Annotated in this window: 45 protein-coding genes, 1 tRNA gene, 1 other RNA gene and 1 pseudogene (2 of these 48 cut by a window edge); 26 read left to right on the top strand and 22 right to left on the bottom strand. The window is 70.0% G+C overall.

All coding sequences use genetic code 11. The annotated features are described in order from the left end of the window. Positions 1–395, top strand: partial view of a PH domain-containing protein gene (locus ASC58_RS15240; protein ID WP_056919910.1) — the end only. It extends 994 nt beyond the left edge of the window; only the last 395 of its 1,389 coding nucleotides appear in the window; its start codon lies beyond the left edge, outside the window; it ends in the stop codon at positions 393–395. A 39-nt stretch (positions 396–434) separates the two neighbouring features. Here ASC58_RS15240 and ASC58_RS15235 read toward each other — a convergent pair whose 3' ends face one another. Beyond that, on the bottom strand, positions 435–2,747 hold the full coding sequence (locus ASC58_RS15235) for an FdhF/YdeP family oxidoreductase (RefSeq protein WP_082553363.1): 2,313 nt from the start codon (positions 2,745–2,747) through the stop codon (positions 435–437). 195 nt (positions 2,748–2,942) lie between these two features. On the opposite strand from ASC58_RS15235, the gene ASC58_RS15230 reads away from it, so the two are divergent. After that, positions 2,943–3,368 carry a DUF3052 domain-containing protein gene (locus tag ASC58_RS15230; RefSeq protein WP_056917592.1) on the top strand — a complete coding sequence of 142 codons (426 nt, stop codon included), beginning with the start codon at positions 2,943–2,945 and terminating at the stop codon, positions 3,366–3,368. Between the two features lie 22 nt (positions 3,369–3,390). Further along, complete coding sequence (locus ASC58_RS15225) at positions 3,391–3,858, top strand: peroxiredoxin (protein WP_056917591.1); 468 nt, start codon at positions 3,391–3,393, stop codon at positions 3,856–3,858. A gap of 91 nt (positions 3,859–3,949) precedes the next feature. Here the strand turns inward: ASC58_RS15225 and ASC58_RS15220 are convergent, their stop codons facing one another. Next, positions 3,950–6,772, bottom strand: a complete 2,823-nt coding sequence (locus ASC58_RS15220; protein WP_056919909.1) for an immune inhibitor A domain-containing protein — start codon at positions 6,770–6,772, stop codon at positions 3,950–3,952. A 208-nt stretch (positions 6,773–6,980) separates the two neighbouring features. Here ASC58_RS15220 and ASC58_RS15215 point away from each other — a divergent pair. The 6 genes from ASC58_RS15215 (at position 6,981) to ASC58_RS15190 (ending at position 11,461) form a co-directional block, all read left to right on the top strand. Continuing rightward, positions 6,981–7,053, top strand: a tRNA-Val gene (locus tag ASC58_RS15215). A gap of 1 nt (position 7,054) precedes the next feature. Beyond that, on the top strand, positions 7,055–7,906 hold the full coding sequence (locus tag ASC58_RS15210) for a Nif3-like dinuclear metal center hexameric protein (RefSeq protein WP_056920110.1): 852 nt from the start codon (positions 7,055–7,057) through the stop codon (positions 7,904–7,906). Further along, entirely contained in the window at positions 7,861–8,643 is a 783-nt protein-coding gene (locus tag ASC58_RS15205) for a zinc ribbon domain-containing protein (protein ID WP_369796245.1), read from the top strand. Before ASC58_RS15210 ends, ASC58_RS15205 begins: the two co-directional genes overlap by 46 nt. Positions 8,644–8,646: 3 nt before the next feature. Beyond that, positions 8,647–9,798 (top strand): bifunctional RNase H/acid phosphatase, encoded by a 1,152-nt coding sequence (locus tag ASC58_RS15200; protein WP_056919908.1) that lies wholly within the window; start codon positions 8,647–8,649, stop codon positions 9,796–9,798. 71 nt (positions 9,799–9,869) lie between these two features. Next, on the top strand, positions 9,870–10,283 hold the full coding sequence (locus ASC58_RS15195) for a rhodanese-like domain-containing protein (protein ID WP_056917588.1): 414 nt from the start codon (positions 9,870–9,872) through the stop codon (positions 10,281–10,283). Beyond that, a complete protein-coding gene (locus ASC58_RS15190) occupies positions 10,280–11,461 on the top strand; it encodes an O-succinylhomoserine sulfhydrylase (protein WP_056919907.1) in 1,182 nt (393 codons plus the stop codon). Before ASC58_RS15195 ends, ASC58_RS15190 begins: the two co-directional genes overlap by 4 nt. Positions 11,462–11,493: 32 nt before the next feature. Here the strand turns inward: ASC58_RS15190 and ASC58_RS21410 are convergent, their stop codons facing one another. Then, positions 11,494–12,591, bottom strand: a complete 1,098-nt coding sequence (locus ASC58_RS21410; protein ID WP_056920109.1) for an SLC13 family permease — start codon at positions 12,589–12,591, stop codon at positions 11,494–11,496. After that, positions 12,588–13,358 carry a YaaA family protein gene (locus ASC58_RS21405; RefSeq protein ID WP_056919906.1) on the bottom strand — a complete coding sequence of 257 codons (771 nt, stop codon included), beginning with the start codon at positions 13,356–13,358 and terminating at the stop codon, positions 12,588–12,590. The genes ASC58_RS21410 and ASC58_RS21405 overlap by 4 nt, the downstream gene beginning before the upstream one ends. 62 nt (positions 13,359–13,420) lie before the next feature. Between ASC58_RS21405 and ASC58_RS15175 the strand changes: the two genes are divergently transcribed. Further along, on the top strand, positions 13,421–14,869 hold the full coding sequence (locus ASC58_RS15175) for an RNB domain-containing ribonuclease (protein WP_056919905.1): 1,449 nt from the start codon (positions 13,421–13,423) through the stop codon (positions 14,867–14,869). Positions 14,870–15,726: 857 nt separating this feature from the next. Here the strand turns inward: ASC58_RS15175 and ASC58_RS21705 are convergent. The 3 genes and pseudogenes from ASC58_RS21705 to ASC58_RS15160 all read right to left on the bottom strand — a co-directional run. Then, positions 15,727–15,789: pseudogene (locus ASC58_RS21705) on the bottom strand (hypothetical protein); the annotation flags it as partial. An 822-nt stretch (positions 15,790–16,611) separates the two neighbouring features. Beyond that, the gene (locus ASC58_RS15165) at positions 16,612–21,303 is read right to left on the bottom strand and encodes a multicopper oxidase domain-containing protein (RefSeq protein ID WP_056919903.1); all 4,692 of its coding nucleotides are present in this window, start codon (positions 21,301–21,303) and stop codon (positions 16,612–16,614) included. After that, positions 21,300–21,893 carry a hypothetical protein gene (locus ASC58_RS15160; RefSeq protein WP_056919902.1) on the bottom strand — a complete coding sequence of 198 codons (594 nt, stop codon included), beginning with the start codon at positions 21,891–21,893 and terminating at the stop codon, positions 21,300–21,302. Before ASC58_RS15160 ends, ASC58_RS15165 begins: the two co-directional genes overlap by 4 nt. A 91-nt stretch (positions 21,894–21,984) precedes the next feature. Here ASC58_RS15160 and ASC58_RS15155 point away from each other — a divergent pair, with 91 nt between their 5' ends. After that, positions 21,985–23,439: a copper resistance CopC/CopD family protein gene (locus ASC58_RS15155; RefSeq protein ID WP_056919901.1), complete on the top strand. Its 1,455-nt coding sequence runs from the start codon at positions 21,985–21,987 to the stop codon at positions 23,437–23,439. A gap of 324 nt (positions 23,440–23,763) precedes the next feature. Here ASC58_RS15155 and ASC58_RS15150 read toward each other — a convergent pair whose 3' ends face one another. From ASC58_RS15150 to ASC58_RS15135, 4 genes are all read right to left on the bottom strand, one after another. Further along, positions 23,764–28,986 carry a peroxidase family protein gene (locus ASC58_RS15150; RefSeq protein WP_082553359.1) on the bottom strand — a complete coding sequence of 1,741 codons (5,223 nt, stop codon included), beginning with the start codon at positions 28,984–28,986 and terminating at the stop codon, positions 23,764–23,766. Positions 28,987–29,058: 72 nt separating this feature from the next. Further along, the gene (locus ASC58_RS15145; protein WP_056919900.1) at positions 29,059–30,372 is read right to left on the bottom strand and encodes a sensor histidine kinase; all 1,314 of its coding nucleotides are present in this window, start codon (positions 30,370–30,372) and stop codon (positions 29,059–29,061) included. After that, complete coding sequence (locus ASC58_RS15140; protein ID WP_056917579.1) at positions 30,372–31,055, bottom strand: response regulator transcription factor; 684 nt, start codon at positions 31,053–31,055, stop codon at positions 30,372–30,374. The genes ASC58_RS15145 and ASC58_RS15140 overlap by 1 nt, the downstream gene beginning before the upstream one ends. Positions 31,056–31,142: 87 nt before the next feature. Then, the gene (locus ASC58_RS15135; RefSeq protein WP_082553358.1) at positions 31,143–32,168 is read right to left on the bottom strand and encodes a BTAD domain-containing putative transcriptional regulator; all 1,026 of its coding nucleotides are present in this window, start codon (positions 32,166–32,168) and stop codon (positions 31,143–31,145) included. A gap of 212 nt (positions 32,169–32,380) precedes the next feature. Between ASC58_RS15135 and rnpB the strand changes: the two genes are divergently transcribed. Continuing rightward, an RNA gene (gene rnpB / locus ASC58_RS16850) (RNase P RNA component class A) lies at positions 32,381–32,778 on the top strand. 337 nt (positions 32,779–33,115) lie between these two features. On the opposite strand, the gene ASC58_RS15130 is transcribed toward rnpB, so the two are convergent. After that, positions 33,116–33,325, bottom strand: a complete 210-nt coding sequence (locus ASC58_RS15130; RefSeq protein WP_056917577.1) for a DUF6582 domain-containing protein — start codon at positions 33,323–33,325, stop codon at positions 33,116–33,118. 776 nt (positions 33,326–34,101) lie between these two features. Between ASC58_RS15130 and ASC58_RS21985 the strand changes: the two genes are divergently transcribed. Continuing rightward, positions 34,102–34,737 carry a CinA family protein gene (locus tag ASC58_RS21985; RefSeq protein ID WP_369796244.1) on the top strand — a complete coding sequence of 212 codons (636 nt, stop codon included), beginning with the start codon at positions 34,102–34,104 and terminating at the stop codon, positions 34,735–34,737. Positions 34,738–34,918: 181 nt separating this feature from the next. Here the strand turns inward: ASC58_RS21985 and ASC58_RS15125 are convergent, their stop codons facing one another. The 3 genes from ASC58_RS15125 to ASC58_RS15115 are packed head-to-tail and all read right to left on the bottom strand — an operon-like array spanning position 34,919 to position 36,662. Further along, positions 34,919–35,500: a DUF3618 domain-containing protein gene (locus ASC58_RS15125; protein ID WP_056917576.1), complete on the bottom strand. Its 582-nt coding sequence runs from the start codon at positions 35,498–35,500 to the stop codon at positions 34,919–34,921. Further along, a complete protein-coding gene (locus tag ASC58_RS15120; protein ID WP_056917575.1) occupies positions 35,497–35,916 on the bottom strand; it encodes a phage holin family protein in 420 nt (139 codons plus the stop codon). Before ASC58_RS15120 ends, ASC58_RS15125 begins: the two co-directional genes overlap by 4 nt. After that, positions 35,913–36,662: a hypothetical protein gene (locus tag ASC58_RS15115; protein WP_056919899.1), complete on the bottom strand. Its 750-nt coding sequence runs from the start codon at positions 36,660–36,662 to the stop codon at positions 35,913–35,915. Before ASC58_RS15115 ends, ASC58_RS15120 begins: the two co-directional genes overlap by 4 nt. 403 nt (positions 36,663–37,065) lie before the next feature. On the opposite strand from ASC58_RS15115, the gene ASC58_RS15110 reads away from it, so the two are divergent. Together ASC58_RS15110 and ASC58_RS15105 are read left to right on the top strand one after the other, a co-directional pair. Then, entirely contained in the window at positions 37,066–37,929 is an 864-nt protein-coding gene (locus ASC58_RS15110; protein WP_056919898.1) for an SDR family oxidoreductase, read from the top strand. A 793-nt stretch (positions 37,930–38,722) separates the two neighbouring features. Continuing rightward, positions 38,723–40,150, top strand: coding sequence for a phospholipase D-like domain-containing protein (locus ASC58_RS15105; protein WP_235529262.1), 1,428 nt, complete (start codon positions 38,723–38,725; stop codon positions 40,148–40,150). A gap of 243 nt (positions 40,151–40,393) precedes the next feature. Here the strand turns inward: ASC58_RS15105 and ASC58_RS15100 are convergent, their stop codons facing one another. Further along, positions 40,394–41,338, bottom strand: a complete 945-nt coding sequence (locus ASC58_RS15100) for a cold-shock protein (RefSeq protein ID WP_056919896.1) — start codon at positions 41,336–41,338, stop codon at positions 40,394–40,396. A gap of 406 nt (positions 41,339–41,744) precedes the next feature. Between ASC58_RS15100 and ASC58_RS15095 the strand changes: the two genes are divergently transcribed. Next, positions 41,745–42,911 (top strand): FG-GAP-like repeat-containing protein, encoded by a 1,167-nt coding sequence (locus tag ASC58_RS15095; RefSeq protein WP_162246862.1) that lies wholly within the window; start codon positions 41,745–41,747, stop codon positions 42,909–42,911. Positions 42,912–43,286: 375 nt separating this feature from the next. On the opposite strand, the gene ASC58_RS15090 is transcribed toward ASC58_RS15095, so the two are convergent. Both ASC58_RS15090 and ASC58_RS20715 read right to left on the bottom strand, forming a co-directional pair. Further along, positions 43,287–44,219, bottom strand: a complete 933-nt coding sequence (locus tag ASC58_RS15090; protein WP_157598543.1) for a hypothetical protein — start codon at positions 44,217–44,219, stop codon at positions 43,287–43,289. Next, the gene (locus ASC58_RS20715; RefSeq protein WP_056919893.1) at positions 44,212–44,715 is read right to left on the bottom strand and encodes an RNA polymerase sigma factor; all 504 of its coding nucleotides are present in this window, start codon (positions 44,713–44,715) and stop codon (positions 44,212–44,214) included. The genes ASC58_RS15090 and ASC58_RS20715 overlap by 8 nt, the downstream gene beginning before the upstream one ends. A gap of 593 nt (positions 44,716–45,308) precedes the next feature. Between ASC58_RS20715 and ASC58_RS15080 the strand changes: the two genes are divergently transcribed. Continuing rightward, on the top strand, positions 45,309–45,911 hold the full coding sequence (locus ASC58_RS15080) for a DUF1349 domain-containing protein (RefSeq protein WP_369796243.1): 603 nt from the start codon (positions 45,309–45,311) through the stop codon (positions 45,909–45,911). 85 nt (positions 45,912–45,996) lie between these two features. On the opposite strand, the gene ASC58_RS15075 is transcribed toward ASC58_RS15080, so the two are convergent. Both ASC58_RS15075 and ASC58_RS15070 read right to left on the bottom strand, forming a co-directional pair. Next, entirely contained in the window at positions 45,997–46,689 is a 693-nt protein-coding gene (locus ASC58_RS15075; protein ID WP_056919891.1) for a hypothetical protein, read from the bottom strand. A 94-nt stretch (positions 46,690–46,783) separates the two neighbouring features. Then, complete coding sequence (locus tag ASC58_RS15070) at positions 46,784–47,593, bottom strand: hypothetical protein (RefSeq protein WP_056919890.1); 810 nt, start codon at positions 47,591–47,593, stop codon at positions 46,784–46,786. Positions 47,594–47,822: 229 nt separating this feature from the next. Here ASC58_RS15070 and ASC58_RS15065 point away from each other — a divergent pair, with 229 nt between their 5' ends. The 4 genes from ASC58_RS15065 (at position 47,823) to ppsA (ending at position 52,653) form a co-directional block, all read left to right on the top strand. Beyond that, on the top strand, positions 47,823–48,464 hold the full coding sequence (locus tag ASC58_RS15065) for a TetR/AcrR family transcriptional regulator (protein ID WP_056919889.1): 642 nt from the start codon (positions 47,823–47,825) through the stop codon (positions 48,462–48,464). Positions 48,465–48,675: 211 nt separating this feature from the next. Next, complete coding sequence (locus ASC58_RS15060; RefSeq protein WP_157598541.1) at positions 48,676–49,290, top strand: hypothetical protein; 615 nt, start codon at positions 48,676–48,678, stop codon at positions 49,288–49,290. A 166-nt stretch (positions 49,291–49,456) separates the two neighbouring features. Continuing rightward, positions 49,457–50,293, top strand: coding sequence for a pyruvate, water dikinase regulatory protein (locus tag ASC58_RS15055; protein ID WP_157598540.1), 837 nt, complete (start codon positions 49,457–49,459; stop codon positions 50,291–50,293). After that, positions 50,290–52,653 (top strand): phosphoenolpyruvate synthase, encoded by a 2,364-nt coding sequence (gene ppsA, locus ASC58_RS15050; RefSeq protein ID WP_056919887.1) that lies wholly within the window; start codon positions 50,290–50,292, stop codon positions 52,651–52,653. Before ASC58_RS15055 ends, ppsA begins: the two co-directional genes overlap by 4 nt. Before the next feature lie 70 nt (positions 52,654–52,723). On the opposite strand, the gene ASC58_RS15045 is transcribed toward ppsA, so the two are convergent. After that, positions 52,724–53,347: a hypothetical protein gene (locus ASC58_RS15045; protein WP_056919886.1), complete on the bottom strand. Its 624-nt coding sequence runs from the start codon at positions 53,345–53,347 to the stop codon at positions 52,724–52,726. A 985-nt stretch (positions 53,348–54,332) separates the two neighbouring features. On the opposite strand from ASC58_RS15045, the gene ASC58_RS15035 reads away from it, so the two are divergent. Next, positions 54,333–55,217 carry an alpha/beta hydrolase gene (locus ASC58_RS15035; RefSeq protein ID WP_200947840.1) on the top strand — a complete coding sequence of 295 codons (885 nt, stop codon included), beginning with the start codon at positions 54,333–54,335 and terminating at the stop codon, positions 55,215–55,217. Positions 55,218–55,250: 33 nt separating this feature from the next. Here ASC58_RS15035 and ASC58_RS15030 read toward each other — a convergent pair whose 3' ends face one another. Beyond that, positions 55,251–55,421: a Flp family type IVb pilin gene (locus ASC58_RS15030; protein ID WP_056919884.1), complete on the bottom strand. Its 171-nt coding sequence runs from the start codon at positions 55,419–55,421 to the stop codon at positions 55,251–55,253. A 161-nt stretch (positions 55,422–55,582) separates the two neighbouring features. Here ASC58_RS15030 and ASC58_RS15025 point away from each other — a divergent pair, with 161 nt between their 5' ends. The 4 genes from ASC58_RS15025 to ASC58_RS15010 form a co-directional block, all read left to right on the top strand. Beyond that, positions 55,583–56,239: an MBL fold metallo-hydrolase gene (locus ASC58_RS15025; protein WP_056919883.1), complete on the top strand. Its 657-nt coding sequence runs from the start codon at positions 55,583–55,585 to the stop codon at positions 56,237–56,239. A gap of 83 nt (positions 56,240–56,322) precedes the next feature. Next, positions 56,323–56,532 carry a hypothetical protein gene (locus ASC58_RS15020; protein ID WP_056919882.1) on the top strand — a complete coding sequence of 70 codons (210 nt, stop codon included), beginning with the start codon at positions 56,323–56,325 and terminating at the stop codon, positions 56,530–56,532. 10 nt (positions 56,533–56,542) lie between these two features. Continuing rightward, complete coding sequence (locus ASC58_RS15015; protein ID WP_056920105.1) at positions 56,543–57,313, top strand: ABC transporter ATP-binding protein; 771 nt, start codon at positions 56,543–56,545, stop codon at positions 57,311–57,313. After that, a protein-coding gene (locus ASC58_RS15010; protein WP_056919881.1) for a hypothetical protein crosses the window boundary here: on the top strand, positions 57,289–57,671 show its 5' portion. The gene runs 1,192 nt beyond the window's last position; 383 of the gene's 1,575 nt are visible here — the first part of the coding sequence; its start codon is at positions 57,289–57,291; the stop codon falls past the right edge of the window. Before ASC58_RS15015 ends, ASC58_RS15010 begins: the two co-directional genes overlap by 25 nt.

Here is a 57,671-nt window from a genome sequence, read left to right as displayed (position 1 = left end):
TCATCGTGCTGGTGCTGCCCGGAACCACCAGGGAGATGGCCGCGGCGGCCCTGCTCGGTGAGGGCGGCGACCACGGCTTCACCACGGCCACCGCACGGGCTCGTCGGCTCGACCCCGTCGGGTGGCGCCGCCTCGGCTACACGGTCGCCCCCGAGGTCCTGGTGACCCGCCGGGGTCGGCTGTGGCGCGGGGCGCAGTTCGTGCCGCACGCCCGCGTGCAGTCGCTCAGGGTGTCGCAGGGGCCCGTGCAGCGCTCGCAGCGGGTGGCCTCGGTGACCCTGGTGTCGACACCAGGGCCGGTGAGCCCGGTCGTGGCGCACCTCGACCTGCCCGAGGCCGAGCGCCTGCTCGAGGAGCAGGTCGTGCGGTCCGGGCTGGCGCGCCGACGCGGCTGACGCGCCATACGGCGGCCCGAGGTCAGCGGCGGGCGGAGGTCAGCGGCGCTCGAGGCGGATGACGAGGGCCTTGGCGACCGGGGTGTTGGACCGCAGGGCCACGTGGTCGGCCGCCATCAGCACGTTGGTCTCGGGGTAGTACGCCGCCGCGCACGACTGGGCGGTGGGGTACGACACGAGGGTGAAGCCCTCCGCCCGGCGCTCGGTGCCCTCGAACTCGCTCACGACATCGACGACCTCGCCCTGGTGGAAGCCGAGCCGGTGCAGGTCCTCGGGACTCACCAGCACGACGCGTCGGTTGCCGCTGATGCCGCGGTAGCGGTCGGCGTGGCCGTAGATCGTCGTGTTGAACTGGTCGTGGCTGCGGATGGTCTGCAGCAGCAGCCGTCCTTCGGGGACCTCGAGCATCGGGACGTCGCGCGCGAGGAACTCGGCCTTCCCCGACGGGGTGTCGAACTCGCGGCTGTCGCGCGGCCTGTGGGGGAGCAGGAAGCCACCCGGCTCGCGGACCCGGCTGTTGTAGTCCTCGAAGTTCGGGACGACCCGGGAGATGTGGTCGCGGACGAGGTCGTTGTCCTCACCCAGCGCACGCCAGTCGACCGAGCCCACGTCGGGCACGAGGCGCTCGGCCAGCCCCGCGACGATGGCGACCTCCGAGCGGCACTGGTCCGACGGGGGATCGAGGCGCCCCTGCGACAGGTGGACCTGGCCCTGGGAGTCCTCGACGGTGACGCCCTGGTGCCCCCGCGGGGTCGCGTCCCGGTCGGTGCGGCCGAGGCAGGGCAGGATCAGCGCCTCGCGCCCGGTGACGGTGTGCGACCGGTTGAGCTTCGTGGAGACGTGCACGGTGAGGTCGCACGCGCGCAGGCCCTCGTGCACCACGGGGGTGTCCGGCGTGGCCATCGAGAAGTTGCCGCCCATGCCGAAGAAGACCCGGACCGACTTGTCCCTCAGGCGCTGGACGGTGGCGACGGCGTCGACACCGTGGTCGGTCGGCGGGGCGAACCCGAACTCCGCCTCGAGCGCGTCGAGGAAGGTCTGCGGCATCTGCTCCCAGATGCCCATGGTGCGGTCGCCCTGGACGTTGGAGTGGCCGCGGACCGGGCACGGTCCGGCCCCCGGCTTGCCGATGTTGCCCTGGAGGAGCAGGACGTTGACGACCTCCTGGATCGAGTTCACCGCGTGCACGTGCTGGGTCAGCCCCATGGCCCAGCAGACGACCGTGGCCCTCGACTCGACGAAACGCTGGGCCAGCGCCTCGATCTCCGAGCGCTGCAGGCCGGTGGCGAGCTGCGTTGCGTCCCAGTCGATCTCGTGGACCGCAGCGGCGTACTCGTCGTACCCGGCGGTGTGCGACTCGACGAACGCCCGGTCGAGGACGGTCCCGGGCGCGGACTCCTCGGCCCGCACGAGCAGGTGGCCGACGGCGCGGAAGAGCGCGTGGTCGCCCCCGAGCCGGATCTGGAGGAAGTCGTCGGCCAGGGCCGTGCCCGGGCCGATCATGCCGCGCGGCGTCTGGGGGTTCTTGAACCGGATCAGGCCCGCCTCGGGCAGCGGGTTGACCGCGACGATGACGGCACCGTTCTTCTTCGCGTTCTCGAGGTGGGTGAGCATGCGCGGGGCGTTCGTGCCGGGGTTCTGCCCGGCGATCACGATGAGCTCGGCCTGCTCGAGGCTCTCCAGGGTCACCGCGCCCTTGCCGATGCCGATCTGCTCGCTCATCGCCGTGCCCGAGGACTCGTGGCACATGTTGGAGCAGTCGGGGAGGTTGTTGGTGCCGTATGCGCGGACCATGAGCTGGTAGAGGAACGCGGCCTCGTTGCTCGTGCGGCCGGACGTGTAGAACACGGCGTCGTCCGGGGTCGGCAGGGCCTTGAGGTGGCGGGCCACGAGCTCGTTGGCGGCGTCCCAGGAGATGGGCTCGTAGTGGGTCCCGCCCGCGCGCAGGTACATCGGCTCGGTGAGCCGGCCCTGCTGCCCGAGCCACCACTCGCTCTGCTCGTCGAGCGCTGCGACGGGGTGCTTCGCGAAGAACTCGCGGTCGACGCGCCGCTTGGTCGCCTCCCAGGCCACCGCCTTGGCCCCCGACTCGCAGAACTCGGCCACGTGCCGGTCGCCGGTCTCGGGGTCTGGCCAGGCGCAGGACGGGCAGTCGAAGCCCTGGTCCTGGTTGAGCCGCCCGAAGACCCGTGCCGTCCGCGGCAGCCCCATCTGCTCGACGCCGTGTCGGAACGAGTTGACCACCGCCGGCAGCCCAGCCGCCCACTGCTTGGGCTGGTGCGCCTCGGCCGCCCCCGTCGGGTCGGCGGTGGCCAGGGGGTCGGTGCTGGTGAGGTCGCTGGGGGTGGCCATACGGCGACCCTAACCCGGCTCCGGCGCGCCCGCGCCGTGGGCGGGCAGGCGGTCGCGCGGGGCACGACGGCGTCCAGATCGCGGCTGATCTGCGACGATTCTGTGGAGTTGGTTGCGCAAACGGCCCGGACAGAGTGGACTGTGCGCCACAGTCCCCGACCACCGAGGTCGACGACGAGAAACAGGAGAAGGCACGTGAGCACGTCCGCACAGGCGGCGCCGCACGGTGGGGCCGACCGTCTGGGGTTCACCGCAGGTCAGGTGATCCAGGAATTCGGCTACGACACGGACGTCGACGACGACCTCCGCTTCGCCATCGAGGACCTCACCGGCACCGAGCTGGAGGACGAGGACTACGGCGACGTGGCCGACTCCGTCCTCATCTGGTGGCGCGAGGACGACGGCGACCTCGTCGACGCAGTCGTCGACGCCCTGACCAACCTGGCCGACGGTGCCTTCATCGTCATCCTCACCCCCAAGGCGGGCCGTCCCGGCCACGTCCAGGCCAGCGACATCGAGGAGGCGGCCACCACCGGCGGCCTCCACACGTCCGGCACGGTCAACGCCTGCGAGGACTGGACCGCGACCCGGCTCGTCGCCCCCAAGTCGGCCCGGCGCTGAGTTGGCTGGCAGACTGCCAGCCATGACCTCACCGCTCGCTGTCGGCGACATCGCCCCCGACTTCACCCTCAAGGACCAGAACGGCCAGGACGTCACGCTGTCCTCGTTCCGCGGCGACAAGTTCGTCGTCGTGGTCTTCTACCCGTTCGCCTTCTCCGGGATCTGCACCGGCGAGCTCTGCGAGATCCGCGACAACCTCGGCGCCTTCGTCTCCGACGACGTCCAGGTGCTCGGCATCTCGACCGACCACATGTTCACCCAGCGCGCCTGGGCCGACAAGGAGGGGTACTTCTTCCCCCTCCTGTCCGACTTCTGGCCGCACGGGGCCGTCGCGCAGTCCTTCGGCGTCCTGCACGAGGGTGCCGGCGCCGCCGTCCGCGGGACCTTCCTGATCGACCGCGAGGGCGTCGTCCGCTGGTCCCTGGTCAACGAGATCGGCCAGGCGCGCGACTTCACCGGCTACCACGAGGCGCTGCGCGAGCTCGCCTGAGCGCGGGGGCAGGGTCCTCCCGGCGCCCCGACGACGACAGGGCCGGTATGCCGCGTGTGCGGCATACCGGCCCTGGTTCGTTCGGTGCTGGTTACTTCTTCGGCGGGGTCACCATGAGCCGCGCCATCTGGTTGTTCTGCATCGTCATCGCGACGGTGATGGTCGTGCCGTAGCCGACCTTCGAGTCCGCCGGGTTGCCGGTGCCGAGCCCGTCGCCGTACTGCGCCGGGAGGAGCTTGCCGTTCTTGTCCACGATCTTGACGGTGTACGGCGAGTTGCCCTTGGAGGGGACGACCACCGAGGCGTCAGCGTCGCGGTAGAAGTACGGGTTCTTCGCGTCCAGGTCGGGGCGGTACTCGATACCGGGGTACCAGCCCTTGTTGTCCGTGAAGGTCCGCACCGCGGCCTGCTTCGGGTAGGTGTTGCAGGCGGTCTTGGTGACCGCGTCGTTCGTCACGCACTCCTTGAAGGGGTAGGTCCCCACGAGGCCGAACGCGGCGTTGGACGACTGCGGGCGCGACGGCAGGTTCTTCAGCAGCGTCGGGTCGAGCGCTGCCGCGGCGCCGGTGCGGCGCAGCGGGTCGAAGTGGCTGTCGACGATCAGCAGGCCGCCCTTGGTGCCCTCGCTCGGGAGGTCCGAGAGGTTGTTGAGCACGTGGTTGGCGTTGCCGTACGTGGTGTCGCGGTACCAGATGAGGGCACCGGGAGCGTTGTACTTGATCTTCTCGACGTTCCACGCGCCCTTGGCCTGGTAGGTCGTGTCGTAGCCGTACTGCAGGCCCTTGTCGAACCCGTCGAAGTTGCGCCACTCGACCAGGTAGTACTGCGCCTTGGTCTGCGTGCCGGTGTCGAGGATCCAGCCGGCACCGGTGGTGTCGACGTGCGTGCCGACCTTGGCGGTCCAGCCGTTGTTGGCCTCGGCGTTGTCGCTCCAGACCGTGCTCGCACCGTTGGTGAGCGAGAGGTCGTCGACGAACCAGCCACGGTCCTCGAAGGCGGCGTCGGTGGCGTAGTGCAGGCGGACCTGGATGGTCTTGCCGGCATAGGGCGTGACCTTCGCGTAGTGGTGCTCCCAGCCGTCGGTGGCCCCGGTGAGTCCGTACTTCTTGTTGCCGAAGGTCTTGAGGTTGCCGTTCGGGTCGGCGTAGGTGTCGGACGTGCTGACCTCGGCGCCCGTGGTGTCGTAGACCTTCTGCTCGGTCCACGTGGCGCCACCGTCGGTCGAGACCTCGACGAAGCCGAAGTCCCAGTCCTCCTCGATGGAGTAGTTGTTCCACATCCAGAACTTCGCGTCGGTCGAGCCCGCCGGGACGCGGACCGTGCGGGTCAGGGTGTTGTCGGCCCACGACTGGTCGCTGCTGGAGAACCACATCTTCGCGCCGCCGTGCGGGGTCGCGAGGGTGATGGTCTTGTTCGGCAGGTTGACCTTGAGGCCGTCCTGCGTGCCGCGCGGCGTGCGCGACGACTGGCCGACGAGGACGGACTGACGCGGGTCACCGGGGTTGATGACCTTCGGGTCGGCCCAGCCGAGGACGTACTTGTCCCAGATGCCCATGTGCGTCGGCATCGACTGGAAGATCGGGCCCGAGTGCGAGCCGGAGCTCATCAGGTCCCAGAAGTCGACGTCGGAGTCGCCGCCGCTGGCGGTGTCGTAGAGGTCCGGCAGACCGAGGTCGTGACCGTACTCGTGGGCGAACACACCGACGCCGGAGTCCTCCGGCTGCACGATGTAGTTGCTCAGCTTGAGGTTGGTCCCGGGAACGGGAGCGCCACCGGCGACGGCCGACGAGTGCGCCCAGATGGCGTAGGTGCCCTGGGCACCGCCACCACCGGACTTGTCCGAGCCGGCGTGGACGAGCACGACGTGGTCGATGACGCCGTCCGGCTCGTTGAAGTTGCCGTCACCGTCGACGTCGCCCTGGTCCTCGAGGTCGTAGTCGGCCCAGGGGAAGTTCGGCTGGGCCTTGGCGAGGGCCGCCACGGCGTCGATGGGCAGCTGGCCGGCGCCGAGCGGGTTGCTCGGGTGACCCTGCATGTCCTGGATCGCGTCGTAGGTCCAGACGCCGTTCTCGTCCTGGTGGCACCGGGTGGCGCCGTAGTAGGCCTCCGAGTGCGGCACCGTGATCCACGGGGTCGCAGCACCGTCGACGGTGTACGCGCCCTTGGACATCTCCTCGTACATGTTCTTCATCGTGTAGCCGGAGATGTCGAAGCCGGGCTTGCCGTCAGGGCCCTTGAGGTCGGTGCGCACGCGCTGGGTGATGCCGGTCTTGGTGTAGAGCATCGTGTTGTAGTGCGCGGACGAGAAGTCCTTGACCCACATGGAGTTGTTGTCGAGCAGCGGGGCGCTCGCCGGGTTGGGGATGGTGTTGTGCTTCGGGCCGTTCTGCACGGAGCCCAGCTTGCAGGTGTCCGAGCCGAACTCGCTCGGGACCATCGACGTGCGGAAGTCGTCGTTCGCCTTGTCGTTGAACTCGACGAGGATCGTGAGCAGCTTGGCCTCCTGCATGGCAGGGGCCTGCTTGAACTTGCTCTTGATCGCCGCGGGGCTCTGGCCGGTGCGCAGCGACTGCGCCTCGATCTTCGCCAGGCCGCGTGCGGCGACCGGGTTCCCCTTGGCGTGCTTGGCGTCGTACTTCTTGGCCTTCTCCAGGACGGCGGCCTGGCGGGCCAGCACCTTCTTGTCCTTGGTGACCCGGGTGTCGGTGCCGAAGGCTTGCTCGGCCCGGGGGGCCACGGTGTTCAGGTAGGTGCTGCCTCCTGCGGCGGCACTGGGACTGGCCGGCGCGGGTGCGGGGGCGGCCGACGAGGTGCCCGCTGCGCCGACAGCCGCGAGGCTGGTGGCGACGAGCGCGAACGTCGGAACCACCGCGGCGGCCCGGAGAGCACGCCCCGTGATCCTGCGATGAGTCATTTTTCCTCCATGTTCTGACCCGGCCGCGGAGTAGCCGGGTTCAGGGACCTCTCTCTGCGAGAGACCACAATGAGGGGCATCTTGCACCGCGTGGGGGCCTTTGGGAAGGAAAATCACCACATCCCGCCCCGCCTGCCGAAATTTCCCTCGCACCCCTGCCCACCTGACACAATGGCGCCGCGCGGTTCGGCTGGGTCGACCGTGCGGAGGGCCTGTAGCTCAGTTGGTAGAGCACCGCGTTTACACCGCGGGTGTCGTCGGTTCGAGCCCGGCCGGGCCCACGTGCACCCCACCCTCGCCGACGCCGTCCACGCCCTCGAGGGCTTCTACCCGCCGTCCACGGCGCAGTCGTGGGACCAGGTCGGCCTGGTGTCCGGCGACCTCGAGCAGCCGGTGTCGCGGGTCCTGTTCGCCGTCGACCCCACGCTGGCGGTCATCGACGAGGCGCGCGAGCTCGGCGCCGACCTCCTGGTCACCCACCACCCGCTGCTGCTCAGGGGCATCCACAGCGTGGCGACCTCGACGGCCAAGGGGGCGAGCGTCACGGCCCTGGTCGTGCACGACATCGCGCTGTACGTCGCCCACACCAACGCCGACGTCGCCGAGCCCGGCGTCAACGACGCGCTGGTGGACGCCTGCGGGCTCACCGACGTGGAGCCGCTGGCCGTGGTCGAGGGGCAGCCCCTCGGCCGGGTCGGCAGCCTCCCCGCCCCGAACACCTTGGCCGAGTTCACCACCGCCCTGTATGCCGCCCTGCCGCCCTCGGCGGGGGGCGTCCGGGTGGCGGGTCCACCCGGAGCCAGGGTCCAGCGTGTCGCCGTGATGGGCGGCGCGGGGGACGACATGTTCGACCACGTCAGGGCTGCGGGAGCCGACGTCTTCGTCACTGCGGACCTGCGCCACCACCCCGTGCTGGAGGCGCGCGAGGAGGCCCGCGGCGGCACGCCATACCTGGTGGACGCGGGGCACTGGGCGACCGAGTCCCTGTGGCTCACCGAGGCCGCGCGGCGGCTGGAGGCGGCGCTTGCGGACGGGGACCCGTCGGCCTCTAGAGTGGAGACTCACATTTCCACACTGCGCACCGACCCGTGGACCTTCGTCGTCGGTGCCGAGCCGCCCGGAGGTACGTCCTGAAAGCCGACCCGTCCCGTCAGTGGAGGCTCCTGGACCTGCAGGCGATCGACACCCGTCTCGACCAGATCGCCCACGCGACCAAGAACCTGCCGCAGCGAGCCCAGCTCGCCGAGCTCGAGCGGCGCGCAGCGGCCCTCGACTCCGACCTCGTCCGTGCCCAGACGGCCCTGGGCGACGTGCAGCGCGAGGTGGCCAAGGCCGACACCGACGTGCAGCTGGTGCGTGACCGTGCAGCGCGCAACCGGGCGCGGCTCGACGCCGGTACCGGCACCGCCAAGGACCTGCAGGCGCTCCAGCACGAGCTCGACTCCCTGAACCGGCGCCAGGCCGAGCTCGAGGACGTCGAGATCGAGGTCATGGAGCGTGCCGAGGCCGCCGAGGCCGCCGTGGCCCGGCTCGAGGCGGAGCGGGCGGCCCTCGCGACCGAGCTCGAGGCGGCCTCCGCAGCCAAGGACGACGCCCTCAAGGACTTCGAGGCCGAGGCCGCCAAGGTCTCCGCCCCCCGGGCCGACACCGTCGCAGGCGTGGGCGCCGACCTGGTCGCGCTCTACGAGAAGATCCGCACCCAGACCGGCGGCCTGGCCGCAGCGGCCCTGCGCCAGCGACGCTGCGGTGGTTGCCAGCTCGAGCTCAACAACGTCGAGATGAACCGCATCAAGGCCGCCCCGGACGACGAGGTGCTGCGCTGCGAGGAGTGCCGCAGGATCCTGGTCCGCACGTCCGAGTCCGGCCTCTGACCGGTGGGTCGTCAGCTCGTCGTCGAAGCCGACGGCGGCTCCCGGGGCAACCCCGGGGTCGCCGGCTACGGTGCCCTCGTCCGTGACCGCGCCAGCGGCACGGTCCTCTGGGAGGGCGCTGCGCCGCTGGGCAAGGAGTCCAACAACGTCGCGGAGTACTCCGGCCTGATCGCCGGGCTGCGGGCCGCCCAACGCATCGACCCCAGCGCCCACGTCGAGGCGCGCATGGACTCCAAGCTCGTCGTCGAGCAGATGTCGGGCCGCTGGAAGATCAAGCACGAGGACATGCGGCGACTGGCCCTCGAGGCCCGCGAGCTGGCCGCGCTCATCAGCCGCGGTGGTGGCTCGGTGTCCTACACGTGGATCCCCCGTGAGAAGAACAAGGACGCGGACGCCCTGTCCAACGACGGCATGGACGGTCGCACCATCGACCGGATGCTGGGCGACGCGGCCGTGGCAGAGCGGGACACGTCGGCCGACGAGCTCGTCGAGGAGATCATCGACCCCAACCCCGCCTCCACGACACTGCCGCCGGCTGCTGACCGGGGGACCCCCACCCGCCTCGTGCTGGTGCGCCACGGCGTCACCGACTTCACCGTGCACGCCCAGCTCGACGGCCGGGGCGGCGCGGACCCCTCCCTCAACGAGACCGGTCGCGCCCAGGCGCGAGCCGCCGGCGCCGCCGTCGCCCACCTCCTGGGGGGCGCCGACGCACGGGTCGTCACGTCGTCGCTGGCCCGCGCCGTCCAGACGGGTGCCGCGGTCGCCGCGACCCTCGGCGTCGACGCCGAGCAGGACGAGGACTGGGACGAGCAGGACTTCGGCGACTGGGACGGCGTCAGCGTCCACGACCTCGCCCGAGAGCAGGCCGACGAGCTGGACCGCATGCGCAGCGACGCGGCATACGCCCGTCCGGGCGGGGAGACCCACCTGGAGCTGGCCGAGCGCGTCCTCGCCGCGTACGAGCGCGTGGTCGCCGCGGGCGGCACGACCGTCGTGGTCTGCCACCGCAAGCCGATCATGGTCGTCCTCGCGCACGTGCTGGGCATCCCGCACGACCGGATCTGGCGGCTCGCCGCGGCACCGGGCTCGCTCACAGCGCTCGAGGTCTGGCCGGACGGCAACGTCTCGGTCGCGTTCACCAACCGCACCTGAGCGGACGGACGACCCGCCCACGATGTGGCCGGGTCGTCTCGCCATGTGGCGGTCCGTCCTACGCTGGGGACATGAGCTACGCAGGAGACGTCGCCCCCCAGGATGCGTATGCCGCGCTGGCGGCCGACGAGGACGCGGTCCTCGTCGACGTGCGCACCAGCGCCGAGTGGAACTACGTCGGGCTGCCCGACCTCACCGGGCTGGGCAAGAAGGTCATCTGCGTGGAGTGGCAACGCTTTCCGGACGGGGCGGTGAACGGCGACTTCGTCGAGCAGCTGCGCGATGCGGGCCTGCCCGACGGTGCCCCGATCTACTTCCTGTGCCGCTCCGGCGTGCGTTCGGTGGCCGCGGCGGAGGCTGCCACCGGGGCCGGCCTGGAGCCGTCCTACAACGTCACGGAGGGCTTCGAGGGGCCGCACGACGACCAGGGACACCGCTCGGTCTCCGGCTGGAAGAACTCGGGACTGCCGTGGAGGCAGGGATGACCGAGGGGCACTCGTTCCGACCGGACACGGTCGCGGTGCGGGGAGGCCTGTCCCGCAGCAACTTCGACGAGACGTCCGAGGCGCTGTACCTCACGTCGGGCTTCGTCTACGAGAGCGCCGAGCAGGCCGAGGCGGCGTTCAAGGACGAGGTCGACCACTTCATCTACTCGCGCTACGGCAACCCGACCGTGTCGATGTTCGAGGAGCGGCTGCGCCAGCTCGAGGGTGCCGAGGCCTGCTTCGCGACCGCGTCCGGCATGTCGGCCGTGTTCGTCTCCCTGGCTGCTCTGCTCGGACAGGGCGACCGCGTGGTGTCCTCGCGCGGCCTGTTCGGCTCGTGCTTCGTCATCCTCGACGAGATCCTGCCCCGGTGGGGCGTCGAGACGGTCTTCGTCGACGGGCCGGACCTCGACCAGTGGCGCGAGGCCCTGTCCGTGCCGACGCAGGCGGTCTTCTTCGAGACCCCGAGCAACCCGATGCAGGAGCTCGTCGACATGCGGGCCGTGTCGGACCTCGCCCACGCGGCAGGGGCCAAGGTCGTCGTCGACAACGTCTTCGGCACGCCGGTGTTCTCCCGACCGCTCGACCACGGTGCCGACGTCGTCGTGTACTCGGCGACCAAGCACATCGACGGCCAGGGCCGGACCCTCGGCGGGGCCGTGCTCGGCACGTCCGAGTTCGTCGACGGGCCGGTGAAGAACCTCATGCGGCACACCGGACCGGCGATGTCGCCGTTCAACGCGTGGGTCCTGGTCAAGGGCCTGGAGACGCTGAGCCTGAGGGTGCGCCAGCAGGCGGCCAACGCCCTCGCCGTCGCGGAGGCCCTGGAGGCCCACCCGTCGGTGACGAAGGTGCTCTACCCGTGGCTGCCGTCGCACCCCCAGCACGAGCTGGCGCAGCGGCAGATGCTCGGCGGCGGCACCGTGGTGACGTTCGAGCTCGACGGGGGCAAGGCCGAGGCGTTCGCGCTGATGAACGCGCTGCAGGTCGTCGACATCAGCAACAACCTCGGTGACGCGAAGTCGATGGTCACGCACCCGGCGACGACGACCCACCGCAGGCTCACGCCCGAGGCGCGCGCGGCCGTCGGCATCACCGACGGCACGGTCCGCATCTCGGTCGGTCTGGAGGACCCCCAGGACGTCATCGAGGACCTGCTCCGCGGCCTGCCGGGCTGACGGGCGACACGCACGACGTGCCGCGCCTCGGGTCAGCCGGCGACGGCGAGCGCAGCCACGGACAGGCCGCCTGCGACCACGGCGCAGGCCAGGCCCTGGGCCGCCAGCCGCCACGGGTTGACGGTCAGCCCGCGAGCCCGGCAGCGCTGGGCCCACAGCAGCGTCGCCAGGGACGCCCACGGCGTCACCAGGGGCGCCACGTTGACCCCGATGAGCAGGGCCATCAGCCGTTGTGGCGCGTCGGCCGTGACCGACTCCAGGGCGATGTAGGCCGGGAGGTTGTTGGCCACGTTGGCGGTGAGGGCGCCGCTGCCGGCCACCCGCGCCAGGGCAGCCGCGTCGGTGCCCGTGCCCGTCAGGGACTCCAGCACCGGCTGCAACCCGTGGCGCAGCGCCACGTCGATGACCACGAAGAGCACCGCGACGCCCAGGGCCATCTGCCACGGGAGGGCCAGCCGGCGCAGCAACGGACGGTCCCGCAGGGCGACCAGCACCAGCAGGACGGCGGCGGCCACGGAGGAGACCCAGGCGGGGGAGAGGCCGAGGGCGAAGAGCGGGCCCACGGCGAGGCAGACCCCGCCGGCGACGCGGAGCATGACCGCGTCGTGCGGCTCCGGCGGCGCGTCGGGCTCGTAACGACCGCGCAGGTCCCTGCGATGGAAGACCCACAGCACGAGCAGCGTGCCGACGACCGCGGCCAGCGCCGGGGCGGCGGCCAGGCGGACGTACCCGGCGTGACCGACCCCCAGTTCGTCGAAGTGGTGCAGCGACAGCAGGTTCGAGAGGTTGGAGACGGGTAGCAGCATGCTGGCCGTGTTGGCTAGCCAGAGGGTCGTCATCGCGAACGGCAGGGGCGAGATGCCCAGCTGCGCCGCGATGGCGAGCCCGACCGGTGTCAGCAGGACGGCGGTGGTGTCGAGGCTGAGGAAGACCGTGCAGACCACCGCGAGAAGGACGAACAGCAACCACAGCAGGGGTACTCGGTGCCGACCGGCCCGCGACGTCCAGTGCCCAGCGACGTCGAACACGCCTGCGGCGTCGGCGATCTCGGCCACGACGGTGATCGCGACGAAGAAGATCAGGACCGGGGCGACACGGGCGACGAGGTCGGCGAGCTCGGTGCCGTTCACGCGGTGGTCGTCGAGGTCAGGGCGCGGGCCGTCGCGTCGAGCACCCACGGCCGACCGGGCCGCTCGGGCGGGGTCAGCGCGACCTCGAAGGCGTCGTCGAGGACGTCGAGCAGCTGGGGGACCCTGCGCACGTCCCGGCCCACCTGGCACAGGTGCCGGGTGACCAGGCCCCTGGTGTGCTTGGCCATGTGCGTGGCACCCGGGACGCGCACCTGCACCCAGCGGTCGGCGAGGGCGCCCTGCGGAGTCCACGCCGCGGCATACGTGCTGGAGCGACAGTCGACCACGAGCCCACGTCCGGCGAGCTCGGGCAGCACCTGCGCGAGCTCGGGCTTCCACGCGCCGGCGAGGGGGCCGATTCCCGGCAGGTTCACCGCCATCGAGAGCCGGTACGGCGCGATGGCGTCGGTGGGGCGCACCGCACCGTAGAGGGCCGAGACGACGACGACCCACCGGTTCGCCCGGCGCTTGGCCGCCGGGTCGAGGGAGGCGTGGCCGAGGGCGTCGTAGAGGACCCCGGAGTAGACGCGAGACGCGGGCAGGGACGGTGCGCTGTCGAGCACCGTGTTGCGGGCGATCTCGGCGGTGAGGTTGGGGCTGACGCCGAGGACCTCCGCAGCAGAGGGGTGGGCGCTCACCTTGGCCACCGCGTCGAGGACGGCGCGTCGGGTGTCGGTCAGCTCGGGGAAGCTCAGGGTCCCGGGGTCGACCGGGCGGCCGCGGGACCGGCCCGTCTTGGACTCCGAGGGAGGGAGCAGGATCAGCACGGGGCAAGCCTAGGTCCGGCCTCCGACGGGTGCCGCGTCGGTCCGCTGGATAGGTTGGCGGCATGCCCCAACGACGTATCCAGGTCGAGAAGCCGGTGGCCGCGAAGGCCGTGGCCCAGTCCGCCGAGCTCCAGGCCCGGTTCGACGCGGTGCGCGCCGAGAACGCGGTGCCGAAGGAGTTCCCGCCGCAGGTCCAGGCTGAGGCCGAGCAGGTCGCTACCGCCCCGGACCTGCCCGAGCGGGACGAGACCGCGGTCGCCTTCTGCACCATCGACCCGCCCGGGTCGATGGACCTCGACCAGGCCCTGCACATCGAGCGCGACGGCGACGGCTACCGCGTCCGGTACGCCATCGCCGACGTCCCGGCGTTCGTCCGGGCGGGGGGCGCCATCGACGCCGAGACGCGCCGACGTGGGCAGACGATCTACGCGCCGGACCACCGCACCCCGCTGCACCCCCCGGTGGTGAGCGAGGGTGCCGCGAGCCTGCTCCCCGACCAGGTGCGACCGGCGTTCGTGTGGGACCTGCGGCTCGGCGCCGACGGCACGACCAGCTCGACCAGCCTCTACCGCGCGATGGTCCGCAGCACCGACCGCTACGACTACGACCACGTCCAGCAGGCCGTCGACGCCGGCGGCGCCGACGAGCGCCTGGAGCTGCTCAAGGAGGTGGGCACACGCCGCCTCGAGCTCGAGCGCCAGCGGGGCGGTGCGAGCCTGCCCATGCCCGAGCAGGAGGTCACCGAGGACGCGAACGGCCACTACCGCACCCACTTCCGCCCGCCGCTGGCGGCGGAGGACTGGAACGCCCAGATCTCCTTGATGACCGGTATGGCGGCTGCTGACCTGATGCTCGGCGCGAAGGTGGGGATCCTGCGCACCATGCCCGCCCCGGACGACGGCGCGGTCGCCCGTTTCCGGCACGCCAGCCGGGCGCTCGGCGTCGAGTGGCGCAAGGACGTGCCGTACGGCGAGTTCCTGCGCACGCTGGACCGCACCGACCCCCGGCACCTCGCCCTGATCCACGAGGCGACCGCCCTGTTCCGCGGCGCCGGCTACACGCCGTTCGACGGGACGGTCCCCGCGGACCCGCAGCACTCGGCCGTGGCTGCCGCCTACGCCCACGTCACCGCGCCCCTGCGTCGGCTCGTCGACCGGTTCGGCCTGGCCATCTGCGAGGCGATCAGCGCCGGGACCGAGGTGCCCGGTTGGGCGCGCGAGGCGCTCGCGTCACTGCCGGAGGTGATGGCGGCCTCGGACAAGGTGGCCGGTGCCGTCGAACGCGGGTGCGCGGATGCCGTCGAGGCAGCCTCGCTCGAGGACCGTGTGGGTGAGGTGTTCGACGCGATGGTCGTCGACCAGCGGGACAAGGGCCGGCTGGTGGTTCAGGTCGACGAGCCCGCGGTCCTCGCGAACGCGACGGGCGACCACGCCCTCGGCACCCGCGTGAAGATCAGGCTGACCGAGGCGAACATCAGCACCAGCACGGTGAGGTTCGACATCGTCGGCTGAGTCGGCCAGCTCGCCGGGCGAACCACCAGGCCTAGACCGTTGCCGGTCGACGGGGTGTCGGTGGGAGCCGCGCAGGGCCCGGGGGACGAGTCCCCGGACGTGGCGCTCGTCGCGCTCCCTGCGGAGGTCGTCCCGGTGGCCGTCGTCACGGAGGTGGACGACGTGCTCGTGCTGCTCGTCGCCGACGATCCGGTCGTGGTGGACGGCGTGGGCAGCTTCGTCGTCGATGCCGCGGTGGCCGTGGCGGTGGTCCGCGACGGGGTGGTCGTCGACGGGGTCGGGGTCGGGCAGGCCGTGGTGGTCGAGCTCGACGAGGGTGTGGTGGTGGAGGACGAGGTGGTCGAGGTCGTCGTGCCCGTGGCCGACGTGCTGGACGACGTCGACGGCGTGGTGGAGCTGGAGGTCGTCGAGGACGTGGATGTCGAGGAGGTGGATGTCGACGACGTGGACGACGTGGACGACGTGGACGACGTGGTGGTCGTCGTGGAGCTGCTCGTGCCGGTGCTCGTCGTCGACGAGCTGGTGGTGGAGGTCGACGTCGTGGTGCTGGTGGTGGGGTGCGACGTCGTGGACGGGTGGGAGCCCGGGGTGCTCGCCCTCGGTGCGGCCACGACCGGTGGACGCGACGGCGGGCCGACGGGCGGTGTGGGCGACGAGGGCAGGGTCACCACGGAGCGGGGCACCGCACCGCCGGGGGACACCGTCTGCATGAGGCGCAGGACGTCGCGCAGGTACACGTCCGAGTGGTTGTACGACAGGATCGCCGAGCGGAGTCCGACAGCGGTCGACAGGTCCCGGCCCCCGGCGCAGAGGTACGCGGCGGCGGAGAAGGCGCTGTCCTCGACGTTCTGCGGGTCACGGATGCCGTCGCCGTTGCCGTCGCGGCCCCAGCGCTGCCACGTCGAGGGGATGAACTGCATCGGCCCGACGGCCCGGTCCCAGACCCGGTCCGCGTCATAGCGGCCGTTGTCGGTGTCGAAGATCGCGGCGAAGGCACCGCCGTTGAGGACCGGCCCGTAGACGGCAGGGACGGCTCGGTGCCGGCTGTCGAGGCTCCGTCCAGCCAGCGAGCCGGACTCGACCTGGCCGATGGCGGCAAGCAGCTGGACCGGAAGCCGGCACGAGGTGGGGGCGGACGCGACCGCCGAACGGTAGGCGCTCCACAGGACGACGGGGACGCTGGTGCTCCCCGCGGCCCCTTGCGGGACGGGCGGGTCGACCACCGACGGCTGGAGCGCGGCGGCGAGCGTGGCAAGCCGCAACGGCCCGGCGATCACCTGGTCGACGCTGACCAGTCCCGTGCGCTCGCCGACCACGAGGTCGCGCGGGGTGACGTCCCAGTCCGCCGCGGTGCTGGGACTGGGCGACGGGGCCGCCTGGGCGGGCCCGGTCGGTCGGCCGGCGCTGGCCGGTGCGTCGGCAGGGCTCCCGCCCACGAGCAGGGCCGCACCGAACGCCATCACGGACAGGGCAGTGGCGAGCGGGCGCGCGACCGGGATGCGGACCACCCGTGGTCCGCGCTCCGGGTGTGGCTCGGCCATCAGACCTCCCCGCTGGTTCGGCCGTCGTTCATCGCACGCCAGATCGACGCGGTTCCCCCTCGGGCCGATCGTAAGCCGCAACCGGCGGCGAATCGACCCCCAGATGGCGGGGAATCCGGGCCGCCTGTGACGGGTGTGACCCCAAGGGTCCGTGGGACCCATGGGGCACCCGTCACTGCGTTGCTCGGGGTCACGACGGCCTCAGCAGGTGCTTCCGTCGACGAGCAGGATGGGGCAGGTGCCGGTCGACGGGGGGAGGACCCGTTGCAGGCCCCAGATCCCGACGGCGGTGAACGGACGTCGTTGGTCACCGTAGAAGTAGTCGCCGGGCACCTCCGCGGTCCCGCCGGCACCACCGACGACGTTGAGGTCGAAGGTCTCCCACGGCGCCATACCCTGCGCGGTCATCCAGGGTGAACGGCCCACGAGCGGGTCCTCGTCCCAGCGCAGGCCGCCGAGACTGAACACGTGGTTGTTCTCGCTGCCGGGTGCCACCATGACGTGCACCAGCTCGGGATCGCCCGCGAAGGCGGTCAGGTACGGCACCTGTCCGGGGTTCTTGAAGGACGTCGGGCCGTCCCCTGCCGGGGCCGTGAGGTAGTTGATGTTCGACCGCCCCGCGGTTGCGTTGGTCGGGTACGGCATGAAGTCCTGCCCGATCTGGGTGTCGTCGTCGGCGATGGTGACCGAGAAGTCCCGGTAGTCCTGCGGGGTCCCGCCGGGCACGTGGACGATCACCTGGGCGCCGAGGTCCTTGGCGTCACCGGTCACCGGGTCGCTGAACTCGGTGGACAGGCCCGGCACCTTCGAGGCCGGAGCCACGACGACCAGCCCGTACAGCCCGTTCTTGAGCCGGCCGTTGGACGCGAGGTCGCTGACCACGGCTGAACCCACCCTGTGCTCCGGCACGTAGTAGACGTACGAGCGCGTGGCGTTGGGTGCGGTGTTCTGGTCGGTCGAGAAGCCGATGTTCACGCCACCGGAGCCGGCCTCGCGGTCCAGCTTGCCGACCGAGAACCCGACCGGCGTGGTGAGCAGGTTGGTGAGGTTCACCGTGACGCACTCACCCGCGACGACGTGCATCACGAGCGGCTCCGGCACCTTGAGGCGCGCCTTGACCGACGCCACGTCCGCGTTCGGGACGTATGCCGTGCGACCACCGCTGACGTTGCCCGACCGGTCCATCGCACTGAGGCCGAAGGTGCGTTGGGGCGCACCCGAAGGACACGGGTTGCCCGGTGACGTCGTCGGCGGTGGGGCTGCCCCCGTGGGTGTCGGCACCGTGTAGTCAGGGCCGTCGGGGGTGTTGCCCGGCAGCGGCCGCAGGGAGTCCACACGGCCGGGCAGCACCCGGACGAGACCCCAGGCGCCCTGCTGCGTGCGCAGCTCGGTGCCGTTGGCATAGAGGTAGTCACCCGGACGGAGCCGCAGGTCGGAGTTGCTGCCGCCGATGACGAGGCTGTCGCGCTCGCTGACACCCGCGTGCACGGCGTCGATGATCGACTCCTTCGTCTCCCTGAGCTCCTGGTTGGTGCGTGCACCGACGAAGTGCAGCGAGTCGACCGTGGGGGAGACGCTGATCGAACGGACGACGAGGGGGTCACCCGGGTACAACCGTGGCAGCGGCGTCACCGGGTCGCCGTACTTCCACGAGCTGAACTGGTTGGCCTTGTCGGTCCGGCCGGCCAGCGGGTTGGCCTTGAGGTTGAGCGTCGACCAGCCGGCCGCGTCGTTGTCGTTGATCGTCCACAGGGCGAGCTCGCGGAAGCTGCCGTCCACCACCCCGGGGACCAGCGGGTTCGAGGTGTGGATGTCCACGATCGTCCCGGAGTCGACCTCGGCACCGGAGACCGGGTCGTGGTAGGTCGAGCCGCGGGGCTCCACGATGAGCTGGCCCACGAGTCCGTGGCCCCAGCCGTGGATCCCGTCGACGTGGTCGTGCCAGAAGACGTTGTCCAGGGCCACGTCCGGGTACCACCGGTACTGGATGAACTCGATCCCGGCAGACTCGGCCGCGTCGTGGTCCTTCGTGAGCGGGGACGTCAGGGTGACCGTGCCGGCGGCCGTGTCGACCGACGCGACCTGGTGCGGCTCGATCGACTCCAGTCCCTCACCGACGGCGAGCCACGGGTGGGTCGGTCGGCCGTTCGCGTCGGTCCCCACGAACTTGGCCACCGACGTGAGGTGCAGGACGGTGTCGCCCACGTGCGCAGCGTCGACGAGCTTCGGGTCGGTGACCGTGTAGGGGCGCACGCTGTGCTCGTAGGCGAAGCCGGTCGAGACGCCGTCGGACCCCTGGACGTCGAACTGCACGTGGTGGATGTGCATGGTCGTCTTCGAGAACTTGTCGAAGGCCGAGGCGTCGGGGATCTCGTTGGTCAGGGTGATCGCCACGCAGTCGCCCTGGTTGGCGCGGATCGCCAGCGGATCGGACTTCGCCGGGTCGGCGAGCGTCGCCACCTTGTCCTTCGCGAGGACGAACAGCTTGCCGTCCGGGTCGTTGACCGTGGGGGTCCGGGGGATGGTCTTGCCGATCGCGACGACGTTGTAGGTCCGCAGCTTTCGACCCTGCGGGCAGAGCCCGTCGTCACGGGAGGCCCACGGGTCGGTCGAAGACCCCGCTGCCTGGTTCGCGTTGGCGCCGAGCCACGGGGCGCCCGAGTGACCGTTCGCGGTGAACGGTGGTCGCTTGCCGATGTTGGTGCGCAGCAACGGGTAGGCGGGTCTGCCGTTCACCGGGTTGAACAGGATCGCGGGCCGGTTCCCGACGAGGTGGCCGACGTCGACCGCGAGCAGGTTCGGCTGTCCCTGGACGACCTGCACCGAGTCGGGGAAGACGGTGGGGTCAGCCGGGGCACCGAGGTACAGCGGTGCCTCGGACGTGCCGGCGACCTTCCAGTCCCACACGGTGGGGTCCTGCCCGTTCTGCGGTATGCCGGAAGGCGGCAGCTGAGGACGGATCCAGTCGTCGAGGTTGTCCTTGGTCAGGGTCGTGCCGTTGATGGTCCGGCCGATGAGACCGGCCGAGTCCACCGCGGCCGGAGGGGCGGTCCGGTCGCCGATCGGCACGAGGTCGGGCTGCAGCGTGTCGTAGACGCGCCACATGCCCCACATCCCAGACGTGTAGTGCTTGGCGATGTGGCAGTGGAACAGGAAGTCGCCAGCGCTCTGCTGGACGCCGCCGGCGCCGCCCTCGATCTCGAGGTTGTAGGACTCGCCGGGGCCGATCGACTGGGAGTCGAGCCGCTGCGATTGCGACCCCGTCTCCGGGTCCTTGTAGAGCCCGGTCTTCGCGTAGCTGATGGCGTCGTCGGCCACCGGGTTGGCCCGCCACCGGTCGCCACCACCGTGCAGGTGGAAGACGTGGAACTTCTCCGCGCCCACGTGCATCAGGCGGATCTTCGTCGGGTCGGCCAGGTAGCCGCGCATGATCGGGGTCGCCGGCTCGCCGAACGTGTAGGAGCTGTACGAGTGCGACTTCTCCTTCGGGAACGCCAGCAGGCGGTTGCGGAACGGCTCCGAGCGGTAGTTCAGCGCGAACGCGCCGGGGCGGTACGTCCCGGTGATGTTGTCGACGAGTGGGATGTCCAGGTTGTTCTTGTCCTTGAGGAGCTCGTTGTCGTTCCCGATCTCGTGGTGAAGGAGGGCCGCCTCACGGAAGCCGCACGTGGGCATCGTCGAGTAGCGGTCGCAGGCGACGTCGGTCCCGGCGGGCTTGATGATCGCCTCCCACCCGGAGGTGAGCGGCAGGCCTGCCGTGGTCGGGTCCCAGTAGGTCGAACCCTTCGGCTCCACGACCAGGGCACCGAACAGCCCGTGGTTGACGGCCGCACGGAATCCCGGTCCCGGGTGGATGTAGTGGCCGCCCTCCTCACGCGGGTCGTCCGGGACGCTGAACCGGTAGGTGCGTGTGGCGTTCAGCGGGACCGTTGCAGCGGGGTTCTTGCCCAAGGTGTTGCCCGACGAGGCGAGGGTGAACTCGAGACCGTCGATGTGGAAGCCGTACGAGCCGGTCGTCGACCGGTTGGTGTACTTCACCTGGACGCAGTCACCCTCGTTGGCGCGGATCACCAACGGCTGTATTGCGTCGCCGTGCAGTCCCACGGACACCTTCTGGGAGAGGGCCTGGGCCTTCACGGCGGCGACCTGGCTCGTGAGCGTGTAGATCTTGCCCTTGGGGTCGTGGTCACCGAAGCGGTTGAGCGGCGTGTCCACGTCCATCGCCGTGACGTCGAAGACCTTGTCGGCAGGGCCCCCGGCGAAGCAGCTGGTCGATCCGGGCGACGGCGCCGCTGCGGCGGGGACGGACGAGGCCGCAGCCGTGGCGGCTGCGACGGCCGCCACCGACAGCACCGCGACCGTGCGGCGGCTGCGGGCGACCCGGCGCACGAGGGAGGGGAGCGCGCGGGGGAGCCGGGGTGCGATCAGCACGATGGCGGCGAACGGCAGGTAGACGACGAGCAGTGACGCGGTGTCCGCGAGCAGCGCGACGACCGGGAGGGCGGCGCTGCCCGCGTCGAAGAAGGTGTATCGGATGCCGTTCCCGGCGGCTGCCGCGAGGGCTGCGGTCATGGCCAGCTGGAGGGCCGCCACGACCGGGGAGCCCGGGAGGGCCGCGTCGGGGAGGTGGTGGCCGATCGACGGGTTGCCCGCACCGACCTGTCCCCGGCGGTCGTGGGCCAGCACGGTCGGGACGGCGACGACGAGCAGCGGCAGCAGGAACCCGGTCGCAGGCAGGCCGTCGAGTGCGGCCGCTGCCCCGACGTGACCCTGCGCCCCCGCCAGCTCGAGCCACCCCAGCCACAGGGCACCGAGCACGGCGAAGGCGCAGGCGATCAGGACGTCGCGGGTGATGCGGGCGACGAGAGGGACGGGTCGTGGTGACTGAGTCATGGCGAGACCTGCTTCGGGACGGTGGTGCTGGTGACCGGAGGTGCGGTCGAGGGTGGGCCCGACCTGCCGTGGTCGTGGGTGGCGGCTGGGCCGGCGGTGTCGACGCGGAGCAGGGGGACCACCTGGCCGGGGGCGGTCAGGCGCAGCTGGGCTCCGTTGCGGGGCACGACATACGAGAGGGCGCCCTCGAGGTGGCCCCCGCGACGCAGCGAACCGCGCTTCATCGACCCCGCCACGGGGTCGAGGGGGACCGTGCCGGCGAGGGCGCGCAGGACCGAGGTGTCGTAGCCGGCGTCCGCGTCGGACGCCGCGACCTCGAGGGTGACGCGGACGAGCGCCCGGTCGGTGGTGACGAGGCTGTTGACCCCGTGGGACATCCCACCCAGGTCGGCGTCGCTGAGTCCGCTCACCTGCTCGACGTGCAGGACGCGATAGCTGATCCCGTTGACCTGCAACGTCATCGGGTCAGCAGGCCCCTTGAGCACCGACACGACGTGACGGGCGCCGAAGGCGGTCGCCGTCAGGACGAGCAGCGCCACGAGGGCCACACGCCACAGCCGTGGCGCGGCACTCGACGTCGTGAGGGACATGGGTCGATGGTCGACCCGGCACCTTGGGCAAATCTTTGGGTCATCCTCGGGGCGGAGTTGCGCCGGGCGCCCGCCCGCTACGCTCCGGGGCGTGGTCTCCGGCCGTGGGCTGCGTGGTGCGGGCGCCACCGCACTGGCGGTGGTGCTGTCCTGCTGCGCGATCATCTGGTTCACCGCGACCGCCGCGCAGGCGCACGCCCAGCTGGTGCGCAGCTCACCGGCCGCCGGGTCGGTCGTCGCCCGCGCCCCGCAGGTCGTCAGCCTGACCTTCGGTGAGGAGGTGCAGGCGGGGGACGGCGGGATCGACGTCTACGACGACCGGTTCGCCCCTGTCGACGCCGGCCCGGTCCTGGCCACCCCGGGGGATCCGTTCACGCTGCGGGTCTCCCTCCCTCCCGGGCTGGCACCGGGCACGTACACCGTTGCCTGGCGGGTCAGCTCGGGCGACACCCACCCCGTGGCGGGTTCCTTCCGGTTCTCCGTGGGGAGCCCCAGCCAGGTCCGTGGCACCCTGCCCGACCCCGGGCGCAACGAGGGGGTCGGGACGTTCCTGGGGGTGCTGCGGTGGGTCGGCTTCGTGGGTGCCGCGCTCGGACCAGGGGCCGTTGTGGCTGCGCTCCTCGTGTGGCCGGCAGGGTTGGGGCAGCGCAGGATCCGCGTGCTCGTCGGCACGGGTCTGGGCCTGCTCGCGGTGAGCACGGCCGGCGGCATGCTGCTGCAGGGGGTGTACGCGAGCGGCCGACCGCTCGCCGCCCTCTGGCAGGCGCCGCAGACCCTCGACAGCCACTCCGAGCGTTTCGACCGGGTGTATGCCGTGCGCAGCTACCTGCTCGTGGCTGCGGCCGTCGGGGTGGTGGCCCTGCTCGGCCTCCCCGCGCCGGCGCGTGACCGGTGGCGCAGGGTCTGGGTCGGCGTGGCCGTGGTCGCGACCCTGGCACTGCTGGCCACCTGGCCGTTGGTCGGCCACTCCGCGGTGCCGCCCGGCGAGACCCTGGCTGTCGGCGTGAACCTCGTGCACATCGCCGCCATGGTCCTGTGGCTCGGTGGGCTCTGCGTGGTGCTCGTGGGCCTCTCTGTCGACCGCGACACGGTCGCACGCAGTGCGCTGCCCAGGTTCTCGGTCCTGGCGCTCGGGAGCGTCGCGGTGCTGGTCGCCTCCGGGGTGGTCCTGGCGTGGCGCGAGGTCGGCACCGTGGGGGCGCTGGGGGCCACGACGTTCGGACGCGTCCTGCTGGCGAAGAGCGTCGCCGTCGTCCTGCTGCTCGGCGTGGCCAACCTGGCCCGCCGGTGGGTGGCTCGTCGGACGGCGCCCGATCACGCTGGCAACACGGGCGATCCGGCCTGGAGACCGTTCAGGCGGGGACTCGTGGGCGAGGTCGCCCTGGCTGCCGTCATCCTCGGGCTCACGGCGGCGCTGGTGTCCATCGTCCCGGGCCGCCAGGCGGCCCAGAGCACGCCGGATACCTCATCCTCGTCGGGGACGTCCGGCTCCCGCGTCGTGACGGGCGCCCCTGACCCGAACGGGTCCTGCCCGGCGGCACCATGAGCCCGCCGGTAATGGTGACCGGGCGTCACGCCTCGCGGTCTTCACTGCTGGGCCTGGCTGCACCTCCGGGCCGGCTGCACTGCTGGGCCGGGCTGCACGGTGAGCCGCTCGCGCGCACGGCCAACCCGGCCGCATACGGGGCCACTGGCCGAACGGGCGCAGCACAGTGCCCGGCACATCGGGGGTGATGTGCCGGGCACTGTCGGAAAGGGCGGTGCCCCGGACTGAGTGAGGGGGTGGTCCGGGGCCCGCGGATGTGGGGTCCTGCTAGGGAGCTGCCGGTCCGGGCCTCCCCTCGCGCGCCCCGGACCGGCTCACCTCAGCTCATCTGGCCACCACCGTGGTGGACTTGTCCGACGGGACGCTGTCCCCGAGGGCGTTGATCGCCACCACCTCGAACTGGTAGTTGCCGGTGGGGAGGGCGATCGTCCTGGGAGTGACGGTGCCGTTGAAGGTCGTCTGGCTGAAGAACGTCAGCGTGACGCCGTCTGCGGCGACCCGGTAGGCGTTCACCCGGTAGTTCGTGATGGTCGAACCACCGTTGCTGGCAGGAGCACTCCAGACGGCTTGAGCGTTGCTCGCGCCGCCGGCGACACCGGCGATCGGAGTCCCGATGCCCGGCTTGCCCGGCACCGTTGCCGGGGTCACCGTGTTGGAGCTGGCCGACGCCGCGCCGGTGCCGTTGGCGTTGACCGCCTGCACCCTGAAGTTGTACGCGGTGCCGTTGGTGAGGCCCGAGACGAGCGCGCTCGGCGTGCTGCCGGAGACGGTGTCCGTCCTGACGGTCGTACCACCGATCCGGACCTGGACGAGCCAACCCGTGACCGGCGACCCTCCGTCGCTACCCGGGGTCCAGCTCAGGCTGACACTGGTGTTGCCCCGGACCGCCGTGACCGCTGTCGGTGCGCTCGGGACGCCCACGGGGGTGACCGCGTTGGACGGCGCCGAGAGCGGACCCGCTCCGAAGAGGTTGTTGGCGCGCACCTGGAAGGTGTACGGCCTGTTGGTCACCAGACCGGTGACCACGCGGCTGACGGCCGTGCGGGCGATCCCGGTGATGGTCTGGGTGACCACACCGTTGGAGCTGACCACGATGTCGTAGCTCGTGATGGGCGAGGTGCCCGCGGGCAGGACCGGTGCGGTCCAGGTGACGGTGGCCGATCCGGTGGCGGCGGCACTCGGCGTCGTCGTTGCGGCGACGTTGGTGGGTGCCGGCGGCGGGGTGAGCAGCAGCACCTGGTCGGTGAACTGCAGCCGCTCGATGTTCCGCAGCGTGTCGATGCCGTCGGACACCTTCTGGGTGGCCCGGTTGACCGCCCCGGTCTGGGTGACCGTGAAGCTGCCGTTGGCGTTGCGGACCACGGTGAACGACGCCCTGGGGGCGAGGAAGACCGCGGTGTCGACACCGGTGTCACCAGCGGGGGCCGGCACGATCTCGCGCACCATGACCAGCTGGCCGGGGTCGACGGTCCCGTCGAACACTGCCTGCTGCAGCGTCTTCGGGTTGCCCGCCTGGTAGGTGCCCTCCATCAGCGTCGCCGACCCGATCTCCGGGCCGGTGCCGTCCGCGTTGGTGCGGACGCTGATGCGGACCTGGAGCGAACGGTCGCCGTCGATGATGTCGTCGGCGCCACGACCGGTGATCGTGTCGCTGCCTCCACCACCGAGCAGGATGTTGCCGTCACCCCAGATGGGTCCGGAGAGCGGGCAGGTGCCTGCGGCCGAGTTGGCCACGACCGGAGCCAGCGCACCGGTGAGGGGCGGCAGGATCGCCGAGAGCCCACTGATGCGGTTGACGCCTGCCTGGTCGAGGACGTCGCAGCCGGTGAAGCCTGCGCCGCCGATCGCCGAGGGGACGTCGTCGTTGCCACGGATGACGTCGTTGCGTGCGGAGCCCGAGTCGGCCTCGGTCTCCTGCCAGCGGTCGCGGTTGACGACCACCTGAATCGGCAACGGGCCGAGGTTGTTGTTGATGGCCATGTCGTCGTCGGCGGCCACCGTGTCGTACTGGTGGATCGCCCAGTCGAACCCTCCGGCGCCCGCGTTGCGGTCGACGAACGAGTTCTGGCTCATGATGTCGTCGCCACCCTCGGTGTCGTAGTCGTTCTCACCGACCTGGCCGATGAAGATGTCGTGACCGGGGCTGGTCTCGGCGGGGTCGTCGAAGAACGGTGCACCGTGGTCGCCGATGAGCAGGTCCTGACCGGACCCACCTTGGATCCAGTCGTCGCCGCCACCACCGAAGGCGGTGTCGGTCCCGGCACCGGCGATGATGAAGTCGTCGTCAGGTCCGGCGAACTCCTCGTTGTCGTTGGCGCCGCCGTTCATGAAGTCCCGGCCGTCGCCACCCATCATGATGTCGATGCCGTTTCCGGCGTCCATGGCGTCGTTGCCCGGACCACCCTTGAGGACGTCGGCACCACCGGTGTCGGTCATCCGGTCAGCACCGTCGCCTCCGATGACGACGTCGTCGCCGGAGTTGCCGTCGAGCCAGTCGTTGCCGTCGTTGCCGAGGATGGTGTCGTTGTCGATGCCGCCCTTGATCCGGTTGGACGTCAGGTCGCCGTTGTAGACGGACTGCCCGTTGATGCCCGCGGGGTCCACGGAGTTGATCAGCTTGTAGGTGATCTGGCCGTTGGCCGAGCGCGTCAGCAGTGCGTTCTCGTCACAGTCGGTCGTGGGGTCGTCGGTGACGGAGGCACCGAACTGCGTGAACCCTGCGGCGGTGTTGGCGAGGTTGGCCAGCTGGAACTTGCAGTCGGCCGTCGCGAACGCGTCCTGCTTGAGCGTGTGCGTGTTGTCGGTGTTGCGCATGATCAGCTCGGCGAAGCTGTTGCTCTCGAGCTGCGTCCGCAGGTTCATGCCGGGGGTGCGGGCCAGGTAGTACAGCCGGTCCCCGTTCTGGAGGTTCGTCAGCGACGTCTCGAAGACGTAGTTGAACGTCTTGCCGAGCAGCCCGCCGTTGATGTCGGTCGACTCGGCGAGACCACCGACCCAGAGGTCGACCTTGTTGAGGCCGGTCTCCTGGTTCGCCCACGCACCGGCGCCGTTGATGAAGTCCATCTCGTCCTGGGTCGGGCTGAGGCCCACGCCCGGGTCGATGATGGCCTGCGCAGCGGCGCGCTTGGCCTGGTAGGTGGTGGCGTTGACGATGCTCGGGTACGTGCCGTAGGCAGCCACGAAGTTCACGAGGGACTCCGGGTGCTTGAGGTTGTTGCCCAGGTCGGCCCAGCTCGTGTACGGCGCCAGCTGCCCGTCGTTGGTGACGGAGAAGATCTGGCGGCGCAGGTTGTTGAGCGTCGGGATGCCCTCGGACCGGGCGCGGGTCATGTTGAGGGTCGGGAGGTCGAGCGGCAGCCCCAGCAGGTTGTTGCGGAGGGTGTCGGTGACGAACTCGTCGATCTCCTGCCCGACCTGGTCGGACATGCCCATGATGATCCCGCCGGCAGCGGCCTCAGAGCTGAGCGCGCTCCCGTTCAGGCCCCGGTTGTACTCCGGGGGGTTGAGGAACCCGTCGAGCAGCTTGATGTCGTAGTGCTGCGGTGGCGAGGTCGAGCCTGCCGGGAGCGGGGCCGTGCGGTCGATCGTCTCGGTCAGCATGGAGTGGCCGAAGCGGTAGACGGCGGCGGCGAACTCAGCGGGGATCGTCGGGTTCACGTCGGAGTGGTAGACGTGGAACGGGTCGATCGCGGGCTGCACCTTGCGGGCGAACTCCTCGAACACCAGGTGCTGGTACTCCATCTCGGTGACGAAGCGAGCGGCCTGGAAGAGGCGCTGTCCGTAGTTCCACCCGGACGGGCCGTCCGTACGGGTCCACTGCTGGAGCACCGACTGGGGGACCTTGGTGGTCAGGGTGTTGTTGATGTCGCCAATCAGCCGGTCGTGCTCCGAGTGGAAGATCTGGTGCACGGTGGTGAGGGCGATGTTCTCGTTGACGCGGCCGTCACCCGCGGTGAAGTGCGAGTCGAGAAGCTCGTCGTCGTAGGTGCCGGCGGCCTGGCCGTCGAGCTGGGTGCCGGCGGTGGTGTCGGGGTCGGGGCTCTTGCAGCCGGACGGGGTGTTCGGCGCTGTGCAGGGACCCACCGAACCGGGGTCGGCGTCGTGGGCGATGTCCGTCAGGAACGGCGTGTGGAAGTGCAGCACGTTCGCCGGCGGCTCGACGGGCGACGCGAGGTCACCCTCGACCAGACCGGTGGCGGTGACGTATTGCGGGAGGCCACGGTCCGGTCCGGGGACGAAGTTGCCGTAGGGGTCGGTGGCGAGCATCGGGATGTCGAGCACGTCCACGTCGCGGAGCTTGAGCCCGAGGACCCGAGCCGCTTGGTCCTTGGTGGTGGCCCAGGTCGACATGCCGTTCTTGCGCAGGTCGTTGGTGGCCAGTCCGTTGGCGATGCTCGGACCGCCGAGGAGGCGGCCGGTGTCCTTCGGGTGGTTGGCCGCATCCAGCTCGTACTCGCGCAGGAACGCCTGGTGCGACCCGTGCGAGGTATAGGTCTGGCTCTGGTCCACGAGGGGGGTGTCGGTGTTGGCCGGGTCGAGGTCGTCAGCGGTGCCGAGGACGCCGTCCGGGCCGGGCTCGTTCTGGCCGCGGGTCAGGACCATGAACCGCAGGTTCGGGTCCAGGTCGTCGGCGTTGCCGAAGATGTGGTCCGGTCCGGCGACCAGCGGGTCGTCGTCGCGCAGCGGCACGAACACGGTGCCACCACCCTTGACCGTCTGGTCGACGCCGTGGTCGAAGAACTGCCCGAAGATCGTGAACAGGCCGTTGAACGGCGGGGAGAGACCCACGTCCGTGGTGATGTTCGGGATGGAGAGAGTCTCACCGGCGGGTGTGCAGCCGGCCGGGAGGTTGTTGGCGTCGCACGGGAAGACCCCGGTGTTGCCCTGGCTGCGCACCGGGTGTCCGGCCGCGGCCACGGCGGCCGGGTTCGTGGCCGTCTGGTCGACGATCAGGTTGCTGATCAGGCGCGGCTGGGTGTCGAACACCATGTTGCCGGGCTGCTTGGTGTTGTAGGTCGTGGGGGTTCCGGCACCAGGGAAGCCCGCCGGGACGTTCTCCGCGTCCTTGAAGTCGGCGGGGGCCATGCGCTCGAAGGGCACGTCGGCCGCGGCGAACTTCTCGCGTCCGGGGACCAGGTTGTTGCACTCGCCGCCGACGGTGCGCAGGCCGTAGGAGGTGAGGACGTCGGGTACCTGCTCGGCATCCGGGATCCCGTCGCCAGGCTGGTTGAGCAGTCCCTTGCAGGGCTCTGCCGGCGTCGCCGTCGCGGCGTGCCGCTCGGCGATGTTGATCTGCTTGAGGATGAACGAGAGGTCACCCGCGGTGATCGTGAATCCTGCCTCGACCGGTGCCGAGGCGGCGTTCGCAGCCAGCGACGGTTGGAGCAGTAGGGCGGCGACGACGGCGCCGACGGATCCGAGAACCGTCAGTCGCGCCGGGCGTCGCAGGGTTGTGCTGCGTCTGCGGCCACTCGGACCGGACCGACCTTCTCCGGGGTCCCGGAGCTCTCGGGCAACACGCTCGAACCGTGCGTGGGAACTGGCCATGACACACCTGCCTCCTGAGGAAATGACAGGCCCACGGTGGAGGCACGACCTTGGGAAAATCTTTCTGCCGGGTCAGCGGGGGAGCCGGGCGCGCACGACGGTCCCGTGCGGACGCCTGCCCTCGACGACGACCGAGCCCCCGGCCTCGGTGATCGTCTCCCGGACGATGTCGAGCCCGACGTGCCCGGCGATCCTGGTCGCCACGGCTGTGCCGCCGCTCGTGACCAGGCCGCGACCGTCGTCCGCCACGCGCAGGCTCACGGCATACGGCGTGATGATGAGCTCCACGTCGACCACGCCGGCCTCGGCGTGCTTCGCCACGTTGACCATCGCCTCGCGTGCCACGCGGTAGATCAGTCCCGCGGTGACGGGGTCGACGCCGGTGTCCTCGTCGAGGTCGAGCTCGACCCGCAGGCCCTGCTCCCCGAGCCCGGCCGCGAGGTCACGGATCGCCGCGTCGAGGCCGGCCTCGTGGGGTGTCACGGGGAAGAGGTTGGCCACGATGTCGCGCAGGAGGCGGATGTCGCGACGCAGGATCGCCGCGGCCCGGTCGGCCGTCGGGTCCGAGCCGTCGCCGGCCCTCCCGAGGGCCTCGAGGCTGACCGCCGCGCCCGAGAGGTCCTGGATGACGTCGTCGTGCAGGTCCTGTGCGAGCCGTTGCCGTTCGAGCTCGACGGCCTTGACGGTCTGGGCGAGCAGGCGCGTACGCGACCTGCGGATGCTGCTGACCCGTCGGGCGAGGCCGATGGCCAGCGGCAGCTGCGACAGCGTGAGGGCGCCGAGGGCGAGCACCCCCACGGGGGCGATCTTGGCGAGCAGCTGGTCACGTTCCCGCTCGACGCGGACGAGGGGGAAGTACATCTCGTAGACGACGTCCTGTCCCGCGTGTGAGGACGACAACGTGTAGACCTCGACGAGGCTGTCGGTGCCTGTCTCGAAGACGTTCTCCTCCTCGTCGAGGGTGGAGATCGCCGAGACCGGCGCACCACCCGGGCGGAGCTTCGACAGGTCGGGGTCGGACGAGAAGTTCCGCCCGATGAGGGCGTGCTCGTCGGAGTAGATGATCACCCCGTCGGGCTTCCAGATCTTGACCCGCGCCAGGGATCCGTCGCTCATGCGCGGCCCGAGGCGGCGGTCCATCGCGGCGATCGCGTCCGGCTGCGAGGCGATGAGGGCCTCGGTGACCCCCGGCGCGAGGAGCCTGCGGGCGATGCTGGCGCCGTCCTCCGCCGCGTTGTCGAGGGCGTGCGCCTCCGCGATCCGTTCGAAGGCGAGGAAGGTCGGGACCGACACGACGACGAGCGCCACCGCGCCGTACAGGAGGTGCCGCACGACGGCGCGCCGCACTTCGGTGCTCTCCGAGGAGGACCCGCCGCGGCCCCACATCAGCGGAAGTCGTCTCGCAGCTGGCGATCGGGCTGCTCGATGGTGACCAGTCCGAGCTGGGCGGCGATGATGACCGCCTCCAGCTGGCTGTGTGCCTTGAGCTTGGTCAGGATCGTCTGCACGTAGCTGCGACACGTGCTCAACGAGATGTTGAGCTCCTTGGCGATGTGCTGCACGTCCTCGCCGCGGGCGAGCAGGGCGAGCACGTCGAGCTGCCGGTCGCTCAGCCGGACCGGGGTCGTCGTCGGTTCCGCGGCCTCCGCGATGAGGTGGACCATCAGCTCGGGGTCCACGGCGACGTGGCCCGGGCCGGCGGTGCGCACGGCCTCGAGCATGTCGGCCAGGGTGCCGTCCTTGGCCAGGAAACCGCAGGCGCCGGCGACGAGCGCGTCGCCGGCGAACTCCGGCTTGGCGTGGGCCGTCAGGACGATCACCCGGGCGAACGGGTCGATGGCCATGATCTGGCGGGTGGCGTCGAACCCGGTCGAGTCCGGCAGCTGCACGTCCATGAGCACCAGCTCCGGCCGCAGCTCGCGGAACATCGCGACCCCCTGGGCCGCTGTCGTCGCGTGGCCGACGCTCTCGAGATCGGCTTCACGGTCGAGGGCGTTCGTCAGCAGCTCGGCGAACGTCTTGTGGTCGTCGACCACCAGGACACGCGTGACCGTCTCCTGCACCTCCATGCGACCAGCCCCCTCCGTCGCGCTGCTGCCAGCCCAGGCCGAGGTCGAACGTGGTCCATCCCGACCTGTACGACCCGCCCCCGATTGTCAGGCCGATCGCGCCGCGGCGGCTCCACCATTCGTCGTGCTCCCTGCTCGTGCCAAGAGCGTGGACAGCACCAGTCGAGCCTCCTCGAAGGACACGGGAGGCGTGCTGCGGGGAGCAGGTCCACGGTGCAGCGACGACGCCGGTCCGCGGCTACCTGTCACGCTGTGCAGGCTGACGACGGCATCGAGCAGGCGGCTGAGCTCACCGTTCGCCTCGTTCGCCCCGCGCAGCAGGCGGACGTACGTCTCCTGCAGCACCCGGCCGGGGGAGCAGCCCAGCTCGCGAGCGAAGACCTGCCGGCAGTCGTTGTAGGCGCGCAGGCCCTCGGCGTGTTGGCCGAGCCGCTCCAGGCTGGACAGGTAGGAGATCCAGGCGGCCTCGTCGAGGGAGTCCTGCTCCAGCGCGAACATCGACCACTGACGCGACAGCGAGGGTGCGAGGTCGAGGACCTTGACCGCTCCCTGCACGAGGAGGGTGCGCATGCGCCCGACGTGCAGGCGTCGCAGGTCGACCAGCCACTCCAGGTCGCCCTCCTCGGGGAGCACGTCGGCCTGCCCCAGGGCGAGGGCCTCGACGAACAGGGGTACGGCGTCAGCCGCCGCGGTCCGTGGGTCGGTCGCCCGCCGGATCAGCTCCTCGTGCCGGTCGAGGTCGAGCTCGACGCGCGACATGTCGAGCGTGTAGCTCCCGGCCACCGAGCCGATGACGTCCTCGATGCCGGGCGCAGCCGCGTGCAGATGCTTGCGCAGCACGCACACGTACGTCTCGAGGTTGGCCCTCGACCCCTTGGACCCGTCGCCCTCCCAGAGCATCGAGACCAGGCGGTCCTTGCTCACCGGGGCGCCGCCGTGGGCGAGCAGCGCCTCCAGGATCAGTCGCGGCTTGGTGCCGCCGAGCTGGCGTGGTCCGAGGACCACGGCGCCGACCCGTAGGTGGAACCCGCCGAAGAACCTGACCTGCATCCGCGCAGGTCGCCCGCCGCCCCTCTGGGCTGGACGTGCTGTCGTGCTGTCGTACGTCGTCATGTGACCCCTCCTCACCGCGTCCGAGGCTGTCGCATCCTGCGTCCGTGCACACGGTGCATTCCGCTCAGAAGGTCACCCCCAATCCGCTGTGGCCCGACGTGACCATGCGCCCTGGTCCGCAGGGACTAGTCACTCCCCAGCCGCCCCCTTCGGACGGCAGGTATGGCGCGTGGCCGGCCACGCGCCATACCTGCCCTATCCTTGGCGACGGATGAGTCGGCCAGGCGGTCGCGTCGGTGGGCAACCACCGCCGAGGAACGTCCGGGCTCCACAGGGCAAGGTGGTGGCCAACAGCCACCCGGGGTGACCCGCGGGACAGTGCCACAGAGAACAGACCGCCACGGTGGACCACGCAGCTCCGGTTGCGCAGGCACCGCGGTAAGGGTGAAACGGTGGTGTAAGAGACCACCAGCGGGCCAGGTGACTGGCTCGGCTAGGTAAACCCCACCTGGAGCAAGCTCAGACAGTGTGCGTCCGAGGGCTGCCCGCCCGAGCACACGGGTAGAGCGCTGGAGGCAGTCGGCAACGGCTGTCGTAGATGGATGACCGTCACCACGGCCCGGGCAACCGGGCCGCGGGACAGAACCCGGCGTATCGGCCGACTCATCCACTTCAGGTCTCTGACCTTCGGCTTGTCTCCTCGAACCATTGCTGGTCCGCAAATGGTCAACCACAATTTCCGGGCACTCCGTCGAGAGCTTCCCTGGTGCGCTCGTGGAACCGGACTGGGGGACCTCCGCTGCCGTGAGTGCGCGGTCCATTCGGGCCAGAACGCAGATCGCCGCATGGGCATGCCGACCTCGTTGGTGAGACCAACGAGGTCGCGGGGTAGCTCTCCAGATGCGCGCTCAGCGCCTCCGACTGCTCCAGGTCGCGACGGTCGATGTTGAGGCTGAAGAGCTGGCCTGTCGCAGCCCGGTGCCGGCCGCCACGCGACCGCCCCTCGGTCAGTCGTCCTTCTTGAGACTCGGGTACTTCTTCTCCACCGCAGCTCGTACTTTCTGCTTCTCCGCTTCTGATCCATGCTGGGCTACCCGAGCCAACGCGTTCCGCGCATGCTCGATGTCGGGGATGGGGTACTTCTCCTGTTCCGGCAAGGCGAACGACGACTTCTTCAGCCGCTTGCGGTTCCGGCTGTCACTCAGATCCTTTGACATCTGATCTCCTTCCATGGGGTCGTCCATCCCCGATCTACCCGCATGACCCATGGCCCAATCATGAGTCGGCCACGAACCGACGAAGACGCAACCTGGTGCAGCACACCCGAAGTTGCCCTGCTCGGCCCTGAAGCGGCCCGATGGACTGGTCCGCCGGGAACGTCGTTGTCGACAGTGTCCGGAACCCAGATGGCCGGTTGGCGGCGCGCCAGCCCACCCCAGATCGCGATCGCGCCACCGCTCGATGTTCGACCTCTCGACGGGCGAACTCGAGCACGGCAGCCCGTGCAAGGGAGCAGATTCCCGAGTCGGGAAGCCCCAACACGGTTGAGAACCCCCTTGTCAGGGCACACCACAGACATGCCAGCAATGACCGACTGTCCAAGCCACAGTCAAAGTCCATTCCGGGCTGCCCTTGATCGTCAGCCCGTCCGCGAGCTCCCTGCGGGGGTGTCATCCGGACCACGCGGCAGCCGCCGCGTCGGCCCGAGCGCACCACCATCCCCCGAGCCAAGGACGCGCAGGACCCGGCGCCGGTCAGGTGACTGCGCGAACCCAGGAACCAGGCAGGGCCCGATGGGCGAAAAGCAACGCGAACAGGCGGAGCGCCGGGACTGTGGCAACGGGGGGCCCGGGCTCGGCCCGTCACGCCCACCCGGGACCCGGACAGGTGAGTCCGCCGTGCTCGGGGGAGCCGTGCGCGTCGGTGGCTGCGCCAAGGCGGACCCACACCGCCTTCGAGATCGGTTGCTGCCGACCCGCAGGTCCCTACCTCCATGCCTGTGGGCGCTGGGCCAATGGAGGTGCGCATGACCGACAGCCTGTCCCGACTTGAGCTACTCGCGGCACTGCTGCAGGAACGCGGTTGGACGATCGCAGTGGCGGAATCCCTTACCTCCGGCGCCATCGCCTCGGAACTGGGCCGTGGTCCTGAGGCTGCTTCCTGGTTCCTCGGGGGCATCGTTGCCTACGCCTCCCGCACGAAGTTCGACATCCTGGGCGTCTCGCCGGGCCCGGTGGTCAGCCCGACCGCCGCCTGCTCCATGGCGGCCTCAGCAGCGGAACTCTTCGGCTCGGATCTCACTCTGGCTGCCACGGGAGTGGGGGGACCCGGGCCCCAAAGTGGGGTAGCAGCCGGAACGACCTGGCTTGCCGTCCGACGCCGGGACCACGTCGAGACACACGTGTTTCACTTCAGCGGGCTCCCTGAGCGGGTGATCGGCCAGACGGTCGACGAAGCTGTACGACTGCTGATCCGGGCCTGCCGCGGACCACGGGACCCCGGCCGTAGCCGCACCGAGCCCGGCTCACTGACAGATCGTCCAACGGAACCTCGGCCAGTGTCGGCTCCCGTCGCGGCCGACCTCGCTACGACCCCGACCTGGTCCACAGACGGCCAGTCGGCCGGCTGAGAAGCTTCGCTCCATGATGAGGGGGCCCAGGTCGACCTGGGCCCCCTCAAGGCCACGTTCACCCCGCCCGGCAACAGTTCCGACTGCGAAGTCGGGATGCCGTGCACGAGACGCTGTGCTGCTCGTACCGCATCCTCCTTTGCGACTGAAACCGTCGACGTCGAGGAACGGGCGCTGCGTTCTACTCCTGGGTTGAGCGCACCGTGTCGGCGGACGACTGGGCCTGGGCCTTGACGTCGTCGGCGGTGGCCTTCCCTTCCTCGGTCACCGTGCCGGCGGCATCCGTGGCCGCGGTCTTCACGCTCGCGGCTGCCTGCTGGGCTGGCTCCTTGAGCTCCTGGGCGGTGTCCTGCGCCACGGACTTCGCCTCCTCGATGAGCGGCTCGGCCTTGTCCTTGAGCGCCACCGCGGCCTGCTTCTCCTTCTCCGAGGCCGGCAGCATCGAGCCGACGAGCCATCCTGCGCCGAGGGCGATCAGCCCTGCGGCGAGGGGGTTGCCCTCGGTCTTGCGCCGCGCCTTGTCGGCTGCCGCGCCAGGGGCTCGACCGACGCTCGAGGCGGCGTCGGAACCGCTGCCCCGGACGTCGTCGGCGGCACCCATCACGCGCTCCTTGACGGAGGTGGCCACGCCAGCGACCTTGTCGGCCTGTCGGCGGGCGACGTTGGAGGGGCTCACGGTCTCGGTGAGTGCGTTCACGTCATTGCTGAGCCGACCGCGGGTGTCCTCGATCTCCCTGCGGATCTGGTCTGGGTTGTTCGTCATGCGTGGTCCTCGTTCCCTTTGAGCGCGTCGGGGATCTCCCGGGCAGTCTTGGTTGTCTGTGGAATTCCCTTGACCTGCTTGATCTCTCCTCGTCCTCGTGCAGCCAGAACTGCAGCGATGACAGCCCACACGCCTGCCACGACGAGGGCTGACCACCCACGTCCGATGTGGTTGCCCAGTCCCCACCATGCGGCGACGGACAGGAAGAGCAGGACGAAGTGACCGGCGACACCGGCTCCGGCGAGCATCCCGGCGCCCTTGCCCGCCTTGGTGGCGGACTCGCGCATCTCGACCTTGGCCAGCTCCATCTCCTGGCGCACCAGGGTTGACAGGTCGCGACTGATGTCCGCGAACAGCTCGCCGACGTTGCTCAGCGAGCGGGCCTGGGGGTCGTCGAGCTGGTCGGGGTGGCTCATCGGGGCGACTCGCCGGTGCTGACGGGCGCGCTGTAGGCGGAGAACCCGGCAGTGCTGTGGTCGACAACCGGTGCGACCGGAGCCGCAGCCGGAGCCGCGGCCGGCGCCGTGGTCGTGGCCGCATCGCTGGTCCCGCTAGCGTCCTGGTCCTGGTGGTCTGCCACGAGTCCACGGCTCAGGCGTCCCCCCACCAGGCCAACCAGGGCCGCGGTCGCGAGGAAGGTGCCCGGACGCTGGCGGGCGAACTGCTTCACCTCGGAGACCAGCGAACCAGGATCGCGCTGGTCCAACCACGCCGCCGCATCGCCCATCCGCTGTGACGCTTGGTGGGCAAGGTCGCTGGCGACGCCCTGCTGCTCGGAGCCACGGGCCATGCCCGACAGCTCCTCGCTCAGGGAACGCAGGCCCTCGGCGACCCGGGTCTGCTGCTGGGCACTCTGGTCCATCAGCTGCGTGCGCGTCTGCTGCCAGAGTTCCTTGGCCTGCTGGCTGGTCTCCTGGGCGACGTTCTTCACCTCGTCCCTGCCAACCTGTGCCACGTGCGCCGCACCGTCCTTGACCTGCTCGCCGGTGGCCTTCGCCTCCTCCTTGGCGACGTCCTTGGTGCTGGCCGCGTCGTTCGTACTCGTGGCGCCGACCTCATCCGAGAAGGCACGGTCCTCGCGCCCGTGGGTCACCTCGACGGTGCCCAGTTCACGCGTGTTGTCGTAGTCGTCCCTACTGGTCGTTCCGTACATCTCACTCATGTCTCGTCCAGTCCTGTTGAAGGGGGTGGCACGCCGTTCGGTGCTGGGCGCCTTCTCCCTATCTACCCCCGGCCTGACGCCCCAAACCATTTGTGAGCCCCTGACCTGCGCAGATGTGCTGAGCGGCTCGCGCACCGCTGCCCACGCAGTGTGGCGATGGCACGTTCTGAGCGGGGTCTTGCGTAGGACGACCGTGGTCAGCCTCGAGGGAACTGCGGCCAGCGCGTAGGCCCGAGCAGCGTCCGCCGTCGATCGGCGAGCCACGGGTCGTGGGACGTTGCGCGTGCCCCCATCAAGGTCGAACGCGAACCGCTCACTTGTCGCGTGCCGCTGAGTCAAGGGACACGCGACCACAGCCGACCCAGGTATGCATGCCCCGGACTGAACGGGGTATGGCTCGCTCATGGACGCACGAGCAGATCTCTCGAACATTGCTGGACAGCAGCAGGACTGGCCAGGCGCCGTTGGTCACCTTGACCCTCGACCGGACCACGGCGAAGAGTCGTATGTGGGCCGCGGCCGGCTGGCGGGCAAACGCGCGGTGATCACGGGCGGAGACTCGGGGATCGGGAGAGCGTGTGCCGTCGCATTCGCCAAGGAGGGAGCCGATCTCGTGCTGGCCCACCTTCCTGAGGAGCAGGCCGACGCTGACGAAACGGTCGACTTCGCGCGGTCCGTCGGTAGGCAGGCGTACTCCGTCCCCGGCGACCTGCGCACCTGGGAGGCGAACAAGAACCTTGCCGACCGCGCCGTCGAGTTGCTGGGCGGGCTGGACGTCCTCGTCTGCAACGCGGCCTACCAGATGACACATGACGAGCTCAGCGACTTCTCGCCAGAGCAGATTCGTCGAACGTTCGAGACCAACGTCTTCTCACCGTTCTGGCTGACCGAGGCTCTGGCCCCACAGCTGAGCGGTGGTGGGTGCGTGGTCGTGACGACGTCGGTTCAGGCATATTCGCCCTCGCAGCATCTCTTGGACTACGCCGCGACCAAGGCCGCTCTGAACAACCTGGTCGTCAATCTCGCACAGGAGTTGGGCCCTACCGGGATTCGCGTGAATGCCGTCGCGCCCGGTCCGATCTGGACGCCGCTCATCCCGGCAACCATGCCGGCCGAGAAGGTCCAGGGCTTCGGCTCAGACACGCCGCTGGGTCGTGCCGGTCATCCGGTTGAGGTCGCCTCGGCCTTCGTCTTCCTTGCCTCGGACGAAGCGAGCTTCGTCTCCGGTTCTGTTCTGGGTGTCACTGGCGGGAAACCCGTGTTCTGAACCCCTCTTCTACCCCCGTCCACCCCCAGAGTCGTCCCGCACACGGGGCGCAGTCGAATGTCGTTGGGCAGCGTCAGATCTCCGCTCACCCAGTTGACGCCTCGCGACGGTCTGGCGCACCGCGCCAGCTCGAGGCGCGCGGCACCTCGATGCGTCAATCGCTGGCTTGACCGCGTGCGCCCACACTTGGCGCGGGATCCCACGGGTGACCGCAGGAGTGGCACCGAGCTACATGATGGGTTCTGGCAGGGCGTGCGTCGTCTCTGGCCCGAGGACCGGTGACGATCGTCCACTTGGGCGATGCGCACCTGGGGCAGGTCCCTGAACGTCGGACCATGACTTGATGGTCACACGCCGGATGTCGCAAGCCAGGAGGGTGCGCGGGTCTGTGGGCCCGGGTCAGGACGGTGCCGCGTTCGCTGAGCGATCCCAGGTCCGTCCTGGGTCCCACCCGCGCCGCGCTCGACAGCAAGCGCCCGACGAGGGAGCATCCTGCCGACCAGTAAGCGGCCACCCGTTGTCTGGCTGAACCGGCGGATCCCTTCCGAGGGCCCGCTTCGGGGCTGTCCGACACCACGTGACCAGCGGACAACGTGACCGGCGGACAGGCTCGCCGACCCCTACGGCATGACGTACGGCCTTTCGCCGGGGCCGTGATCACCGCTATGCATGGCACGTGACAGCGGCACAGTGGTTCCTCGATGGTGCAGGGCGCGGCAACGGTGAGACTTCCCTCGACCGACGGCACTCGGACGGCAAGGCTTGGACCGAGGGCAACACAGTCGTCCCGCTCGTGCATGGCGTCGCCTACTACGCGGAGCTGCACCGGAGCGTGTCGAACATGCGTGACGGCGACCTGCTGCTCTTCGTCGACTGGCGCGGCGACCCCGACGAACAACTGCTGGGCGAGCCTGGCAGCGAGATAGCCCGCGTGTTGAGCCGCGGGGCTGAGCGTGGAGTGGACGTGCGCGGGCTGCTCTGGCGCTCCCATCTGGACCGGCTGCAGTTCTCCGCCACCGAGAACCGGCACATGGGCGAGGACATCAACGCGGCAGGCGGCGAGTGCGAGCTCGACATGCGGGTCCGCCCCGGCGGCTCACACCACCAGAAGTTCGTGGTGCTTCGGCACCCCGGTCGCCCCGAGCTCGACGTGGCGTTCGTGGGCGGGATCGACCTCTGTCACAGCCGCCGGGACGATCGCGACCACCACGGCGACCCCCAGACCCAACCGATGGCGAAGGTCTACGGGAAGCGGCCGCCGTGGCACGACATCCAGCTGATGGTGAAGGGCCCAGCCGTCGGTGACGTGGAGACGGTGTTCCGCGAGCGTTGGGACGACCCGCGACCCCTGACCCGAGATCCGTTGCGGCTGCTTGGCGACCGGCTGCGCAAGGACGAACCGAAGCGGCTCCGACCGCTGCCCCCACAGCTGCCGGATCCCGAGCCGGTCGGTGAGATGCCGTTGCAACTGCTGCGGACCTATCCGAAGCGTCTCCCGGGGTACCGCTTCGCACCGAAGGGCGAGCGGAGCGTCGCGCGCGGCTATACGAAGGCGATCCGACGCGCCCGCCGGCTGATCTATCTCGAGGACCAGTACCTGTGGTCCCGGCACGTCGCGGAGACGTTCGCGCAGGCGCTGCGCGACAACGACGAGCTGAGGCTGATAGCTGTCTTGCCGCACCACCCGGACCAGGACGGGTACTTCAGCCAGCCGCCGAACTTGATTGGTCGAGAACGTGCGGCCGACATCCTGCGGCAGGCGGGTGGTGACCGTGTCGCCTTCTACGGTCTGGAGAACCACGCCGGAGTACCCGTCTACGTGCACGCCAAGGTGTGCATCATCGACGACACCTGGGCCACCGTCGGGTCGGACAACTTCAACCGCCGGTCATGGACCCACGACTCCGAGGTGTCGGTCGCGGTGCTCGACGAAGGCTACGCCCGAGGGCTGCGCACGACCTTGGCAAACGAGCACCTCGACCGAGCGGAGGGTGGCGAGGTCGAGCTGTCAACGATGTTCGAGGCCTTCGCCGAGTCGGCGCGGCGGCTCCAGCAGTGGCACGGTGTCGGGCGGGTGGGTGAGCGCCCGCCGGGCCGACTGCGTCCCCTGGCGGAGCCCCCTCTGTCGCCTTGGACGCGGATCTGGGCCACGCCGATGTACCGCACGCTTTACGACCCGGATGGAAGGTCCGCCATTCAGCGATTGACCCGCCGTTACTGAGCGTCCTGCGCACGAGGAGGAGGAACGCAACAACAGGCCCGTGGTGGCCGCCGCCGGATCCCCTTCTGCGGGCACCTCGGGCAAGGCCGTTCAGCCTCTGCCGGTCCACGTCCAAGGGGAGGCCATGCTGTCCTGTGACCCCAAGTGACACAACGGATACATGGCCGGCGCCTCCGTGTTCCTCGCGAGGGACGTCCGGCGCGTCCGACGGTTTCTGCAAGAGCGCGCGAGGCGCCTTTCTGCTCAGATCAGTTCGACGCGATCGGCCTGTGGTCCTCGATCGCTGTGTCGTACCTGGTAGCGGACCCGATCGCCCTCGTGCAGCGCCTCGGTGCCCCTGACGACCGACACGTGCACGAACAGGTCCGCGCCACCGGCGTCCGGGGCGATGAACCCGAACCCCCGGTCCGCGTCGTAGCGCGCAACCACGCCCTCGCCGCCGCGCACCGGTGCGTCGGATGGCTCCCGGTGTCCCGACCGAGCGCGGGTCGGCGACGTCGAAGGTGCGCCCCTCGATGTCGAGCTGCGCGCGAGGCGCACGTCGCGAGCCTGCGGGCCCTTGTCGCTCACGACCACGTCGTACGTCACCCGGTCGCCCTCGTCCAGCTCCGCGAGTCCGTGGGCCAGTTCGCGGACGTGGACGAAGACGTCGGAGCCGCCCGACTCGGGGGTGATGAACCCGAAGCCCTTGTCCACGTCGTACCAGGACACGGTGCCGTCAGCCCCGTCGGAGGACTGGGCCTGCTGGGCGGCCTGGGCTCCCAGGGGGAGCAGGGGGTCAGCCTGCAGTCCCCGCTCCCCGTCGACGACGAGGAACGCCACCCGTTGTCCCTCGCGGACGACGCCGCCCCCCACGATGGCCGAGCTGTGCACGAACACCTCGCCGTCACCGTCGTCGGGAGTCACGAAGCCGTACCCCTTGGCGGGCTCGTACCAGGAGACGGTGCCGAGCACGCCCAGCGGCGTATCCGCGGCCTGGTCGGCCGTGACCCGGACGCGGCGCGCCTGCGGTCCGCGGTCCCCTTCGCCGATCTCGAACTCGACCACCTGCCCCTCGCGGAGCAGCTTCATCGCGTCGTTGCTGATGATTTCGGACGCATGCACGTACAGGTCCTCTGCCTCCGGCCCGAGGGCGATGAAGCCGAACCCTCGGTCGGCATCGAACCAGCGAACGGTTCCCTCGGTCACGGTGGGCTCCTTGTCAAAGCTACGGTCGGTGTTCCCCCCAGTCTCCCTGACGGGACGGGACGAGTGGAAACGCGTGTCAGGCTCGCTCGGCTTCCACGTGTGGTCGTAGCTCGCGACCCCGTCACCGCGACCCAACCGGCCGCGGCGAGGACGAGGCGTGAGTTCACGAGGGGGGAGTGCCACCATCGCGTCGAGATAGGTGTTCCTCATCCACGCGTCGGCCGCAAACGACCCGCGTTCGTGACAACTGTCATTGCTGGGCGGCAGGTGGTGCCCCAGGATTCCTTCAGCCGGAACGGTCTGGCGTGATTTGGGGGCAGTCATGTCGGGTGGCGCGCAGAACGAACATGGGTCTCACCGTCCTGTCACAGGTCGAGGTGGTCGGCGGTCCGCTCTTGTCCTGGGGGTGCTCATCGCAGTCACCGTTCCTGCCCTCAGTGCCGGGTCGGCTTCTGCCGTCGACGGGAATCGGACCGTCAGCGGCACTGCAGTGGGAAATGCCAGTCTCGCCGGACTGGCGCCCAACGTGACCGTTCCCCCGATCATGCACAGCCCCACCATCGTGCCGGGGGAGGAGATGGTGACCGTACGGTGGTTGGCGCCCTACAGCGGGGACACACCGACCACAGGGTTCGTCGTCACCGTCGCACAGCCCGAGAAGACCGTCACGGTCGGTGCGTCCGCACGATCGGTCACGATCACCGGCTTGACGGACATGCAGTCGTACACGATCGCGGTGCAAGCCAACAGCGACATAGGGCTCGGGCCGAAGGTGTCGCAGACTGTCATCCCAAGAGCGCACGGGCCGCGAATCGTCGCCACGGGTAGCTGGGACAACGACACGTGCTCAGACCTGGTCACTGTGAGCTCCGCCGGAGTGGTTGCACTTCACCGGGGCAACTGCCGAGGCGGATTCACGGGCAGCACGGCGATCATCGGTAGAAACCTTCAGGACGAGCGGATCCTGCTTTCCCACTACGGACCCGTTCCCCAGAACGAGATCCGCACCTTCTGGAGCGTCAACTACGACGGCACGTTTCGCGAGCATCTCGCCACGGGCGTCTATCAGTGGAACCTCAACTATGAGTACGCGCTGTCGCGCGGGTGGACCAGAATGTCCAAGGTGTTCTCGCCCGACGATTGGTCGGGGGATGGTGAACCGGACGTCATGGGCGTCAAAGACACAGGCGACCTGTACTACTACCGGCACACCGATCAGGACACCCTTGCCGGCGGTGTCCGTCTTGGCAGCGGTTGGGGCGGCTACCGCCAGCTGCTCGGGGCTGGCGACCAGAACGGCGACCACCACCCCGACATTCTCGGTCTACGCACCGACGGCACCATCTGGTTGTTCCCTGGCAACGGCCATGGAGGGTTTGCCCACCGTGGATACAAGATCGGCGGCGGGTTCAGCAACGCTCTCACCATGCTCAGCACCGATTGGAACGACGACGGAAACCCAGACCTCCTCACGGTCGACGGTCGTGGCTACCTACGCTTGTATGCCGGGAACGCCCGCGCGCAATTCACCTCCCGGGGCGTCGTCGGTGGCGGGTGGGGCGGATACCTGTAGACCCAACGGTGCCCCGCCGGGTTCGCGAGGGCTGTCGAGGGACCGGTGCCAGCCTCGGGACCTGCTGGACAATCGGCCCTGAGCGAGCGCTGTGGCGACCCTCGTGCTCCATACGAGCAGACCGCCGGCAGGCCAATCGGGCCGGGTGCACGGTGTCTGTGACGACTTCCCAGAACCCGACTTTGGCTCCGCCTGGAGTCGCCACGTACAGCCGGTCCTTGCCGTGTCGGCGCCACCGGGTCACCACGAGGTCCTGGTCGCTCGTCGTCAGATCATCGAGGTGCGCACTCCGCTCCTGCGGGCAATCGCGTGGACAGCCATCGCTCGTTGACAGTGACGAGTCGGTCACAGCCTGCTCGTGCCGACCTCAGTGCGCTACGGCTTCACGGTCACGGTGATGGGAGCCGGGAGGGGCACCTGGTCGGTCACGCCCCACGTGGTTGCCGTGTAGCGGCCTCGGGGTAGGCCGGGCATGGAGCCGTTCTTCGGCAGGCACTTGGCCATGCCCTGATCGCCGCGCGGTGAACACTCGCTGTAGGTCGCGGCAACCGTGACCGGGTAAGTCGTATCGCCCTTGGGGATCGTGATCGGTTTGGCGCAGTCCAACCATGAGGGACCGGGCGTGTAGCCGTTCCCGGTCAGGAGCACTGTGTAGATGGGCCCGCACCCGACCAGGTGGATCTCCTGCCCGGTGTTGTTGGTCAGGATGATCTGGGCCGTCACCGACTCGCCGGTGCGGATCGTTGGGGTGGGCAGGATCAGGCGAGCCGTGAGCGACCCGGCGGGCGGGGCCGCAGCGGTTCTCATCTGGCAGAAGACCGTCACACTTGCGAGGTCGGTTCGGCTGACCGTGACCGGGTCAGTGGCGCGGCACGTGGACTTCCCGTCGCCGTATCGCGGGCTGGTGCCGGTGACCGTGTACGTCCCTGGCTTGACGGCGGTGGTGAACGTGCCGTCGCTCCCAGTTTTGGTGGTGGTGGTCTGGCCGGTGGCTGACTCGAACACGATCACGCCAGGCAAGCCGAACTGCCCAGTACCCACCGGTCCTCCGCTGGAGCGCAGGACGCCTGTGACCGTTGCCGCCGACCCGGGCCCGACGACGACGCTTGTGGTCGGGGGTCGTTGAGCAGCAACGAGCGTGGGAACCAGTGCCACACCGGCAACGGCCGCCACGAGGAGGGAACCTGCGGCGATGCGCCCTCGACGGTCGCGCCCTCGGCGTGCCCGAATCAGGTCCTCGAACGGGGGCTGGCTGGTCGGCTCCTGTCGGCGCGCTTCCGCGGCCAGGAGCTCGGACAGGTCAGGCATGGTGGGCCTCCTCACGCAGCAGGGGACTGAGCGTGACGCGGGCGCGGCTCAGCCGGGACTTGACGGTTCCTTGGGCGACCCCCAGCTCGGCAGCGGTCTCGGCCACCCCCAACCCGATGAGGTAGTGCAGGACCACAACCTGCCGTTGCGCCAACGGCAGAATCGCCAATGCCCGCTGGATGTCCATCGAGTCGTCGGTCGGCACCGAAGGCGACGCGGGATGACCGAGGCGCATCAGGGCCTTGACTCCGTTGCGGGCCTTGCGGCGCCGGTTCGACAACAACCTCAACGCCACTCGCCGGGTCCACGCTTCTGGGCTGTCGAACTGGGACACGGTGGGCCACTCGCGCAACAGGCGTATGAACGCCTCTTGGACGCACTCTTCGGCTTCCGCACGGCTGCAAGCCGCCAGAGCAACGACGGCCACCAGGCGCGGGTAGCACCCTTGGTACAGATCGCGCACCGCTGCGTTGCTGGTCGAAGTCGAGTCGATCACAGCACATACACCCGCGAACTCGCTCGATGGTTCCATCCGGACCGTGCTTGTTGCCGACACACCGTCGCACCGCGCGTCAGTCGGGCACACGGGTGCACGGTCGGCGTACGAGCAAGCAAGGGGCTCACAGACTTGTCCTCGGCACGACCCTTCGACGCGGTCAGAGGCCGTTCGGCTCCCTTGCTGAACGAGGCCCCGAATCATGGCGCCCCCCGAGTGGCGCGTTGAGAGATCACGGTGCGCGAACCAGCTCTGCGCGACCACTGGCATCCGAGTACGGAGCCAGGTTTGAGCGGCCACCGAGGTCGCACTCCATCGGGGGCCGCTCTACACGCCCTCCTTTCCCCGTCGTCTCCGCGGGCGACCGAGCATGGCCGAATAGATAGTCGGGACCTACCTCCTCGGATCACGCTTCCCGAACATCCGCTCATCGGTCAGATCCGGTGAACGCGCGCCGTGCACTGAGTCGTCAGTACGGACACACCCAGTCAGGGCAACCGCCCAGCACGGCCTGTGACAGACGCCGGAGGCGCACCGAGCGGTTGGACGTCCACTACAACCGCGCGAATCCGCAGTCGTGAAAGGATGACATGGTGACCGACCGTGGACCGGCTGACGGGTGGCGTACGGGTTGGCAGCACACTCATTGGCTGAACCCGCCCCCGCAGGTCTCCCGCGACCAGGACGATCTGCTCGTCACGGCGGCGGAGGGCAGCGACCTGTGGCGAACCACCTCCTACGGGTTCATCCACGACACAGGCCACGCCCTACTCACCGACTTCCCCGACGGGACGGCAGCCGAGGTCACGTTCATCGCTGACTTCTCGGCCCAGTTCGACCAGGCGGGCCTGCTGATCCGTGCCGACGAGGAGCACTGGATCAAGGCCGGTGTCGAGTTGGCCGACGGCGTCCTGCAGCTGGGAGCAGTCGTCACGCGGGGCGTCTCGGACTGGTCGGTTGCCCCAGTGCCGGAGTGGTCGGGCCACGAGGTCGTCGTACGGGCGAGTCGCAACGGCGACGCACTCACGGTGCGGGCCAGGAGCGGTGACGAAGCCTGGCGGCTCGTGCGGGTCGCACCCTTGCCGCCCGGGCCTCTCCGCGTAGGACTTCTGTGCTGCGCGCCGACGCGCTCGGGCCTGGTCGTGCGGTTCACCGACCTGCGGCTCGTCGAGGCGGACCAGGCTCTGCACCCCTGAACGGACCCGCAGGCATGAGAGGTCGTTCCGCGCGATGACCCGGGCCGACTCGTGTGTCCCGTCCTCACTACTGCTCATACCCGAGTCATGACCTGACGAGTCGCACGCCGGTTGCGAAGAGCCAGACGAGCCATGAGGCGAGGCCGAGCAGGCCGACGAAGATCAGCGCTGACCCGTCGGCGACGGCGAGGTTCCCGATGCCTGCCGCGAGCAGCAGGCCGCCGCCCACGAGGCCGAGCATGCGCAGCCACGCGGGCGTCAAACCGCTCGCGTGGGTGGCCAGAGCCGTGCCCGCGAAGGTGGCCCCGAGCACCGGCAGCGCCAGCGCGAACGCGGCCGCGTGCACGCGCCATACGAGCTCTATCAAGGGAGTCGGCTCTGACTGGTCGCCAGCCGAGAGGGCGAGCCCGACCTGCAGGACGTTGACCAGGACGAAGACGCCCGACAGGGTCGCGCCGGCGGCGACGGCGAGACGCGCCCACTCGACGCCCTTCGCACCACGCCGGCCCACAAGACCCTCCAGCCCGGTCAGGAAAAGGAGCAGCAGCGGCAGGTACACGGCCACGACACCTGACGCGATCGCGACCGCCGCGCGGTTGGCCGCGTAGTAGTCCAGGACCTCGTTCATCGGGGAGGCGAAGGACGGTGCGCCTGTTGCTGCCAGCGCGACGTTCTCCACGATCACCAGTACGGCCACCGCCATCGCGGCCGCGCCGACGAACCGGCCTCGAGCGATCGGGCCTTGGGTCGGGGTGGTGGTGGCTTGCAGTCCTTCCATGTTCGTGCTCCTTCGTTCAGGGGTATGGGGTGATGGGCCAGTTGGCTCCACCAGGTGCGACGACTTCGCGGGAGACCCGTGGTCAGGCGGGCGGTCAGCTGCCCCCGAGGGAGGCCAGGAGGGCGGGAACGGGGTGCATCCACGTGCTCGCGTTCGCCAGGGACAGCACGAGGAAGAGGCCTCCCGCGGCGCCGTACAGGGTGGTCTGCACGAGCCACGTCGGGTCCGCGGAGCGTGACGATCCGCGGAGTCTCCACCGTCGCCGGGCCGCGCGAAGGGCCAAGGAGACGAGCGCAACGCCGGTGACAGCAGCCAGCACCGCGAACACCGCGTGGTAGAGGGTGAAGTCGCCGTGCAGCTCACGGGCGATCCCTCCAGCGGGGGAGGGGGCCCCGGCCTCCACCGCACGCCGCAGCTGACCCAGGACCCCGGACAGCTCACCGGACGCGTGCCCGGGTGGCAGGAGCGAGGCGACCGACGCGAACGGGGCTGCGGCGCCCTGCACGTTCGCGAGCAGGACTGTGAGCGCGCCGAGGAGCCAGACCACCACTGCGCCGTAGGCCACGAGCAGGAGCCGGCGACGACCACGTCCTGCGGCCTCCACCCGGCGGCGCACCGTCGAGGCCAGGCCCACGAGGGCCAGGACGAGCAGGCCGGCGATGAGTGCCTTGACGAGGTGGAACTCCCGCCAGACGGCGGTCAGCTCGGCCAAGGACGGCGAGTCGGTCACGGGCCTCGACAGGTCGGCACGGATGAAGCCAGATTCTGAAGCCACGACGAGGTCGGACTCGCCGGTGTAACCGCGGCGGGCGACGAAGCCGACCGGGACGAGGAAGACGGCCGGGGTGAGGAGGGCCGCCGCCCACAGCACGAGGTGATGGCGCACCGGGGTGCGGGCGTTCATGACATGGCCCCAGCCGACCGCGGACTGGCGTGCGGCCCTCCACCCCCGCGCGACCCACCGGTTCCGGGACGCGCTCTGCGAGCGGACTGTGCGATCGGGGGCGCCGGTCGACGCCGACATGGCACAAGACAGTGCAGTCACAAGATGACCTCCCGACGAGACTCTTACAGCGTAAAGCACGATACTTTACTTCGTAAAGGTCGATGCCCAGGTGCAACAGGAGTCAGGGATGAGTCAGGGGCAACCCCTACAGCGCGGCGCCCTGACGGTTCAGGGCATCCTCGAGGAAGCGACGGCTCTCGCCGACGACGGTGGTTTGGCGGCACTGTCCATGCGGGCGCTCGGGCGACGGCTCGGTGTGGAGGGCATGGCCGTCTACCACCACTTCGCGAACAAGGAAGCGCTCCTGGATGCCCTCGTCGACCGGGTCTTCAATGAGATGGCCCTCCCCGAGGGTGAGGACTGGCGAGTCGGCCTGCGCGCGAGGTCGGTGTCGGAACGCCTGGTCCTGCGCCGGCACCCCTGGGCCATCGGGCTGGTCGAGTCCCGGACCGCGCCGGGGCCGATCACGCTGGCACACCAGGACCACGTCATCGGCTACCTCCGTGCTCGCGGCTTCGCTGGCCGTGGGTCGGCGCAGGTCCTGGCCTTCCTCGATGCCTACGTCTACGGGTTCGTCCTGCAGGAGCTGGCCCTGCCCACCGATCCCACCCCCGTCGTCGACGTGGTGCGCGAGCATGAGGGGCCGAGTCCGTATCCCCATCTCGACGCCCTCATCACCGAGGTCGTCGAGGCCGGCTACGACTTCGCCGACGAGTTCGACGTCGGTCTCGACCTGCTGCTCGACGCGATGGGGGCCTTGCGAGGCTGATCCGGGGCCGGTGCGATCCCTTGACAGCAATTGGGCATCCTGCGACGTTGGTCCGTGACCCACTTCGGTGGCGCCGCCCCGGACCCGGCGGTGACAGGAAAGTCACAGGCACGTCGGGACGGGGTTCTTCCATGCGGCGCTGGATCACGAGGCAGGCGGGGGCGGGGGAGCGGAAGACCCGGTGTCTTCCCGACGCCGTCGGGGGCCCGAGATGACTCCCGCCAGCGATGTGGCGATCACGTGTCTGGCCCTCGAGGCGGTCGCCGGGGCGGCGACGATGCTGGTGGGCAGGTCCTTCGATGACGTCGTCCGTACTGCCCCCGCCCTGGTGCTCGACGGCGTTCCCGGGGCCCGTCGTGTCGAGCTGGTGGTGACCCGTGTCGGCCACGCGGAGCCGCTGGTGGTCAGCGCCGACCAGGAGCAGCAGGAGCAGTCGCGGTCCACCAGAGCCTGCGCGGAAGTGGTCCTCGACGTCGCCGTGCCCGACTGTGGCGCGGTCGGGCGCCTCGCGATCGCCACCACGGCGCCGCGCCACCTGCTCCAGGTCGCGACCATGACGGCAGAGCTCATGGCGATCCAGGTCGAGCTGGCCCTCGACCTGGCCCACACCAAGGAGCTCAACCAGGACCTGCATTCCCTGCTGCGGACCGCCCGGGACTCCGGCATCGTCAGGGGCCTCCTCATGGGTGACGGTGACCTGAGCGAACAAGCACTCCTGGAGCTGTTCCGCGAGCTGGCCCACGAGACGGGGGACGCACCTGCGCCCGACCTGCTGGAGCTGGACCCTCCACCGGAGTCGAAGGCGCCCAACCTGCGCCTCCTCTGAACTCGGAGGCGCTGCTCACCCCCTTCGCGGCAGACGCGCGCCAGCCGCTCCTCGCCCGCCTCTCTGACTCTCCACAACCCTCGTCACCGGCCCGGGGGTGTCCGCGCCGGAGGTCTTCGCCATGATGGGTCCGACGCGAACACGGCCGACTCAGAGAGGAGGAGGTATGCAGGACGTGGCAGTCCCGGTCTTCTTCCTGTCCGACAGCACCGGCATCAGCGCGGAGACGATGGGCAATGCACTCCTCATCCAGTTCCCGGACCTCGTCTTCGAACGCCGCCTCATCCCCTTCATCGCCACCGCCGACGAGGCCCGCAAGGTCGTGGCGATCCTGGATGCGGCGATGGACGGGCCGGTGACACCGCTGGCGTTCACCACGGCCGCGACCGACGAGGTCCGCGAGATCCTGCACACCTCCAGGTGCCCCATCATCGACTTCTTCGAGATGCACATGGAGAAGGTCGAGGCGATCCTCGGCAAGTCCGGGGCGCGGGTCGCCGCACGACTGCACGGCGTCGGCGACATCAAGCGGTACAACTCCCGGATGCAGGCGATCGAGTTCGCGATCGAGCACGACGACGGGCAGAGCCTGCGCGCGCTCGACCGGGCCGAGGTCATCCTCGTGGCGCCCTCGCGGTGCGGGAAGACGCCGACCACCATGTACCTCGCTCTCCAGCACGGTGTCTTCGTCGCCAACTACCCCCTGCTGGACGAGGACCTGGAGAGCACGCAGCTGCCGCGCCCCCTGGCCCAGCTCGGGGACCGGTGCTTCGGCCTCATCGCCACCCCCGCGCGGCTGAGCGAGGTCCGCCAGCAGCGCCGTCCGAACTCGCCCTACGCGTCCCTGGAGCAGTGCTCCAAGGAGCTGCGCCGGGCCGACGCGCTCTACAAGGCCAACGGCATACCCGTCATCAACTCCACGACGAGGTCGGTCGAGGAGATGTCCACCCTCATCCTGCAAACCCTGGGTTCGCGCCCCTCCCACGAAAGAAGTCGCCCATGACCAACGTCCTGTGGTTCTTCACCATCGGCATGAAGGACATCGACCAGGTCGGCGGCAAGAACGCCTCCCTCGGGGAGATGGTGAGCAACCTGGCGTCGGCGGGGGTGCGTGTCCCGGACGGGTTCGCGACGACGGCCGACGCCTACCGCCGGTTCATCGCGCACGAGGGGTTGTCGCAGACCATCGTCGAGCTGATGGCCGGACTGGACAGCGAGGACGTGATCGCCCTGGCCGACGTCGGCCAGCAGGTCCGCGAGGCGATCGTCCGGCAGCCGCTGCCGGACGACGTGGAGGCCGACATCCGGGCCGCGTACGACCAGCTGGTGGCCGACAACGACGAGGCCTCGTTCGCGGTGCGGTCGAGCGCCACCGCGGAGGACCTCCCCGACGCGTCGTTCGCGGGCCAGCAGGAGACCTTCCTCAACATCCGTGGCATCGACGCCGTCCTCCAGGCCGTCAAGGAGGTGTATGCGTCGCTGTACAACGACCGCGCCATCGCCTACCGCGTCCACCACGGGTTCGAGCACGAGGAGGTCGCACTCTCGGCCGGGGTGCAGCGCATGGTGCGCTCGGACATCGGTGCCTCGGGCGTGATGTTCACGATGGACACCGAGTCCGGCTTCGACGACGCCGTCTTCATCACCTCGTCCTACGGGCTCGGTGAGGCGGTCGTGCAGGGCGCGGTGAACCCCGACGAGTTCTACGTCTACAAGCCGGGCCTGCGCGCTGGGCGCCCGGCCATCCTCAAGCGGGGGGTGGGCGGCAAGGCGACCAAGATGGTCTACACGTCCGACGCGGCCGTGGGCAGGACGACGGAGTTCGTCGACGTCGACCCGGCCGACCAGCCGCTGCTGAGCCTCACCGACGCCGAGGTCGAGGAGCTGGCGCGGCACGCGCTGGTCATCGAGGACCACTACGGACGTCCCATGGACATCGAGTGGGGCAAGGACGGCACCGACGACCAGCTCTACATCCTCCAGGCGCGGCCGGAGACGGTGAAGTCACGGCAGTCGGCGACCACGATCTCGCGCTACCGGATCAACGAGAAGGGGCCGCTGCTGGTCGAGGGCCGGGCCATCGGGCAGAAGGTCGGCGCCGGCCCGGTGCGGGTGCTGAAGTCGGCCGACCAGATGCGCGACTTCCACCCGGGCGAGGTCCTCGTCGCGGACATGACCGACCCGGACTGGGAGCCGATCATGAAGCGGGCCAGCGCGATCGTGACCAACCGTGGTGGTCGCACCTGCCACGCCGCCATCATCGCCCGCGAGCTCGGCATCCCCGCCGTCGTGGGCGCGGGCAACGCGACGCAGGAGCTCCCGGACGGACGCGAGGTCACGGTCTCGTGCGCCGAGGGCGACACCGGGTACGTCTACGACGGGCTGCTCGACTTCGCAGTCGAGGAGACGGACATGCAGGCGATGCCTGACATCCCCGTCGGGATCATGATGAACGTCGGGACCCCGGACCAGGCGTTCGCGTTCTCCCGCCTGCCGAACGAGGGCGTCGGGTTGGCACGCCTGGAGTTCATCATCAACCGCCAGATCGGCATCCACCCCAAGGCGTTGCTCGACCACGAGCAGTTGACCGGCACGGTGCGCGAGCAGGTGGACGCGGCCGTCGCCCCCTACGCGTCGCCGAGGGAGTACTTTGTCCAGCGGGTCGCCGAAGGCGTCGCCACGATCGCTGCGGCGTTCGCGCCCAAGCCGGTCATCGTGCGGATGTCGGACTTCAAGTCCAACGAGTACGCCAACCTCATCGGTGGCGAGCTCTACGAGCCGCACGAGGAGAACCCGATGATCGGCTACCGCGGCGCGTCCCGGTACCTGTCGGAGGAGTTCCGGGAGTGCTTCGCCATGGAGTGCGAGGCGCTGCGCTTCGTCCGCGACGACATGGGGCTGACGAACGTCAAGGTCATGATCCCGTTCGTCCGCACCGTCACCGAGGCAGAGGGCGTCATCAAGCTGTTGGGGGACAACGGTCTTCGCCGCGGCGAGAACGACCTGTCCGTGATCATGATGTGCGAGCTTCCGTCCAACGCGGTCATCGCAGACCAGTTCCTCGACCACTTCGACGGTTTTTCCATCGGCTCCAACGACATGACCCAGCTGACCCTCGGCCTGGACCGCGACTCCAGCCTCGTGGCAGCGGGCTTCGACGAGCGCGACCCGGCGGTGAAGTTCATGCTCTCCGCAGCAATCACCGCCTGCAAGGCGCGGGGCAAGTACGTGGGCATCTGCGGCCAGGGGCCGAGCGACCACCCCGACCTGGCCGAGTGGCTGCTCGAGCAGGGCATCGACACCATGTCGCTCAACCCCGACACGGTCGTTGAGACCTGGACCCGACTGGGCCGCCGGAGCTGATCCCGCAGCGCCCCCACCCTCGACGAAGGTGGGGGCGCTGCGGGGTGGGGTCTGCGGGACGGGGGAGCGGTCAGGCGACGGTGACGGTCTCGTCGGCAATGAGGACACCAGCTGTGCGCGTGGCGACGGGCTTGTCTGCCCAGTTCCCGCCGGCGCAAAGGATTCGTGACACGTAGGCGGCTCCCCCGGTTACGGCGACGACCGGCACCGAACTCGCTGTGGCGGTGGCGCGACAGGTCCACGTGTTCGTGATCAGGGCGGTACCGCCCTTCACCATGATCAGGGCGGTGTCCCTCTGGTCGGTGAAGTCGGTGGGGCGGGCCATGCCGAAGTTGAGTTTGGTGTTCGTGAAAGAGACGCCGCCGCCCTTGACGACGATGAGGGCACCCATGGCGGGGTCATTGGCGTTGTTTCCTTCGAAGACACAGTCGGTGAAGTCGAGTCCGCCCTGGTGGGAGGCTCCGGCTTCGACGAGGAGCGGGCGGGAGCCGCCGCGGGCGGTGAGGTACAGGTTGCGCACGGCACTCTTGGTGACGTGGCTGAAGCGCATGAGGTACTTGCCGCCGTTGGCACCGGACCAGGCGTAGTTCATGTCGCCGGCGACCCACAGGAAGTTGTCGGAGCCGCGCAGCGAGAACTGCGTGTCCTGCACCGCGACGCAGGTCCAGGAGCCCTTGGTGGTGACCAGCGTCATCGAGAACGGGTCGGCCGGGGTGCCCAGGACGTGCTTGCACCGCGACGCAGGTCCAGGAGCCCTTGGTGGTGACCAGCGTCATCGAGAACGGGTCGGCCGGGGTGCCCAGGACGTGCTTGAACCCGTAGAACGACAGCGTGTCGAAGGTGGCGGCGTAGCAGGTCCCGGCACTGTAGGGGTGGTGGTAGAACTGCGTCACGGCGTTCGAGGACTTGAACGTGATGCCGGCGACCATGACGTTGTACGTCGTGGCGGTGCCGACCAGCCACGACTTCGCGCCGTTGCCGCAGTTCAGGGTGACGGTGCACTGGGGGAGTGCGCCACCCGAACCCGAGATCTCGGGGTTCTGCCATCCGACGTTCGGGCCGAGGATCCGCAGGCCGGAGAACGTCGTCCGCGTCTGCGTGAACGTGTGGGCGCGACCGGAGAGCCGGATGGCGCGGCGCGGGCACGAGACCTTCGCGACCGCGAGCGCCTGGGTGAGCTTCTCGTCGTCGGTGCCGGTGAACGAGTCCAGGAGGATGTCGTCCTGGGCGGTGGCTGCGCCGGCAGGAGCTGCGCCGGTGACGGCAGCGCCGGTGGCGACGACGGCGGCGACACCGAGCGTCTTCAGGACGGTCCGGCGGGCTGAGGTGCTGGTCTCGACAGACATGGGGGGTCTCCGTTGCTTCCAGGTGGTCGGGTGGTCAGGGGAGCCACCACGACTCGCGGATCGGGGGCTCCGCGACTCCTCCATCGTGGGCACTGGGCTGCGCAGGGCTGGTCGACTTGGCCAAGCCTTGACGGTCGTCTCGTCCGTTCGTCCAGCCTGGTCTCACCCAACCGGTGGCCGACCGTCGTCACTCACCCGAGGCGCGGCAGTGCGAGCAGTCCCCACGCGCCATACCTGCCGGTGCATCCGCACCAGACGCCGACCGAACCCTCGCGCCCCACACGAACGACGTTCTGGGGCAAGCCGATTCGGGGGCCGCGTCGAAGCACCGACATGGGACTCCGAGCCGACCTGACCGCCTGGACCATGGGTCGCAGCGCATCGCGCACCGTGACGTACGGCGACGCGCTCCAGTTCGAGGGCGGCGACCTGGCAGCGCCGACCGAGGTCCGCGTCCCGACGCGCCACGGTGCGGTGCGCTGCGAGCTGTACCGGCCGCGCGGTGAACCCACCGGGGTGCTCGTGCACCTCCACGGTGGTGCCTTCGTCATGCGGTACCCGGCGATGGACGACTTCTGGGCTCGCTACATGGCAGCCCGTGCGGGGGTGGTCGTGCTCAACGTCGACTACGACGTCGCCCCTCGGCACCGCTACCCGGTGGGGCACGAAGAGGCGTACGACGTCCTGGCCTGGGCCGCGTGGTCCGCCCAGACACTGTTGCCTCGTGGCACGCCCGTGGCGGTCAGCGGCCTCAGCGCCGGTGGCAATCTCGCTGCAGCGGCGTGCCTGCTGGCCCGTGACGACGGGTCGGTCCGGCCCGCCCTCCAGGTCCTCGGGGTGCCCTCGCTCGACGTGGCCGAGCCCGTCGCCACCAAGGTGGCGCGAGCACCTCGAGCCATGATCGGGACCGAGCTGCTCGACCTCGTCCGGGCGACGTACTTCCGCGACGCCTCCCGCCGCGGGGAGGCCTACGCCTCACCCTTGCGCGCGGACCGATTCGACGGCCTCGCACCGGCCCTCGTCATGACCGCTCAGCACGACGTCCTGCGCCACGAGGGGGACGCGTATGCGGTGCGGCTCGCGGACGCCGGCGTGCCCGTCGAGCACCTCGTCGTCGAAGGGGCCGACCACTACTTCCTCGACCGCGACCCGCGGCGCGCGCGGGCGATCCTCGAACGGGTGGCGGTCCACCTGCGGGCGTCGTTGGCGGACTCCTGAACGACTGCGGGACCGCTGGGCGGCAGCGGTGGGTCAGACGCTGGTTGCGGCCTTGCGGAACAGGCCCGAGAGGTTGTTCCCCAGCAGGACGACAGCCGCGATGATCACGATGGCGATGAGCGCCACCATCAGGCCGTACTCGACCGCGGTGGCGCCGCGCTCCCGGGAGAGGGTCGTGAGGCGTGCAGCCAGCCGGTGCGTCATACGGCGTCCTTCGCTCGTGGGGGCCCTGGGTGCGGACCAGGGTGGGGGGAGCACCAGTCTTTCCCACCTGCCCCAGCGGTACCTCCGCGTAACGGGTTCCTGTCCATCGACCGAACGGTGGAGGGGGTGCCGCGCTCGGTGTCGCGCCCTACGGTGGATCCATGCGGATCACCCACCTCGGCCATGCCTGCCTCCTCGTCGAGCTCGCGGACGCACGCATCCTGATCGACCCGGGAACCTTCTCCCCGGATGCCCAGGGTCAGCGCGACCTCGACGCCGTGCTGGTCACCCACCAGCACCCCGACCACGTGGACGTGGAGCGACTCCCGGGACTGCTGTCGGCCAACTCCGGGGTCAGGCTCGTCACGGACCCCGAGACCGCGAAGCAGCTCGGGGACAAGGGGATCGAGGCAGAGCCCCTACAGGCGGGCGCAGAGGTCTCCGTGGGCGCGGTCACGGTCACCGGGGTGGGCGAGATGCACGCCCTCATCCACGACGACATCCCACGGATCCACAACACGGGGATGCGCGTGACGGCAGCGGGGGAGCCGACGTTCTTCCATCCGGGTGACGCCCTCGACGCCGAGCCCGGGGAGGTCGACGTCCTCGCCTTCCCCCTCAGCGCGCCGTGGGCGCGCAGCCGCGACATGACCGGGTTCCTGCGCAGGCTCGCGGCCCCGCAGGCCATCCCCGTCCATGACGCCCTGCTCAGCGAGGTCGGGCGCACGCTCTACCTCACCCAGGCGGGCAACCTCGGGTTCCCGGACACGCAGATCCACGACCTGTCGGGTGGCGCGAGCCGGGAGTTCCACGCCTGACCGGCGGGCGGCGCCTTTCGGCCGACGTCCCCGGTGGCCGGACTCGATTTGGTGGTTAGGTAAGCCTCACCTACGCTCGTGACGTGCCCAAGGACCCCAAGGCCAGGTCGACCACGACCGCCAAGGCCAAGAAGAAGTGCTGCAAGGACAAGCCGCGCTGCAAGCAGTGCCCGGTCGTCCTCATGCGCCTGGAGAAGATGGGCTACGCCGAGCAGGACGACACGAAGCCGCGGCGCTACACCGTTCGGTCTGACGTCCCGAAGAAGGCCATGCTGGTGGCGCGTCAGCGCTAGCGTCGTGGCCATGCCGGACGACCAGATCGCCCTGGGCCTGCGGGGCCTGACCAAGCGCTTCGGCGACATGGTCGCCGTCGACCACCTGGACCTTGACGTCCCGCGGGGCTCGTTCTTCGGCCTCGTCGGTCCCAACGGTGCCGGCAAGACGACCACGCTCTCGATGGCCACGGGCCTGCTGCGACCCGACCAGGGCACGGCCCACGTCCTCGGCGCCGACGTCTGGAGCGACCCGGTCGCGGCCAAGGCCCGGATCGGGGTGCTGCCCGACGGCCTGCGGTTGTTCGACCGGCTGACCGGTCGTCAGCTCGTCACCTACGCAGGCCTGCTGCGGGGCATGGACCGGGAGCTCGTCAGGCAGCGGACCGACGAGCTGCTGGCGGCCCTCGGGCTCACCGACGCCGCGGAGAAGCTCGTCATCGACTACTCGGCCGGCATGACCAAGAAGGTCACGCTGGCCTGTGCCCTGATCCACGCCCCGCGCTTGCTCGTCCTCGACGAACCGTTCGAGGCGGTCGACCCCGTCTCGGCGCGGACCATCCGCGGCATCCTGGAGGACTTCGCCGCCAACGGTGGCACGGTCGTCCTCTCCAGCCACGTCATGGACCTCGTCGAGCGGATCTGCAGCCACGTGGCGATCATCGCCGCCGGACAGGTGCGCGCCCACGGCACCGTCGACGACGTCCGGGCCGGGATGAGCCTCGACGACCGGTTCCTCGACCTCGTCGGGGGACAGACCGACGTGGAGGGGCTCGCATGGTTGCGCACCTCCTCCGACTGAAGCTCGACCTGCTGCGCAACGGGTTCCGGCGCAGCGTGGCAGCCCTGGTCGGGATGGTGCTGGGCATGCTCTACGGCGGCGGCATCGTCATCGGGATCCTCGTGCTGATGGCAACACTGCGATTCCAGGGGGACGCGGAGCTGACCCGCACCGTCCTCACCGTGGGTGGAGCAGGCCTGGTCGCCGGCTGGGCGCTGCTGCCCGTCGTCCTCTTCGGCATCGACCCGACCCTGGACCCGACACGGTTCGCGACGTTCGCGGTCCGGGAACGGACGCTCGCCGTGGGGCTGCTCCTCAGTGCCCTCGTCGGGCTGCCGGGGATCGGGACCGTGCTGATCGTCCTCGGCATGGTGTTCGC

The organism is Phycicoccus sp. Root101 (assembly GCF_001426245.1).
Lineage (GTDB): Bacteria > Actinomycetota > Actinomycetes > Actinomycetales > Dermatophilaceae > Pedococcus.
The sequence above is the reverse complement of the archived record's forward strand: the minus strand, read 5'-3'. Positions and strand labels throughout refer to the sequence as shown.

Coding starts and splice junctions, on each gene's coding strand:
- ASC58_RS15235 (WP_082553363.1), bottom strand. CDS start 2,747: ATGGCCACCCCCAGCGACCTCACCAGCACCGACCCCCTGGCCACCGCC.
- ASC58_RS15225 (WP_056917591.1), top strand. CDS start 3,391: ATGACCTCACCGCTCGCTGTCGGCGACATCGCCCCCGACTTCACCCTC.
- ASC58_RS15220 (WP_056919909.1), bottom strand. CDS start 6,772: ATGACTCATCGCAGGATCACGGGGCGTGCTCTCCGGGCCGCCGCGGTG.
- ASC58_RS15195 (WP_056917588.1), top strand. CDS start 9,870: ATGAGCTACGCAGGAGACGTCGCCCCCCAGGATGCGTATGCCGCGCTG.
- ASC58_RS15190 (WP_056919907.1), top strand. CDS start 10,280: ATGACCGAGGGGCACTCGTTCCGACCGGACACGGTCGCGGTGCGGGGA.
- ASC58_RS15175 (WP_056919905.1), top strand. CDS start 13,421: ATGCCCCAACGACGTATCCAGGTCGAGAAGCCGGTGGCCGCGAAGGCC.
- ASC58_RS15165 (WP_056919903.1), bottom strand. CDS start 21,303: ATGACTCAGTCACCACGACCCGTCCCTCTCGTCGCCCGCATCACCCGC.
- ASC58_RS15160 (WP_056919902.1), bottom strand. CDS start 21,893: ATGTCCCTCACGACGTCGAGTGCCGCGCCACGGCTGTGGCGTGTGGCC.
- ASC58_RS15150 (WP_082553359.1), bottom strand. CDS start 28,986: ATGGCCAGTTCCCACGCACGGTTCGAGCGTGTTGCCCGAGAGCTCCGG.
- ASC58_RS15145 (WP_056919900.1), bottom strand. CDS start 30,372: ATGTGGGGCCGCGGCGGGTCCTCCTCGGAGAGCACCGAAGTGCGGCGC.
- ASC58_RS15140 (WP_056917579.1), bottom strand. CDS start 31,055: ATGGAGGTGCAGGAGACGGTCACGCGTGTCCTGGTGGTCGACGACCAC.
- ASC58_RS15135 (WP_082553358.1), bottom strand. CDS start 32,168: ATGACGACGTACGACAGCACGACAGCACGTCCAGCCCAGAGGGGCGGC.
- ASC58_RS15130 (WP_056917577.1), bottom strand. CDS start 33,325: ATGTCAAAGGATCTGAGTGACAGCCGGAACCGCAAGCGGCTGAAGAAG.
- ASC58_RS21985 (WP_369796244.1), top strand. CDS start 34,102: ATGCCTGTGGGCGCTGGGCCAATGGAGGTGCGCATGACCGACAGCCTG.
- ASC58_RS15125 (WP_056917576.1), bottom strand. CDS start 35,500: ATGACGAACAACCCAGACCAGATCCGCAGGGAGATCGAGGACACCCGC.
- ASC58_RS15120 (WP_056917575.1), bottom strand. CDS start 35,916: ATGAGCCACCCCGACCAGCTCGACGACCCCCAGGCCCGCTCGCTGAGC.
- ASC58_RS15115 (WP_056919899.1), bottom strand. CDS start 36,662: ATGAGTGAGATGTACGGAACGACCAGTAGGGACGACTACGACAACACG.
- ASC58_RS15110 (WP_056919898.1), top strand. CDS start 37,066: ATGGACGCACGAGCAGATCTCTCGAACATTGCTGGACAGCAGCAGGAC.
- ASC58_RS15090 (WP_157598543.1), bottom strand. CDS start 44,219: ATGCCTGACCTGTCCGAGCTCCTGGCCGCGGAAGCGCGCCGACAGGAG.
- ASC58_RS15075 (WP_056919891.1), bottom strand. CDS start 46,689: ATGGAAGGACTGCAAGCCACCACCACCCCGACCCAAGGCCCGATCGCT.
- ASC58_RS15070 (WP_056919890.1), bottom strand. CDS start 47,593: ATGAACGCCCGCACCCCGGTGCGCCATCACCTCGTGCTGTGGGCGGCG.
- ASC58_RS15065 (WP_056919889.1), top strand. CDS start 47,823: ATGAGTCAGGGGCAACCCCTACAGCGCGGCGCCCTGACGGTTCAGGGC.
- ASC58_RS15060 (WP_157598541.1), top strand. CDS start 48,676: ATGACTCCCGCCAGCGATGTGGCGATCACGTGTCTGGCCCTCGAGGCG.
- ASC58_RS15055 (WP_157598540.1), top strand. CDS start 49,457: ATGCAGGACGTGGCAGTCCCGGTCTTCTTCCTGTCCGACAGCACCGGC.
- ppsA (WP_056919887.1), top strand. CDS start 50,290: ATGACCAACGTCCTGTGGTTCTTCACCATCGGCATGAAGGACATCGAC.
- ASC58_RS15045 (WP_056919886.1), bottom strand. CDS start 53,347: ATGACGCTGGTCACCACCAAGGGCTCCTGGACCTGCGTCGCGGTGCAG.
- ASC58_RS15035 (WP_200947840.1), top strand. CDS start 54,333: ATGGGACTCCGAGCCGACCTGACCGCCTGGACCATGGGTCGCAGCGCA.
- ASC58_RS15030 (WP_056919884.1), bottom strand. CDS start 55,421: ATGACGCACCGGCTGGCTGCACGCCTCACGACCCTCTCCCGGGAGCGC.
- ASC58_RS15025 (WP_056919883.1), top strand. CDS start 55,583: ATGCGGATCACCCACCTCGGCCATGCCTGCCTCCTCGTCGAGCTCGCG.
- ASC58_RS15015 (WP_056920105.1), top strand. CDS start 56,543: ATGCCGGACGACCAGATCGCCCTGGGCCTGCGGGGCCTGACCAAGCGC.